This window comes from Gordonibacter sp. 28C (assembly GCF_003339845.1).
GTDB lineage: Bacteria > Actinomycetota > Coriobacteriia > Coriobacteriales > Eggerthellaceae > Gordonibacter.
Window position 1 is genome coordinate 114940 of record NZ_PPTR01000007.1, and the last position, 56110, is coordinate 171049.

Here is a 56110-nt window from a genome sequence, read left to right on the forward strand (position 1 = left end):
TGCAGCTCGAGCTCCTTGCCGTGGCCTTCGATGAGCTTCACGTGGGCGAGCCCGCTCGCCAGCGACTCCTGCGTGGCGGCCAGCTCGCGGCGCGCCTGCTCCTGCGCGCGCTCGGCGACGCGCCGGGCCTCGGTGAGCGAGGCGGCCTCGCGGTCGAGCTCGCGGTGGCGCTCGGTGAACTCGGCGTGCTGGGCGGCGAGCCGCGCCACGTCGGCGTCGGCCCGCTCGCGGTCGGCGCGCACCTCGCCAACCTGGGCTGCCGCCTGCGCGCGCTCGGCCTCGGCCGCCGCGCGTCTCGCCTTGCCCGCCTCCAGCTCCACGCGCAGCTCGGCCTCGCGGCCTTGCGCGGCGCGGCGCTTCTCGTGCAGAAGCAGCGTGGCCCCGTCGAAGCGCTCCACGGCCGACGACGCGCGTCGGTGGCTCCGGGCCAGCTCGCCCGCGTCGGCGCTGTCGCGGCGTATCCTCTCCTGCAGTTCCTCGGCGCGCGCCTCGGCTTCGGCGATGGCCGCCTTCTTCTGCGCCAGTTCCTCGTCTATCGCCTGCTCGCGCGCCACCGCCTCATCCCACGCGCGCTGCAGCGCCCGCAGGTCGTCCACGGCCAGCGCCAGCGTGAGCTCGGACAGCTCGGCGGACAGGCCCTGGTAGGCCCGCGAGCGCTTCGCCTTGCGCTCGAGCGGCCCCAGCTGCCGCTCCACCTCGGCCGCCACGTCCTTCACGCGCGTGAGGTGCTGGTCCATGTGCTCCAGCTTGCGCTCGCTCTTCGCCTTGCGCTGCTTGTGCTTCAGGACGCCCGCCGCCTCCTCGATGAGCGCGCGGCGGTCCTCCGGCTTCGACTGCAGGATGGAGTCCAGGCTGCCCTGGCTGATGATGGAGTGCGTGCCCGTGCCCAGCCCCGTGTCGTGCAGGATGTCCAGCACGTCCATGCGGCGCGCCACCACTCCGTTGATCAGGTACTCGCTCTCGCCGGAGCGGTACATGCGGCGCGTGATGGCCACCTCGGAGAAATCCACCGGCAGCGTGCCGTCCGAGTTGTCCAGCACCAGGTCGACCTCCGCGATGCCGACCGGCTTGCGCGCCGACGACCCCGCGAAGATGACGTCCTCCATGGCCTGGCCGCGCAGGTTCTTCGCGTTGCGCTCTCCCAGCACCCACAGCACGGCGTCGGATATGTTGGATTTCCCCGACCCGTTCGGGCCCACCACGGCCGTGATGCCCGGTTCGAGCGCGAGCGCGCTGCGGTCGGCGAACGATTTGAAGCCCTTGAGGACGAGCGATTTCAGGTACACGGCCTACCCCTGCTTGCGCTGTTTGGCCTGGGCGCGCTCGTTCTTCTTGCGCGCCTTCTCCTCGGCCCTGGCGGCCGCCTTCTCGGCCTTGGCGAGCTTCGCCGCCTCCGCCTTCTCGGCGCGCGTCTCCTCGTCCACGCCCAGCCCGAAGAACTCGCCGAGGCGCGCGAGCGTGCTCTTGGCAGCCTGGCTCTCGGCCTCCTTCTTCGTGCGGCCCGTGCCGCGGGCCAGCCCCTGCGTGCCGGCGAACACCTGCGCCACGAACGTGCGGTCGTGCGGGGGGCCCTGGGTCTCCACGAGCTTGTACGTGGGGGTGATGCCGTCCTCCTGCAGCTTCTCCTGAAGCGCGCTCTTGGGGTTCTCGGGCTCGCGCGCCATGTCCATGGACATGCGCGGGATGAGCGTGCGCTCCACGAACTCCTGCGCGGCCTCGATGCCGCCGTCCAGGAACAGCGCGGCCACCACGGCCTCGTACACGTTCTCGAGCGCGGAGTGGAGCCCGCGCTTGCCCGTGCCCGTCTCCGACGAGCCGAACACGATGATGTCGGCGAACCCGAGCCGCTCCGCCACCTCCGACAGGCTCGCGCCCGACACGAGCGCCACCTTGATGCGCGTGAGGCCGCCCTCGTCCAAGTCGTGGAAGCGGTCGAACGCGATGGTGGCCACGATGGCGCCCAGGATGCTGTCGCCCAGGAACTCGAGCCGTTCGTAGGAGTACTTGACGGACTTGCCCTCGGTAGCCGAGGGGTGGGTGATGGCAGAGAGCAGGAGGTGCTCGCCGGTGAACCGGTAATCGAGTATCTCCTGCGCTCTTTCCATCTTGCGCTGCTGCTCTTCGGTCAAATTCATGAAGGTTCGGCCCTCGATAGGTTGTTTCTTTTTGCGTTTGCGTGTCCGATGCGGCGACGGCGCCCTCCGCCCCTCGAAGCGGGAGCCGGACGCGCGGAAAGCCCCGACGCGCCCGCGCCGGGGCCAACAAGGCCGCTTACTCCATTGTAGCCGAGGACGCGCCCGCAGCCACGGTCTGCGCGATTATTTCAGAAACGCCCGCGCGCACGACCCCGGCGGTGGTGAGCACGCCGTTCTTCACGGCGTAAGCGCTCGACGAGCCGTGCCCCACGATGCACGCGCCCTTCACGCCCAAAAGGGGCGCGCCGCCGTACGTGTCGGGGCTCACCTGCGCCATGAGCTCCTTCAGGCCGCCCTTGATGGCCAGCGCCCCCAGCTTCGTGAGCGGCGTCTTCATCATGATGCCCTTGAGCGTTTTGAACAGCGTCTTGGACGTGCCCTCGATGGTCTTCAGGCACACGTTGCCCGTGAAGCCGTCCGTGACGATGACGTCGAACGTGGCGGCCAGGATGTCGCCTCCCTCGGCGTTGCCCGCGAAGTTCGGCAGCTGCTCGCGCAGAAGTGCATGGGCCTCCTGGGCGAACTGGGAGCCCTTCGCCTCCTCCTCGCCGATGTTCAGCAGCGCCGCGCGCGGATGCTCGATCCCCACGATCTTCTCGGCGTAGATCGTGGCCATTTGGGCGAACTGCACCAGGTAGGCGGGCTTGCAGTCGGCGTTGGCGCCCACGTCGCACATCACCACGGGGCGCACGGGCGACGGGATGACCGTGGCCAGCGCCGGACGCGCCACGCCCTTGATGCGGCCCATGACCAACGTGCCGGCCGCCAGGCACGCGCCGGTGGATCCGGCCGAGAAGAAGCCCTGGGCCTCCCCTTCCTTCACCAGGCGGCAGCCCACGACGATGGACGAGTCCTTCTTCTTGCGCACGGCCTCGGCCGGGTGCTCGCCCATGCCGATGACCTCGGTGGTCGCGCGCGCCTCGCAGCGCTCGTGAGCCGCCGCGAACGGCTCCACCACGTCGGCCGGCCCGCACAGCACGACGTTCAGGCCGCCGTCGGCCGCGAGCGCCTGGGCCACGCCGTCCAGCACGACGCCCGGAGCGTCGTCGCCCCCCATGGCGTCTACCGCAATGGTGACTTTATCGGCCATGTTCTTCATCCTTCCCCGTAAACCGGAAAAAGCCTCCCGACACGTCAGCGATCGCGCTGACGTGTCGGGAGGCTCGTTTGCTGCGACAGGTGCACCCAGCGCAGGTGGAAAAGCTAGTCCGTCTCGATGACTTCGCGGTTCTTGTAGAAACCGCAGTTCGGGCACACGCGATGCGGAAGCTTGACCTCGCCGCACTGCGGGCACACGGAACGGGCGGGCGCGGCGATTTTGTCGTTGCTGCTGCGACGGTTATGGGTGCGGATGCGGCCCATCTTGCGCTTAGGTACTGCCATGATCTATGCTCCTTCTGTAAGCCGAGCGAATCCATGTCGCCCGTCCTCGCTTAGTAAACATGCGAAACGGTATAGTACCAAAGATCGACGTCCTTCGCAAGCCCCTATCTGCGCTTTTCGGACGCTTTTCGCAGAACGCCGCGCACGCTTCGCACCGCGGCGCCCACCCCGCATCGAACGCCCGCGCTACGACGCGGAAGGGTTCCCGCACAGCCCCACGAACAGCACCGCCCCTTGCGGAGAGCGTATCTCGTACAAAAACGGCCGGTCGAGGACGAACTCGAACTCCCCCACGACCGAGGGATCGGGCAGCGCCGACATCTCCATGATGTCCACCTTCGTGTACGCGGCCGCCTCCACGCCGTACTCGTCCAGGCCGATGTGGCTCTCCTGCAGCACGCTCGACACGTAGGCGTCCGCGTCGGAGAGGCTCGAGAAGTCGGCGCGATCGTCGAACGCCGCGGACATGCCCATGCGCTGCAACGCCTCGATCAGGCCGTACGAGCGGTCGAACGAGAACTTGGGCACACGGTAGGTGATATAGGCTTCGTCCGTGTCCTCGGCAGTGAACGCCTCCTCGAGCGCCTCCGCGTCGGCGAGCAGGGCGCGCGCGTCCACGCCCTCGGCCGGCAGCACGAACGTCATCTCGCTGCCGTCGGCGAACCCGAGGCTCGCGCGCGTGTAGGCGTCCGTGGAGCGGTACTCCCTCGGCTTGTCGAGGCGCTGCTCCATGAAGGAGGCGTCCACGTCGCCGTCCGCGGCGTGGAACGCGCCCGTCTCGGTGGCGCCGGTTTCGAAGGGCGAGGCCCATTCGCTTTTGAAGTAGAGGGCGCTCAAGATGGAGAGCAGCATGTCCTCCTGGGTTTCGACCTGCGGCGCGATGGTGCCTTCGGTGGCTTCGGCGATCCAGTTGCCCATGGCCTCGTTCGCGCCGGCCGAACCGAACCGCGCCGTGTAGAGCGAGGCGCTGAAGTTCCCGGCGACCGCGTCGATGAAGCCCTGCCGGTACTCCGTGCCCTCGCGCAGCCACACCGAGTTCGCAAGCCTGACGTCCGCGTTGTTGCCCGCCATGAGCAGGTTTTGGAGATGCCCGCACTGCTCGGCCGTCGTCGTCGCGTCGTCCCCGCCGAGCACGGCGCCGATCTCGTCGGCCGTGTCGCCCGCCGCGCCGAGGCGCGTCATGGCGAGCGCGTAGTACAAGCTGATGGGCGAGTAGTTCTCGTTGGCCTCGCCGCGGCCCGCCGAGCCGCCGTCGCCAGCCAGCACCGCCGCGGCGCTGCGGTAGGAGAACCCGGCGAGCCCGTCGAGGAAGGCGTCGTTCACCGGGTTGTCCTCGCGCAGCTTCTCCTGCGCCTCGAAGTCGTCCGGGTCGGGCTTCGCGGGATAGCCCGTCTGCGTCACGCGGGTCGCGCCGTCGAGCTCGTCCCCCGGCACGGAGCACCCCGCGAGCCCGAGCACGCAGGCGAGCGTTCCCAAAGCGACGAGGATGCAGACTTTGCGTAGCGGATGCCCCATGGCGTCCCTCCGTTCGATAGCGCGCGGCGCGCGTGTTTGGCGTCGCGCACCAGTATCGCACAGATCGAACCCGGATTCCCACGCGTTCGACGGTCAGCGCGATAACGGCGCGCCGCCCGTGCGGCCGCACGGGCGAGCGGCACCGAGAATGGAATCGCGGCCTTCCGAAGCGTCGCTTGAGCGGGGACGCCCCCTTGCTGATTTTCGAACACGTCGAGTCTTCCTCCACGGCTGCTCGAAACGCACGGTTTTCACCGCAATGTTGCATCCAGTCTCGCACCCGTTATTTCCACCTGTGCACGACCTGGAGAAACACGCGCACACCGCCGCATCGAGCGCTACCAAACCCGAAAGGAGCCGCCAGAACGCAACATTGCGGCAGAAACAGTGCGTTTGACCCGTCCCCGGGCTTGCGTCCCGCAGGTTGGTGCAAGGCAAGCCGAGCCTAGAGGCGCAGGACGTGTTCGGAAGAAGGCCGCAAGCGCGCCTCGGACGGCGGAATCGCTAAACCGAACCGATGCCGCAGGCGCAGCGGGCGACCCGTCACCCCTCGGCCGGGCCGAACTGCATCTCGTAGTAGCGCGCGTACGTGCCGCCCAGCTCCAGCAGCTCGTCGTGGGTGCCCTGCTCAACCACGGCCCCGTCCTCCACCACCGCGATGAGGTCGGCGCTGCGGATGGTGGACAGGCGGTGCGCGATGACGAGCGTGGTGCGGCCTTCGGAGAGCCGCTCCAGCGACGCCTGGATGGCCCGCTCGCTCTCGTTGTCCAGCGCGCTCGTGGCCTCGTCCAGAATAAGGATGCGCGGGTTGCGCAAGAACACGCGCGCGATGGCGATGCGCTGCTTCTGCCCGCCCGACAGCCGCGCGCCGCGCTCGCCCACGAACGTGTCGTAGCCGTCCGGCAGGCTCAGGGCGAACTCGTGGATGTTCGCGGCGCGCGCCGCCTCCACGATCTCGGCGTCCGTGGCGTCGGGCTTGCCGTAGGCGATGTTCTCGCGCACGGTGCCGCCGAACAGGTACACGTCCTGCTGCACGATGCCGATGGCCTCGCGCAGCGTTTCCACCGTCACGTCGCGCACGTCGATGCCGTCGACCTCCACCGCGCCGGCGCTCGGGTCGTAGAAGCGCGGCAGCAGCGAGCAGGTGGTGGTCTTGCCGCCGCCCGACGGCCCCACGAGCGCCACGGTCGCTCCCGCCGGGATGGCCAGGTCCAGCCCGCGCAGCACCTCGTGCTCCCCGTCGTAGCTGAAGCGCACGTCGCGGTAGCGCACCTCCCCGCGCACGCGGCCGCCCGCCTGCCCGCGCTCGACCTCGGCCGCGGCCAGCGGCAGGGCGCCGGGCCGGTTGCGCACGTCGGGGCGCACGGCCAGCACCTCCATGAAGCGGCGGAAGCCGGCGTAGCCCTTCTGGAACTGCTCGGTGAAGTTGATGAGCTGCTCGATGGGCGACAGGAAGATGCCGATGTACAGGGCGTAGATGGCCAGCTCGGTGACGGCCAGGCCGCCCGTGGCCACGAAGTAGCCGCCGCCCACGATGGTGACCGTGTACAGCACCCCCGTGAACACCGAGTTCACCGCATGGAACGCGCCCATGAACCGATACGAGCTCTCCTTCGTGTCCACGAAGCGCTCGTTCGTGCGGCCGAACTTCCCTATCTCCACGCCCTCGTTGCCGAACGACTTCACCACGCGGATGCCGCCGAGCGAATCCTGCAGGCGCGCGTTGATGTCGGCCATCTTCTTGCGGTTCTCCGTGAAGATGACGCGCTTCTTGTAGTTGCGCCAGAACGCGTAGGCCGCCATGACCGCCGTGGCCGCCAGCATGATGGCCGTGAGCGGCACGTTGATCATGAACAGCAGCACGAAGGAGCCCACGATCTTGAGGATGCAGATGAACAGGTTCTCCGGCCCGTGGTGCGCCAGCTCCGAGATGTCGAACAGGTCGGTTAAGAGCTTGCTCATCATCTCGCCGGTGTTGTTGCGGTCGTAATAGGAGAAGCTCAGGCGCTGGTACTGCTTGAACAGGTCCATGCGCATGTCGGCCTCCATGCGCGCGCCCATGATGTGCCCCCACGCCGTGATGAAGTACTGGCAGGCCGTGCGCAGGGCGTACAGCGCCGCGAACCCGAGCGTTATCCACCCGAGCGTCGACAGGATGACCTCGGGCGCCTCCAGGAAGAACTCCTTGGTGAAGAAGCTCAGGAACTGCGGGAAGGCCAGGTCGACCGCCGCGAGCACCGAGGCGCACACGAGGTCGAAGAAGAACAGGAACTTGTAGGGCTTGTAATAGGTGACGAAACGCGCGAACACGTCGCGCGCCGAGACTTGGGGCTCGTCCGCCGAGGGGGCCGATGCGGCCCGGGTTTGGGTTGATGAGGTTCGTTTCGTTTCCATGCCCACCATTGTAGCGCCTACCTTCCCTTTCCGCGCGCCTCATCCTTGGCGGACGCGCCATGCTCGGCGCGCAGGCGCGCAAGCTCGCTCGCCGCGCCCCGGCCGAAGACGCCCACGTCGCGGCTGCCCGCGAAGGCGACGGTCACCGCAAGCGCCAGGTACGGCGCGGCCGCCAAGCCGAATATCTCCGCGCCCATGAAGAGCGCCGCGAGCGGGCAGCGGCTCGCCGCCGCGAAGAACGCGGCCAGCCCGAGCGCGGCCGAGAACGGCGCCGAGGCGCCCGTGAGCCCGCCGAGCGCGCAGCCCAGAAGCGCGCCCACCGTGAACATGGGCATGATCTCGCCGCCCTTGAGCCCGAATCCGAGCGCGAGCACGGTGAGGCCCGCCTTCACGGCGAAGTCCGCGCCGCCCGCATGTCCCGCGAGCGCCCCGCGCAGAAGCGGCATGCCCGTGCCCTCGAAGCCCTGCCAGCCGAACGCGAGCACGACGCCCGCGAACAGGAGCCCGCCCGCGGCCGCGGCCAGCAGGGGCCGCCCCACCCGCCGGCGCACGATGCGGCGCGCGCCCCGCAACGCAGCCCCAAACACGGTGCCCGCCGCCCCGCATGCCAGCCCCACGAGCACGCACTGCGCTGCGAGCGGCCAGGAGAAGCCGGGCACGTGGACGCGCGGTATCACGTCGCCGATACCCGTGAGGCGCGCGATGCAAAACGCCGTGAGCGCCGCGAGCAGCAGCGTGGGCACATGGCGCGCCACGGCGCGGTCGAAGCGCGCGAGCTCGAGTACGAACGCCGTCGCGCCGAGGGGCGCGAAGAAGAGCGCGCCGAAACACGCCGCCATGCCGGCGGCCGCCGCGTAGCCACGCGGAACGGCCGGCTGGCCCTCGCGGACGGGGGCCAGCTTGAACGGGCGCCCCACGAGCGCGCCGAGCGACGCGCCCATCTGCAGGGCCGCCGCCTCCTTGCCCACCGAGCCGCCGCCGAGCACCGTGAGGAACGTGCCCACGAGGATGCTCGGCGCGAGCGCGGGCGGCACGCGGTCGTTTCGACGCAGGTGGTCGACCATCGTGTCGGTGGCCAGGTGGGCGGGCAGCTTGAGCGCCCGGTACAGCAGCACGGAGGCCGCGCCGAGGACGGGCAGCAGCAGAAGGAGCCACGGGAAGCGCGCCTGAAGCCGTGCGGCCACATCCACGGAGAGCGAGAGCGCGATGGAGGCCGCGGCGCCCACGACACCGACCGCGAGCGCGAACAGGGCGTGGCGCGCGACCTGCGGCAGGTTGACGCCGCCCGCTGATCCGCGCTCCACCATGCCCGCCTCGCCTTCGTCCGCCCTGGTCCATCCGCTCCATGATAGGGACCCGGGCGGAGGCGCGCCGCGAGGCGAGGCGGACGTAACCGCGCCGCCACCGCTTCCTTGAACGCCTGACACCGCGTGGCGTCCAAGCGGCGGGCCCTCCTCTCGACGTGCGACGGGAGGGTCGACGAGGCATCACGCCGTCAGGCAAGCGGGCGGGTCGCCCCGGTGGAGGACGGTGAGTTTGTGCAGCGCGCGGGTGACGGCCACGTAGAGCAGGTTGCGGTCGAAGTCGCTTGCGTACAGGCGCCGGTCGGCGTCGAGCACCACCACCTCGTCGAACTCGAGCCCCTTCGCCATGGTCACCGAGGCGATGGACGCGCCGCCGAGGTACCCGCCGCTCTCGGGCGCGAGCAGCTGCACGTCCCATCGATCGCGCAGAAGCTCGTGGTAGCGGCGCGCCAGGTCGTCGGTCTTGCACACGATGCCGAGCGTCTTGCGGCCGCCCGCCTCGAACGCCGCCAGCGCCTCCTCTATGCGCGCGAGCACCTCGGCCGTGTTCGCGCACCCCACGATGCGCGGCTCCTCGCCGTGGCGCTCCACCGCCTCCAAGCCGGAGACGGGCTTCACCCGCCGTGCCAGCGCCATGATCTCGCAGGTCGACCGGTAGCTGCGCACGAGCTTCGCCACGCGGGCTCCTCCGTAGACGGCCGCCACGTCCGCAAGCTCCGCGCGGTTTCCGTCGTCGACCGACTGGTGGAAGTCGCCCAGCACGGTCTTCTCGCAGGGGAACATCCGGGCCACGGCGCGGTGCTGCACGGGGGTCAAATCCTGCATCTCGTCCACCACGAGGTGCCTGACGTCCGCGAAGGCCCCCAAGCCCCGGAAGGCGGCGCGGCACAGCACGAGGGGGCAGGCGTCCTCCCATTCCACCCTCCGTCCGGCCGACGGCTTGAGCAGGTCCGCCTCGCCGCGCTCGCGCAGGAACAGGCGGTAGAGCGCGAGCTCGTCCTTCGCTCGGAGCATGCCCGCCAGCTTGCGGCGCACATCGCCTTTCGTGGGCAGGGCGAGCCGGTCGCGCCCCACCGCGCGGGCGTCGAGGTCCCGTGCCACGTCGCCGGCCACGAGGGCGATCCGCTCGAATACGGGCAGGCCGCCGTAGCGGCGGTAACGCTCTTCCAGCCAAACACCCTCCACGACCCGGCGGCCGAAGGCGATGTCGGCCCCTTCGAACAGGTCGTCGGCCGCACGGGAGAGGAAGGCCTCGAGCTCCCGGGCGAACGCGACCTCGCCCTTGCGCCGCGCGCGGCGGCGGTGGTCCTCGTCGCCGTCGTCCACGGCCGGCCGGGACGCCTCCACGGCCACCGCGCCTCCCAGCTCCTTTTCAACCGCCTCGCGCAGGCTCAGGTTGACGATGGGCTCCTCCCCTAGCTCCGGCAGCACGCGTGACACGTAGTCGGAGAATACCCGGTTCGGCGAGAGGATGGCCACCGACTTCGACGTCAGGCGCCCGCGCTGGCGGTAGAGCAGGTAGGCCACCCGATGCAGCGCGATGGATGTTTTGCCCGATCCCGCCACCCCTTGGATGACCAGGGTGCCGGGGTCCTCGTCACGGATGAGCGCGTTCTGCTCCTTTTGGATGGAGGCGACGATGGATCGCATCTCGCCGTTCGACGTACGGGAAAGCTCGTACTGCAGCACGTCGTCGCGCACGCTGGAGCCGCTGTCCACCGCGTGGACGAGCCGGCCTTCCTCCACCGTTATCTGCCGCTTGAGCGCGAGCGTGCCCTCGATGCGCCCCGACGGCGCGTCGAAATGCGCGGGTCCGGGCTCGAAGTCGTAGAACAGGCCCGCCACGGGCGACCGCCAGTCCGACACGACCGCCCGCCCGCCGAAGCTGAACGAGAACCTCCCCACGTAGTTCGCCATGGGGGCGGCCCCTTCGCCGGCCGCGAAATCGACGCGCGCGAAGTAGGGCGAGTCGAGCAGCTTGCGCAGGCGCGCGGCGGCGTCGTGCGACCGCGCCGCGCGGCGATCCTCCTCGTTCAGCGCAAGCTCGTTTTGGAAGCTCTCGCTCGGGTCGATCTCGCCCCGGTACTCGGCCAGATAGCGCTTGGCCTCGCGGTATCCTCCCTCGATCCGCTCGTGCAGCCCCTCGGCGCCCTCGAGGGCGGCGCGAAGCAGCTCCAGCGTCTCGGCGAGGCGCGCCCGCTCCTCGTCTGCAATGCTCCCGTTCTCGAATCCTCCGCTCACCGAACGTCGCCCCCTTCGCGTTCTTCTTCCCGACGCGCGGCGGCGCGAAGCACGAACCGCTGGACGGGGTAGCCGAACTCCTCCGCCATATCGGCCGCCTCGAAGCCGATCTCCTCGAGACGGCGGCGATGGCCCGTGTCGGCGCGGTCGCCCGCCCGGTACGTCGCTATGGTCAGATCGCGCCCCGGCACTTCGTCCCGGACGGCTTCGACAAGCGTGCACGCCACGCCCGAAGCGCGGCGATGCTGCGGATGCACCGCCAGAAAGTCGATGCTGCCGCGTTCCCTCGTGAAGGCCGCCGCTCCCGCGAGGGACGCCGAACCCGGTTCGCGCGCGACGAGCGCGCAGCCGCGATCTATGGCGCGACGCAGCCACGCTTCGTGCTCGTCCTCGTCCAAGCACGGGAAATTGTCCACGGCGAACCGCAGGAGCTCCATCCACGCCGCGACGTCGGAGAGCGCCGCGCGCTCGACCGTCCAGACGTCCGCGCCCTTCCCCGCCCGCAGCGCCGAGGAGCGCAAGCTGAACGGGAGTTGGAGCGGGTAAAACGAGCCGCGCGCTCGGTACCGCGCGGGAGGAACCTTGTAGAGCGCCGTGAACGCCGCGGAGAACGTCTGCTGGTTGTCGTAGCCGGCCTCGCGGGCGATGTCCACGATCGGGCGCTCCGATCGCGCGAGCGCGAAGGCGGCCTCCGTCAGGCGCCTACGCGAAACGTAGGCGTGGACGGTCATGCCCGTCACCTCGCCGAACAGGCGATGCAGGTGGAATTTCGAGTATCCGGCGGCGCGCGCGACCTCGTCCAGATCGAGCTTCCCGCCCAGATGCGCTTCGATGTGTGCTATGGCCCGCTCCACCGCGCGCAGGTTCGTCGACTCCATGCTCCTCCTTCCGTTTCGACCCGGATGCTCCATTGAACCAGAACGGCGGGCGGCGCGTCTCTACTTTTCTTGCTCTGTTGCCGAAACCGGACGGGATGCGAAAGCGCCCGCCGGAAACGGCGGGCGCGGAGGCGTCGATGCGCGGGACGGGGCTTTCCCCGCCCTCAGCGCACCTCGTAGCGGCGGGAAGCCGCCCAGGCCGCGAGCAGGCCGAGCGCGGCCACCGCGGCGAACAACATAAAGGGGTTCGCTAGACTCGTCCCCGGGGCCAGGGCGAACAACCAGGTCCATCCGTCGGCGATCGCCCAGGGGCCAAGCTGGCCCACCGCGAAAAGGAGCGCGACAGTCACGATCACGACGCGTCGCGTGCCGAAGCGCATCTGCAGGGCCGCGAACGCGAGGCCCAACGCCGCAGTCGCGGCGCAGCCCAGGAACGTGAACAGGAAGTCGAGCAGCGGGCCGTTCTGGGGCCCGTACGTCATCAGGAACAGGGACTGCCCGAGCGGCCAGAACGGCACGAACGCGGCGCACACCGCCTCGACCGCGGCCAAGAACAGGCAGACCGCCCCCAGCGACACAACCGAGCTCACGATCGTCTGGGAGCGCGTGAGCCCCATCCGCATCAGGAACCGCACGCCGTCCGAGAACGTGGCCAGCGCGAGCAGCGGCATGAGGACGTAGGGCAGAAAGCCCAAGCTCGGCAACGTCATCTGCGCGACTCGTGAAAAGCTGAGCAGATTGAAGACTACGATGATGGCACCGACGATCAGGCAGAACGCCGCCGCGCCCTGCACGAGCTCGACCGCTTGGTAGCGGATGGCCGCTTTGAGCTTCATGAGATCACTCCCCTTTCCCGGTCAGTTCCACGAACAGCTTCTGCAGGCTCATGGGCGCCACGTCCAGCCGATCGGTCAAGCGCTCGCGCACGGGCTCGCCCTGCACGTACGCCATCGCCAGGCTGCCCAGCTCGTCGATGCCGAGCACCTCGAGCCCCTCGCAGTACGCCCGCACGTCCTCCGCGCGCCCCGACACGCTGTAGCCGCTCGCGCGCAGCTCGTCGGCCGAGGCGGCCATGAGCAGCCGACCCTCGTCGATGATGGCCACGCGCTCCACGATGGCGGCCACCTCCTCGATGAGGTGCGTGGCCACGACCACCGTGCGCCCGCGCTCGAGGTAGTCCTCCATCAGAAGCCGGTAGAACAGCTCGCGGTGGGCGGCGTCCAGACCCAGCACCGGCTCGTCGAGCAGCAGGTAGTCCACGTCGAGCGCGAGCGCCAACACCAGCTGGCAGATGGAGCGGTAGCCGGTGGAGAGCGCGCCCGTCTTCGCCTTGACGTCCAACTCGAACGCTTTGGCGAGCCGCAGCGCGCGCTTCGCGTCGAACCCCTCGTGGAAGCGGCCCATGTGCCCGATGAGGTCGTCCACGTACATGGACAGGGGGATCATCCGCACGTCGCCGGTACAGAACACCTTCGCCAGCGCGCGGGGATTGTCCGTGACGGGCTCGCCGTCCACCAGAACCTGCCCGCTCGTGGGGATCAGGCGGTTCGACGCGATGCCCAGAAGCGTGGTCTTGCCCGCGCCGTTGCGGCCGAGCAGCGCGTGGATCTTGCCGTGCTCGAAGGACAGCGTCACGTCGTCGAGCGCCGTCGTTTTGCCGAAGCGCTTCGTCAGATGCTCGGCTCGCAGCTCACGCATGGTCGTATCCTTTCTCTATAAGGTCGATGACCTGCTGCTTCGTCAGGCCGAGCTTCTTCGCTTCGGCCACGAGCGCCACCACGAAGCGCTCGTCGAAGGCGCTTTGCCGCTTCGCGCGCACTTTCTCGGCGGCCCCCGTCTGAACGTACATGCCCATCCCCCTTCTCTTGTAGATGATGCCCTCGTCCACGAGGATGTTCATGCCCTTCAGCACGGTGTGCGGGTTGATGCCGAGCAGCGCGGACAGCTCGTTGGTCGAAGGGATGCGGTCCCCCTCGGCGTAGACGCCCGTGAAGATATCCTCTTCTATCTGCTCGGCTATCTGGATGAACAGGGGCACGTCTTTGGTCGGATCGATGTTCATGCGGCCACGCCCCTCCTCTCGTCTCGCTTTGTTACTTACTTTGTTAGTTGAGTAACTAACTAGCATTGTAAGCAATCAAAAAAGCGAAGTCAACGGAAAGCAGCGGTTTCGTCGCGCGATTAATCAAAGAAAGCGGCGCGCTTCGCTAAAGAGAGCGGAACGATTCGGAAAGCGCCTCGCCGATTCTTGGAAAAGCGGTTTGCGGCTTGAAAAGCGGCTCGCTTCGAGTGGATGCCAGAAAGTACCTAAAAGTACATAAAGACGCTAAAGGGAACTAAAGGGACTGAGAACGGCGTCGGAAAACGCCGGCCTTGGTAAAGCAGAGTGTTTCACGTGAAACATTTGTTCGTAATATGAACAGGCGGTGACGAGGGAAACGATGTGGAATACTTCACAGCGGAAAAGAGACGGTTCGCGATGACGAAGACCCGGACGATTCGTTTTTTCATTCCGAAAAAACGAATCGTCCGGATTTCGCGCGTACGGACGGATGCTTAGATATTCGATTTCGAGCCGCTTTGCATTTCCGAGTCGCTTCGAGTTTTGGAGCTTTTCGAAACACGGCGGCGGAACGCAAAAGCCCGCCGTGAAGGGCGGGCTCGGGATCGATGCTCTGCGCGAAAACGCTCGACTTCGTCGCTCAGTTCTGGTCGAACGGGAAGTCCTTCAGCACGGCAAAGGGGCTTGGAGGGACGTCGTCGTCGGGTTCGACGGCGGGCTCGCAACCGCAGGGACCCTCGTTGAGGTTCGCGCCGCAGGTGGGGCACAGGCCCAGGCAGTCGTCGTCGCACAGCGGCACGAGCGGGAACTCCAGCAGCAGCGCCGCGCGGATGAGCGGTTCCAAGTCGATGACGTCGTCCTCGGGCAGCACGTCGAACTCGTCGTCGTCCATGTCGTCGGGCGCTTCCTTCTCGGAGTCGATCAGGAAGTAGCCTTCGATCTCGCCCGTCACGGAAAACGAGAACTCGTCGACGCAGCGCGCGCAGGACGTCTTCGCCTCCCCCTCCACGGTGCCGGTCACCAGCAGGGCGTCTCCCGTGTTCGTGACGTCCACCTGCCAGTCCAGCGGACCCTCGAAGTCGTACAGGTCGGGGCCGGCCTTCATGACGGGCACGGCGAGCGTTCCCTCAAAATGAGAGCTCTCCGCAGGCGCGAAGAGCTCGGAAGGTATATGGATGCGCGTCGCTTCCATTAGCGACCTGCGGCGAGGGAGTTTGCGTTGAGGCGGTCACGGCAGCGGCGCACGTTGTTCAGCAGCGTGTCGAGGCTCGTCTCCACGTGGCCGAACACCTCGTCGGCGTAGTCCTCCGCCCCGGCGCGCGTCTGGCGCTCCAGCTCGCGGGCGTCGGCGAGGATCTGGTCGGCCTGCTGCTGGGAGATGCGGACGATCTCCTGCTCGCTGGCGATGGTCATGGCCTGGCTGCGCGCGTCTTCGATCATGCGGTTGGCCTCGGCCTCGGCATCGTCGAGAAGGCTCTGGCGCTCGCGCACGATCTGGCGCGCCTGCGCGAACTCGCTCGGGAACGTGTCGCGGATCTCGTCCATGATCTCGAACGCCGCGGCTATGTCGACTTGGCGCAAATTGCTCTTGCCGAAGACCGGCTTCGAGTCCTCGAGAAGTATCGAGAGCTCCTCAAGCAGCCCCAAGACTCCTGTTTCGTCCATGATTGTCCTTCCACCCAAGCGTGCTGCGTTTCAAGTGCGTTGGCGCTTCGCGATCGTCTTCCTGCGCGCATGCGTCAAAGTATTCTAACAGGTTTGATCGGATTACCCAACGTCAATGCACAAAGCGTGCACATTTTACCCGGTCGGAAGCCCTCCGATGCCTTTTCGTTGCCGCTTCGAAACCTAAAACGGGGAAACCGGCGGCCTTATCGGGCGAATTTCGCCTCAAGCGCGTTCTTGACGCAATCAGGCACGAAGCCGTTCACGTCGCCGCGCAGGCTCGCTATCTCGCGCACGATGGACGACGACAGGTACATGTACTGCGGGGGCGACATGATGAACAGCGTCTCGAGCTCCTGGTTCAACTGATAATTGAGAGCCGTCATCTGGAACTCGTACTCGAAGTCGGTGATGGCGCGCAGGCCCTTTATCACGACGGTGGCGTCCATGCGGGCGGCGAAGTCCACGAGCAGCTCGTCGAAGGGCTCCACGCGCACGTTGGGAAGATGGCTCGTGGCCTGGCGCACGAGCTGTGCGCGCTCCTCGAGCGTGAACAGCGGGTTCTTCTTGGGCGAGGCGGCCACGGCCACCACAACCTCGTCCACCAGCTGCGCGGCGCGCGTGATGACGTCGAGGTGCCCGCTGGTGATGGGGTCGAACGTTCCGGGCGTGAGTGCACGTTTCATAACGGGTCAAAGCTCCTTCGGTCTGAGTAGGTCAACCACAGTATCGCCGTACTTCTTGCGCGAGGCAAGCGCGAGCCCGCAGGCGGCGGCCGCTTCGTCCGCAGCCGCGCACGCGGCGGAACCGTGCTCGTACACCGCGAGCGCGTCCTGCGCCAGCGCGCCGGCGTCGGCGAGCCGCGCGACCATGCCCAGCACCTCGGCGGCCGCAAGCGCGTAGGGCGGGTCCAAAAACACGAGGTCGAAAGGCGGCCTCGCATGGACGGGCGGGTCTTTGAGCACGTCGGCGCGCTGGACGCGGGCGCGCCGCCCGTCCAGTCCGAGCGCCTTCGCGTTGCCGTCCGCCACGCGCGCCGCCGCGCCGTCACGCTCGTAGAAGCATGCGCTCGCGGCCCCGCGAGAAAGCGCCTCCAACCCGAGCGCGCCCGATCCGGCGAACGCGTCGAGCACCACGGCGCCGTCGAAGCCGCCGCGCGCGCTGTTCACGGCGCTCATGAGCGACTCCCGCACACGGTCGGTCGTGGGGCGCGTGCCCTCCCCTTTCGGCGCCTTGACGGTGCGCCCTTTGAACTCCCCTGCGATGATGCGCATGTCAGCCTCCCTGCACCTCTCCGGCCCGCTTGAACGCGAGCCGCGCCTCCCGTGCGAGCGCGCGGTGCGCGGGCGCCTCGAGCCGCGGGTCCTCCTCGAGAAGCGCTCGCGCGTCGGCGTGAGCCGCCTCGATGACCTTGCCGTCGCGCGCCACGTTCACCAGCTTGAGCGCCGAGGCGCCGTGCTGGCGGTTGCCCAGGATGTCGCCTTCGCGGCGCAGCGACAGGTCGTAGGCCGCCAGCTCGTAGCCGTCGTCGGTGGTCTCCATGGCGGCCAGGCGGCGCAGCGCGGCGTCGGTCTTCGACGCGCTCACCAGATACACCTCGCCCGGCTTCTCGCCGCGTCCCACGCGGCCGCGCAGCTGGTGGAGCTGCGAGAGGCCGAAGCGGTCGGCGTCCTCCACGATCATGACCGTGGCGTTCGGCACGTCCACGCCCACCTCGATGACCGTGGTGGCCACGAGCACCTGCGTCTCGCCTGTGCGGAAGCGCTGCATGACCTCCTGCTTCTCGGCGGAGGGCAAACGGCCGTGCAGCAGTTCGACCTGATAGTCCACGAACGTCTTCTGCTGCAGGAAGGCGGCCTCGCGCTCGGCGGCGGCCACGTTGTCGCCGTCCAGGTCGGCGTCGTCCTCGATGCTGATGGCGGCGTAGGCGTACTCGTCCTCGTCGCCCTCGCGGGCCGCGCGCTTGCCCGCCTTCGCGTCGCGGTCCTCCGCGCTCGCACCCACGAGAGGGCACACCACGTACACCTGCTCGCCGCGTGCGAGCGCCGTGAGGGCGGCGTCGTAGGCGCGGCCGCGATCCTGCTTCGGCAGCACCTTGGTGGCGCGCGCCGAGGTGTCGTGCGGGCGGTGCTTGATGTAGGAGAGCGTCAGATTGCCGAACAGCGCCAGCGCGAGCGAGCGCGGAATGGGCGTGGCCGTGAGGTAGAGCGCGTCGGGGGCGTCGCCCTTCGCCAGCAGCTTCGCCCGCTGGTCCACGCCGAAGCGCTGCTGCTCGTCGATGACCGCGAGCGTGCAGCGGGCCGGACGCACGTCGTCCTCGAGCAGCGCGTGCGTGCCGATGAGCACGTCCACCGTGCCGCCCGCCACGCGCGCGAGCACCGCCTCGCGCTCGGACGCGGGCGTGGAGCCCGTGAGCACCTCCCACGTGACGCCCGCCGCGTCGAACAAGGAGCCCAGGTTCTGGCCGTGCTGGCGCGCGAGCACCTCGGTGGGGGCCATGAGCAGCGCCTGCCCGCCCGAGTCGGCGGCGGCGGCCAGCGCGTGCGCGGCGACGACGGTCTTGCCCGTTCCCACGTCGCCCAAAAGCAGGTGGTTCGCCGTGGAGGGGGCGGCCATCGCCGCCAGGATGTCGTCGCGGGCCGCCCGCTGCTCGCCCGTGAGCTCGTAGGGCAGCGCGGCGGCGAACGCGGCCAGGTGGGGGCCGTCCGTCACGTGGCGCACGGGCTCGCGGCCCTCCGCGCGCGCCCGCCCCTCTTCCATGAGCATGAGCTCAAGGAACAGCAGCTCCTCGTACACCAAACGGCGGCGGGCCTCGGCCGCCTCGTCCATGCTGCGAGGGAAGTGTATGGCGGAAAGCGCCGTCCCGCGGCTCATGAGGCGGTACTTCGCGCGCAGCTCGAGCGGCAGCGGGTCGTACAGGCCCGCCACGTGCGAAAGCCCGTTGCCCACGAGGCGGCGCACCCACGCCGTCGAGAGCTTCTCGGTGGCGGGATGCACGGGTATGACCATGCCGGCCGCATGGCCGGCCTCCCCGTCGACCGCCTCGATGAACGGGTTCGTCATGCGCTTGAACCCGTAGTTGAACTCCAGCTTGCCCGCCACGGCCACGCGCATGCCGGCCTTCAGCTGGTCCATGAGCCACGGCTGGCGGAACGCCGTCACCATGAGCGTGCCGGTGCCGTCCACAAGCGTGATCTCCACGAGCGGCAGCTTCGGCTTGGGGCGCTTGAGCTTGATCTCGTGCACGGTGCCCTCCACGGTGCACTGCTCGCCGATGACCGCCGAGGCCACCGTCTCGCGCCTCGATAGATCGATGTAGCGCCGCGGGAAATGGGTCACCAGGTCGCGCACCGTGCGCACGCCCAGCGCCTCGAGCGCGCGGGCCCGCGCCGGGCTCACCAAACGGACGCGCCCGACGGATTCGTCGAGCGCGAGCGTGGCTGCCAGTCTATCGGGTGCGTCGCTACTCAACCGACATGACCACCGGGTACAGAGGCTGGTCGCCGCGGTGGGCGTCGATCTCCAGTTCGTCGAACGCCTCCTCGATGCGCGCCACGAGGGCGTCGAGGGCCGCGTCGTCCAGGTCCTCGCCGGCCAACAGCGTGAGCGTGTCGGCGTCCTCGGCGTCCATGCGCTCGAGCAGGTCCATAACCACGTCTTCCACGTCAGAGCCCACGGACTCGATGGACCCGTCGGCGATGCCGATGACGTCGCCCTCGCGAATGGGGTTGTCGTGCGCGTCCTTCGCGTCCTTGATGGCGCGCGTCACCTCGCCGGTGCGCACGTCGGCGTACGCCTCGGTCATGGCCTCCGCGTTCTCGTCGAGGCTCGCGTCCTCGTCGAACCCGAACAAGGCCGAGAACGCCTGCGGCACGCTCGTGGTGGGCACGACGGCGCACGGCTTCTCGGACAGCCCGCACGCGCTCTGCGCCGCCATGATGATGTTCTTGTTGTTGGGCAGGATGATGACGGCGTCCGCGTTCACCTCGTTCGCGGCGTCCAGCAGATCCTTCGTGGACGGGTTCATGGTCTGGCCGCCCGACACCACCACGTCCACGCCCAGGCTCTTGAGGATCTTCGCGTTGCCCTCGCCCGCCGCCACGGCCACGAAGCCCAGCGGCTTGCGCTCCTGCGCCTCCTCGGCCGCCAGCGCGTCGGTGCGCGCCGCGCTCTGCAGCTGCATGTTGTGGATGTGCACCTCGGCTATCTGGCCGCGCTCCAGCATGTAGGCCAGCACCTTGTCGGGCGTGTTCGTGTGCACGTGCACCTTGAAGTTGGGGTTCTGCCCCACGAGCAGCTCGCAGTCGCCCATGGTGCCGAGGAAATCCAGGCCCTCCTCGGCGTCGAGCGTGTCGGAGTTCACCAAGAACTCGGTGCAGTAACGGAAGGCCGAGCCCTCCCAGTCGTTGATCTGCTCGATCTCCACCCTCGGCGCCGCACCGCGCGCGAACGCCAGCTCGTCGCCCAGAGGGCCCTCTTTGCCGGTGAGCGCCGCGGCGAACGCGTCGAAGAAGATGGCCAGGCCGTAACCGCCCGCGTCCACCACGCCGTTGTCCTTGAGCACGGGCAGCAGGTCGGGCGTGCGCTGCACCGACGCGTAGGCCTCGGACACCACGGCCTCGAGCGCCTCGTCGGTGGAGAACTTCTTCTTGCGGGCGCGCTTCGCGGCGGCGGCGCTGTCCTTGAGCACGGTGAGGATGGTGCCCTCCACCGGCTTGCGCACCGCTTGGAACGCCACGTCCACGGCGTGCGAGAACGCCGCGTCGATGCTCTCCGCGTCCACGGCCTCGTGGCCGACGCTGCCCTCGCAGAGCCCGCGCAGGATCTGCGACGTGATGACGCCCGAGTTGCCGCGCGCGCCCATGAGGGCGCCGGTGGTGATGGCACGGCGGATGTCGGCGCCGTCGGCGCCGATGGGCAGCTGCGCCAGGTTCTCGACGACGGTTTCCAGCGTGAGCGACATGTTCGTGCCCGTGTCGCCGTCGGGCACGGGGAACACGTTCAGGCGGTTGATCTCGTCCTTGCGCTCGCTCAGCGTCTTGCTCGCCGCGGCAATGGCGTTGAGCAGGTCGTTCGCGGTATAGGATTCTGGCATGGTGGGTCTGTCTCTCTCTCGGCGGTAAGCCCCGCGCCGCGCGGCCGCTCGATCGGGCCGCCCGCGGAGCGCGGGGCTCGTCTCTTTACGCTTCTCTTCGCGCGCCTACTTGCGCACCTTGACGCCCTGCACGTGCACCTCGACGCCGTCGATGGGCACGCGGGCGTATTCCTTCAAGGCGAACGTCACCTGGTCGACCAGGTTCTGGGACACGGTGTTGATGTTCGTGCCGTACTCGATAACCACGTACAGCTGCACGTGCACGCCCGCATCGGTCGTGGTGACCACGACGCCGCGTCGCAAGCGCGAGGCTGGCAGTATCTTCGCGATGCCGTCCGCTGCGGACGGGGCGGCCATGCCGACGACGCCGTAGCATTCGAGCGCCGCGTTGCCGACCAGATCGGCCAGAACGTCGTTGGCAACGTGCAGGTTGCCGGGAATCGTAGTGCTCATGGCTTTTTCCTTTCGAAGCGCGGGCACGGGTCCACGCGGATATGCGCTTGACTATGGACGCAGTATACCGCATGGGCGAAACGCTGTGCGTCGCACCTGCTCGCAACGCCGTCCATACTACACGAAAAATTCTTGTAAGGCATTCGTTTTATGTGCTATAGTATGAGGGCTTTTTTGTCATCAACGGTTTTTCAGCCGTGCGGAAACAAACGAACCTGGAGTGATAACGATGTCTAAAGTTTGCGAAGTTTGCGGTAAGCACCCGGTCGCAGGGCGCAACGTCAGCCACTCGCACCGCGTGACGAACCGCGTGTTTCGTCCCAACGTGCAGAAGATCACCATCAAGGACAAGGAAGGCCACGTCCGCAAGGCCAACGTGTGCACGAAGTGCATGAAGGCCGGCAAGGTCGAGCGCGCCTAACAGGTTCGTTTCCCTCCCTGCAAGCGAAAGCCCGCGGATGCGGGCTTTTTTGCGTTGGAGAGACGGCGCGACGGCCGTCTTTGCACGCGAGCAAACGAAGCGCTCGGCACCCCCTTGGGCCGCCGAGCTTCCGAGCATGCGAGGCGGGCGCAGGGACCTCCCGCGAAGCCGAATCGAAGGATCTTCGGCAAACGGAAGGCGCTCGTCGTCGAAGACCCTTCGACTCCACGCCTTCGGCGCTCCGCTCAGGATGACGAAAAGGGGCCCTACGGGCGGTACGTCACCTTCGCTATGGGGCTCTCCCACACGGCCACTTCCTTCAACGAGATGTGCGCCGGGAACGTTTTCTCCAACTCGTAGAACACCACGCGGGCCAGATGCTCGGCCGTGGGGTTTATCTCGTCGAAGGGCGGCACGTCGTTCAGGCAGCGGTGATCGAAGTTCTCGAGCACGCCGTGCAGGGCGCGCTTGATGTCCTTGAAGTCGTAGAGCATGCCCACCTCGTCGAGGTGCTGGCCCGCGATGGTGATCTCCACGTCCCACGTGTGCCCGTGGAGGTACTGGCACGGGCCGTCGTAGCCCGGCAGCGCGTGGGCCGCATCGAAGTGGTCCTTCACCGTGAGCTCGTAATGGCCGCCGCCCACATGCAGGTGCATGCTGCCCGAAAGTTTGCCGGGGCCCTCGTAGGGCGCGTTCTTGCGCACCGCGCACTCGTCGGCCTCGTCCCCGCTTTCCATGATGCCGCCTTCCAACATCGGTCCTTTCATTTACATTACCACCAGCAACCGCTTGCAGTGCGGACACGTCGCCAGCGGCGCATTCGCCTTCAATTCGATGAGGCGGCCGCCGTCTATGACGTTTCGGCACACGCCGCAGCGGCCTTCGGTCAGAAGGCCCACGGCCACGCCGCCCGTGCGCGCGGCCGTGCGGTCGTAGGCGTCGCGCAGCTCGTCCGACAGCTTGGCGGACAGGGCGTCGCGGTTCGCGGTCATGCGGCCGATGTCGGCCTGCAGCGCGCCGCCCTCCTGCTGGAACGACGCGATGGCCGTCGCCTCCTGCTTCTCGATCTCGGCCAGCGCGCGCGACACCTGGTCCTGCACGCCCTGGATCTTCGCCATCTCCTCGCCCAGCTTTGTGAGCTCCTCCTCCAGCGTGTTGCGCCGCTTGGCGAAGCCGTTGAGCTCCTTGGTGTGGGCCTCCACGTTGCGGTAGTCGCCGCGGGAGCCGTCGATGGCCTCCTGCACGCGACGCTGCTTCTCGGCCAGGTCGGCGTCCTCGTTCTCGAGCTTGGCCGCCTTGGCCTCGGCCTGGGCGCGCAGCTCGCCGACCTGATCGCGCTTCTGCTCGATGGAGCGCTTCTTCTGACGGGCCGCGAGGATGGTCGCGCGCTGGGGCAGCTCCTCGAGCTTCTTCTTGGCTTTGAGGAGCTCGAGGTCGGTCTGCTGCATTCTCAGCAGGTTGGTCAGGTCATCGGTGGTTGCTCGCATGTGCTTCCTTCTCTTAGTCTCTCGCGCGCTCTCGCGCCTTCCCCTCGACGCGCGCCTAGACGCGCGTCGTTTCCGGATACGACCAGTTGTCTCCCTGGTCGAGCATGGTGACGATCTCGCCGGGCACCCCCGCGCCCTCGACGGCCGCGGCCAGCACGGCCGCCAGCGGCAGCTCGCTCGTGTCGTGGCCGAGCTCCACGATGGCGAGCCCTGCTTGGGACAGCGCCAGCGCTTCGTGGTACTTTATCTCTCCGCACACCAGGCAGTCCGCCTGATCGCGCAGGGCCGCCTGGGCCACGTCGCCCGCCGAGCCCGTGGTGGTGACCACGCGGTCGAGCTCGCGGGAGAAGTCGCCCCACACGCGCGGCTGCCGCGCGAACACCGACGTGCAGCGCGCGGCCAGCTGCCCCAGCGTGAGCGGCCCGTCGCCGGCCTTCACGGCGCAAAGCTGTCCGTAGCCTTTGCGCTTCGAGGAAGCCAGCGGAACCACCACGCTTTTGAACTGCAGGTTGAGCATGCCCGGCAGCACCCGTTGAGCACTCGCGCTCACGTCGAGCGCCGTGTGGTAGGACAGCAGCGCCACGCCGCGTGCCACGGCCGCCCACACGAGCGCGCCGGGGTTCGCCGCCACCGACGAGGCCGGCGAGAACGCCTCCGGCGGCTCCAGGAAGGCGGGGTGGTGCGTGACGAGCACGTTCGCGCCCATCGACGCGGCCTCCTCCACGGCCTCCACCGTGGGGTCGAGCGCCACGGCGACACCCTCCACGAGGCGCGCCGGGTCGCCCACGGTCATGCCGGTGCGGTCCCAGGCCTCGGCGTCCGCCGCCGGGAACTCCTTGAGCAGCGCGCGCTCCAACGCCCCCACGGTGACGGTGGATATCTGCTTGGAGAGCGGCCCCGACGCGCGCTGCGCCAGGCCCCCCTTCACTTTCTCTTTCTTCGTTCCAGCCATGTCGATCAACCTCTTTCCTGCGAACGGGTGGGCTTTTCGCCTATGGTTCGATGGTAATCTCTCGACGGTCGCCGTCGGCCGTCGGAACCGTTACCGTTCGATAACCGCATTCGTACATGAGCCGGTACGCCGCCTCCACGTCGCGGACGACGTGGGCGGGCGTGTGGGCGTCGGTGCCCACGGTGCACGGCACGCCCGCGCGGCAGAACTCCCGCAACAGCGCCGGCGCAGGGAACATCTCCCGGCATGCGTAGTACGACCCCGAGGTGTTCACCTCCACCATGCGCCCCGAGGCCGCGCACGCCTCGGCGGCCCGTTCGTAGAGCGGCTGCACGTCGAAGGTCGGGTAGTAAGCGAACTTCTTCGCCAAATCGGGGTGCGACATCACGTGGAAGGGCGCGTCCGAGGAAACGGCGTCGCACCACAGCTCGAAATAGCGCCTCCAAATGACGTCGGGCGCGTCCGGCTCGTCCCAGCGATCGCGCTGCCCGGGATCGTCGAAGGGCCACGCGTCCACGAAGTGCACCGAGCCGAGCACGAGCTGAAAGGGCGCCAGGTCGACGTCGGCGATGGAGCGGTCCTCGTCGGCGCCGAGCCAGTCCAGCTCGCATCCCGTGATTATCTCGATGCCGGGATGCCTCTCGCGCGCCTCGTCGAGGACGGCCAGGTACTCCCTCACGCGCTCGGCCGGCATGGCCAGGTAGTCCACCGGGTCGAACGCCTTCGACAGCGGGTAGTGCTCGGTCACGGCGATGGTCGTGACGCCGGCCTCTTCGGCGGCGGTCACGAGCTCTTCCACCGTGCCCTCGCCGTGCCCGCAGAACGAGGTGTGCGTGTGCGTGGTAACCAATTCCATACCGCTAGCTCCAATCCAGCACGCCGGCGACGGCCTCGAGGAAGGCGTCGACGTCGCGCTCGGTCGTGTAACGCCCCATGGATATGCGCAGAGCGCCATGGGCGCGGTCGTCGTCGATGCCCAGCGCGTGCAGCACATGGCTGGGTTCGAGCGAATGCGACGAGCAGGCCGAACCTCCCGACACGCCGAAGCCCCGCATGTCGAAGCGCAGGATGAGCGTCTCGCTCTCCAGGCCGCTCACCAAAACGTGCGCGATGTTCGGCAGGAAGTCCTCGCTTCCGGCCTCCACGTCAACCGTGGCCTCCACGGCGTCGAACGCAGCCAGCCCCGCGTAGAGCCTGTCGCGCAGCGCGCGCTGGCGCGCCGCCTCGGCTTCCCGCATTTCGCACGCCGCGCGGCACGCGGCCGCGAAACCTGCGGCTCCGGCCACGTTCTGCGTGCCGCTGCGCCGCCCGGACTCCTGGCCCCCGCCCAACAGGTAGGGCTCGTAGGGGGTGCGCGCCTTCAGGTACAGCGCGCCCACGCCCTTGGGGCCGCCCACCTTGTGGGCCGAGAACGACGCGGCGTCCACGCCCCACTCCCCCACGTTCACCGGCGCCTTTCCGAGCGCCTGCACGGCGTCGGTGTGAAAGAGCGCGCCCGCCGCATGCGCGACGCGCGCGAGCTCGGCGACGGGCTGAACGCTGCCCACCTCGCTGTTCGCGGCCTGCACCGACACGAGCACAGTGTCCGGGCCCACGGCCTCCTCGAGCGCTCGCACCTCGACGAAGCCCTGACGGTTCGGCACCAGGCGGGTCACGCGGAAGCCCTGCGCCTCCAAGCGCTTGGCCGGGGCGAGCACGGCGTCGTGCTCCACGGCCGTGGTCACGACATGCGGAACGAAGTCGCCCGCGCCGTGCTGCCGGCGCAGCGCCGCAGCCGCGTGCGCGATGCCGAAGAGGGCCTCGTTGTCGGCCTCGGTGGCGCCCGACGTGAACACGATCTCGTCGGGACGCGACGCGCCCAGATCGCGCGCGACGGAGCGGCGCGCCTCCTCGAGCGCGGCGAACGCGGCCCTGCCGGGCGCGTGCAGCGAGTTCGCGTTGCCGCCTGCGCGCAGGTTGGCGCGGCCGGGAACCTGGTAGGGCTCCATGGCCCGAGCCGCCTCGTCGCACAACGGCGCCGTTGCGGCCCAGTCCAGGTAGACGTAGTCTTCGCTGACGGAGGCGGGCATGGCCTACGCCTCCTTGCCGGCCGTGGCGAGCGCGGACAGGCGGGCCTCGTCCGCGGCCGCGGCGACGTCGGCGACGGCGCGGGCGGGATCCTCGGCGGCGAACACGGCGTTGCCGCACACGAGCACGTCGGCGCCGGCGGCGGCCACGAGCGGAGCCGTGGCCACGCCGATGCCGCCGTCCACCTGAACGAGCGGAGACGCGCCCACGGAACGGGCCAGGGCGACCACGCGGGCCACCTTGTCCTCGCTGCCCTCGATGTAGCCCTGCCCCGAGAAGCCGGGTTCCACGCTCATGACCAGCACCATGTCCACGTCGGCGATGACGGGGGCGAGCACCCCGGCCGCCGTGCGCGGCTTGAGGCTCACGGCGGCCTTGGCGCCGGCCGCGCGGATGGACGCCACGGCGCGGGCGAGCCCGTCGGCGTCGAGCGCCTCGGCATGCACGGTGACGGAATCCGCCCCGGCGTCCAAGAACCACGGCAGCTGTTCCAACGGGTTGGAGATCATGAGGTGCACGTCGAGCGGCAGCGACGTGGCCTTCTTCAGCTGCTTCACCACAGGCACGCCCATGGTGAGGTTCGGCACGAAATGCCCGTCCATGACGTCGACATGCACGTAGCCGGCGCCCGCCGACTCGATGAGGGCGATGTCGCGTCCGAGGTTCATGAAATCGGCCGACAGGATGGACGGCGCTATCTTCACCGGTTCGAACATGGGGGCACTCCTTATCCGGGCACTGCTGGTCGTACGGGTAGGCTTCCATTCTAGCGCAACGCCCCGCGCCCTCGTCAGCCCGGCGGCGGGACGCGAAGAAAACCACACGCGGGCGGTCGGCGGCAGACGCGCGGCTGCCCGAGCGAAGCGCGTCGCCCGCCGTCCCGAACAAACCGCGTCGGCTGCGATGCCGAGCACGCCGCGCGAAAGGGGCGTTCGGCACAATAATGACCGATTCTTTGCGCTGGATCGCTTCCGAGAGAGGTCCGAACCCGTTCGTTTCTTTTGCGAACAGGGAAAACGCCGAAGGCCGCCCGATGCTCGTTCGTTTTTCGAAGCTTATTTCTCCACACTTGCAGAGAATCGGTGATTTTCGTGCCGCGGCAACCCCTTGAGCGCTATGCGGCGAGCAGGAGGCAGAACCCCGTTGCGACCGCGACGAAGGCGGCGTCCAGCGCGCGGCGCGGCACGCCGCCGAGGAACGACTCGAGGCCCGGATAGACGATCCAGGTCATCAGCGTGGACACGAGGCCGAACGCAAGCGCGGTCTGCAGGCAGACCTGCCCTTGGAAGTTGAAAGGCAGATCGCGGTAGTCCCACAGAGGCAGCGAGCCGTCGGCGAGCGGCTGGTTGAACAGAAGCCCGTTGGCAAGCTCGATGCCCACGCACACGAGCATGTTGGCCGCGAAGCTGATAGCCAGAGGCGCGACGTTGCCGCGAAAGCGCTTCTGCAGGCGGACCTTGAGGGGAAAGAGCAGCAGCGCGCAAGCCACCACGCCGAAACCGTACACGCAGAAGGGGTCCAGCCAAAAACCCCAGACCTGCGACGCGGGGTCGTAGGAGCCGGGAAGGACGCCGAAGCGGACGAGCGTGCAGTAACCCATCTCCATCCAATGCCCCGCCACGCTGAACACGCAGAAGCACAGGGCGAGGTTGCGCCAGAACGCCCACGTGCCCGCGCGGCCGCAGCGCGCTGCGCGGGCACTCGGAAAGGCGAGGGGGCTTCGCGGGCGGGTGTCTTGGACGCTCGGAAGGGCGGCAGGGCGGCTCTGGCTCGCGGCGGGGCCCGAAGGGAGGGTCTCTTCTCGCATAGAGATCACTCCCCCGCCGAAAGGACGGCCGCGGCCTCCCGGTTGAGGGCGGCCCATGTGGGCGCGAGCGTGGCGGCCAGCACCAGCGCGAAGCCCGCGAGCGAGACGACGAGGCCCTCGCCGAACGCCAGGTTGGCGAACAGCGGCACGCCGAACGCGTTGGCGACGACGGCGTTCGAGGCGACCACCGCGGCCGCGCCCACCATAGTCGCCGTGACCGCGTGAATGAGAGCCTCGCACCCGGCCGCGGCCATGAGCGTCGCAGGCTTCGCGCCGCCCGCGACGAGAAGGGCGACGTCGCGCGTGCGCGACCTCGACGACATCGCCACGCTCACCGCCGCTCCGAAGACGCACAAGAGCACCGGGCCGGCGAGCATGACAAAGGATTCGGCCAAGCCGAGGGTGCTGATGTCGGCAACGCCCTGGCGCTCCAAATAGTCGACCGAACACGCCATCGCCGAGAAAAGGCCCGCAACCAATCCGAAACCCACCATGATGGGCGTCTCGATCGACGTGCTGGAGGAAAGGCCGTGGCGGGCGATGCGCCTCGCAAGGTACCAGGCGTTCCATCGACTCTGCGGCACGAGCGGCGTCCATGCGTCCAGCAACGCCGAAAAGATCAGGGGAGCGAGAGGGACCAGCGTCGCCACCACCAGAATGGGCACGAACACCGACCAGCTCATGGCGACGTCCGGCGATTCGGTCAAGGTCAGGGACGCCCAGCAGGTGCAGGCAAGCATCCCCGCGAACAGCAGGGTCCGCAGCCACGTCACCCTCGCGCGCCTCGGCTCCGGCTCGCGCAGCACGATCAAAGGTGGAGTCCTCCCCGCGCTGCGAGCGCCTTTCATCCCTCCGAGCAGAAACACCGCCGCCGCCACGGCCCAAACCGCGGGCAAACGCGTCGCGTCGACGACGGGGGCCACCTGGGCGAGCGCTTCGCGGGAGCCGAGCACCAAAGGAAACAGGGGCTCGAACGTGACCGCCGCAAGCAGCGTGCCGCCCATAGCGCCCAACACCGCCACGACGGCCAGCTGTGCGAGCACCACCGCGCTCACCAGACGCGGCTCCACGTTCGCCAACTGCCACAAAGCATAGGAGCGCCGCTGCGCGGAAACCGTCAGGTTGGCGGCCGACACGAGCACCGCCACCGCCGCGATCAGCGAGAACATGAGCACCGAAGAGGCCGCGTTCTGCAAGAACTTTTGCAGCGCATCCGTTTGGAAACCCGCCGTGGCTTGCAGCGACACCACCCAGCCGCCGATATAGCCGCACACCACCGCGATGGCGAACGCGCCGATCCACGTGGCGGCGTGGTCGCGCAGGTCCGAGAACACCAGGCGGATCATGCCGCCTCCCCCAACGCCTCGAGTAACTGGCCCGCCGTCGAGCACCCCATCTCCCGCACCACCCGACCGTCCTTGAGCACCAGCACGCGGTCGGCCAGCGACGCGGCCTCCAGATCGTGCGTCACCACGACCACCGAGCGCTGCGGATCGTCGGCGATACGGCGCAGCATGCCCAGCACCTCGCGTCCGTTCTTGGAGTCGAGCGCGCCGGTGGGCTCGTCGGCGAACACGATGTCCGGACTGCTCGCGAGCACGCGGGCGACGGCCACGCGCTGCTGCTCGCCACCCGACATATCCGCAGGGCGGCTCTTCTCGCGCCCGCCCAAACCGACGCTCTCCAGCACTTCGCCCACCTGAGCCCTCGTCAACGGGCGGCCCGCCAGGCGCGCGGGCAGCGCCACGTTCTCCCCCGCTGAGAGCGAGGGGATGAGGTTGTACGATTGGAAGATGAAGCCCACGTGGTCGCGGCGCGTCTTGAACAGGGAATCGCGGCTCGCCTTGACCACCTGCCGACCCATCACCTCGATGGAGCCGGAGTCCGCCGCCTCCAACCCGGACAGGCAGTACAAAAGCGTCGACTTGCCCGAGCCGCTCGGCCCTACGATGCTCACCATCTCGCCGGGCTCGACGGCAAGGCTCACGCCCCGCAGCACGTCGACCGCGCGCCGCTTGCTCCCCCTCCCCGTGCCGAACGACTTCTCAACCTCGTGCGCAACTATCGTGGAACCCATGGATCCTCCTAAAATAGGCAACGGAACGCCGTCGTATCGAGTCGATACGTTTTAGCTTTTGCATTGATTTGAATTGCTTTGGATTGAGTCGAAACGCCGAATGTCCCCGTAGGGGCGATCTCCTGACCGCCCGTTTCGTGCGAAGCCGGAAAAACAACGGCCGGCCGCGTTTTCACACGGAGCGCGAGCGGGCGATCAGGAGATCGCCCCTACGGGGACGGCCTTTGCTAACCGCCGCTCCGTGCGGAGCGGAACGCCTTGATCGCAACGCACACGATGCCGCCGACAGGCCACGCCAAAAGGAATAGCCTGTTCGCCGGTGTGAACATCAGCACCAGACCGACCGCCGTGGCTACGCACATGACGGCCACGTACACGCTGCGCTCGCGTTTGGCTTGGCGGGCATGGAGCGCAAGACCTTCGTCGCCCAAGGCTTCGATCTGCGCTTCGTCCATGCCGTGCAGCGATCCTCGGTTGTACCGTTCCACGTTGCACCGCGACGCCAACAGGCATCCGCGGATAACGAGGAACGCGGCGATTGCAAGAAGCGAGAAGAAGAGCGCGCTCGCGATCCACACGTCGCCTTGCAGCACGACGGCCGCGACGAGCGCGGCCATGACGAGGCAGACGCCCGCGACGAGCCCCGTCACCATGGTCGCGCGGGCCCGGTCCCGCTGCTCCGGCGTGTAGAAATCCTCCACGAAAGGATGGGCCTTGCGAAACGCGCGGCGCTCGAACATCGCGGGCAGCACGACGGCCGCCCCCACCGCAACTCCCACGAACACCAGCGCGACCATGCTGTTTCGCAAAGCGGGCTCCTGCACCAGGAAAGGGTCCGACAGCAGCAGCGCCAGCGAAGCCCCCGCCAAAACGGCGAGCACGCCCAGGGGCAGCTTCCACGCGAAGGCACGCATCGCCTGGTCGTAACCGCACACGTCCTGCGGGGCTTTCACGGACGGAACGCTGGAAGCCTCGTCGGACGGACGCCCGGTCAAGTCCCCCGTCACCAATTCGTCGAGCGAGCAGCCGAACATATCGCACAGCCGAAGCAGCTTGTCCATCTCCGGGTACGCGCGTTCGGCCTCCCACTTGGAAACCGATTGGCGGCTCACGCCGAGCAGCATGGCAAGCTGCTCTTGCGTCATGTTGCGGGTGGCTCTCAAATGCTGCAGGTTGTCGCGAAAGCTCATGGATCCATCCTTCATCCGTTAATGGCCGACCTCTCGGACGGCAAACGCACCGGCGCCGTTCGCACCGCACCCTGCCGACGCCCCCATATTGCCGGTGCGCCGGACGCCATGCAACCAACTTGCGGCTTCTTTTTGACGAAGCGCACGACAACTTCCGGTAGCGAATCGCAGGTCAGAGCTATAGTATATACCGCAAGACAAAAAACTTTCCAAGCGCCGCATCATCGGCGGCAACGAAACAAGGGGAACGTGCCCACCGCCGTCGAACCACGATGGCGCGAACTCAATCGACGCCACGTAGCGCCAAGTCCATCGCGCGCCGCGCAGCAACATGCGGCTTCGGCTAGCGGCGACATGCCGGATCTTGGCAGAAAAACCGAGTTCGGGGAATCAGCGGCGGGACTTGAAGCGCTCTCACACGGCGATCGGGAATCGCGACCTGGGGTTTTCTTTCAAGCATCCGGCGAAACCAGCCAACAAGGGCCTCGGTCATTCCCTGAACTCGGTTTTTCTGCCAAGATCCGGCATGTCGGCATCGAACCCGCCGGCACAAACGCACGTCCGACCGCGACGCCCTTCGCCGAGCGGCGACTTTTTCGAAAGAGCCATCTCGCCCTATGGCATTCTTCGCTTCAAACGGCAGGCGAAAGGTGACGCCTTGATGCAGATAAAGGCGAAGCGCGCCCGGGAGCGCGCCCGACGCATTATAATGGCACCGTCCTCGACCGAGAGAAGGTGCGCCATGCCCGGCTCTACACCCACGCACTTCGCCTACCGCACGCCGCTCGGGCGCGTGACCATCGCCTCGGACGGGCAGGCCGTCACCGCGCTGGCTTTCGGGGAACAGGAGCTCCCGGGGGAGGCGCGCGCCACCGAGCTCACGAACCGCGCCGCCAACCAGCTGCAGGAGTACTTCGCCGGCAAGCGCCGCGCCTTCGACCTGCCGCTCGCCCCTGCAGGCACGGATTTCCAAAAACGGGTGTGGGCGGCCGTCGAACGCGTGCCCTACGGGGAGACGCGCTCCTACAGCGACGTGGCGGCCGCCATCGGCAGCCCTCGGTCGTGCCGGGCCGTGGGCGCCGCCAGCAACAGGAACCCCCTCCCCATCCTCATCCCCTGCCACCGCGTCGTCGGGGCCAACGGGTCGCCTGCGGGAAGCGGCAACAGCGCGAAGACCAAGGCGTTCTTGCTCGATATGGAGCGCCGCACGGCAAACGAGGGCTGACCCCCTTCCGCCTCCTATCGGCAAAGAAGCGGGCTGCGCGCATCCGCAGCAGAAATTCTTTGACGGTCGGCCGAAGCGCCGGTTTTCCCCGCGCCATCGCTTATAATCGTCAGCGCGACGCGGCATGGCGCGCCGGCGGTGGAATCGAGGAAAGGTCGGGCTGTGGGAAACATGAGCGGATACGCTTCGAACATCGTGACCGGACTTCTGTTGTTCCCGCTGATCGCAGCCGTCATCACCCTGCCCTACATGGTCTACCAGTACCGCAAGGTCGGCTCCATCCCCTGGCTGCGCACGCTCATCGTGTACTCGTTCGTGTTCTACATGCTGGTGGCCTATTTCATGGTCATCCTGCCGCTGCCGGAGGACCGCACGGCCGTCGTGCCCTACGCGGCGCACCCGCAGCTCGTCCCGTTCAACTTCGTGAAGCTGTTCCTGGACGGCACGACCGCGTCGCTCGGCGACCCGTCCACCTGGCCGGGCCTTCTGCGCGACCCCAACGTCTACGAAGCCGCCTTCAACGTGCTTTTGCTGGTGCCGCTCGGCATGTACCTGCGTTACTACTTCAGGCGCACGTGGTGGCAGACGCTGATCATAGGGTTCTGCGTCACGCTGTTCTACGAGACGTCCCAGATCACGGGCCTATGGGGCGTCTACGAGCACCCGTACCGCCTGTTCGACGTGGACGACCTCATGCTGAACGCGCTGGGCGCCATGGTGGGCTTCTGGATGATGGGGCCCGCCCTGCGCGTGCTGCCCGACATGCGCCTGGTGAACGAGGAGGCTCGCGAGGACGGCGTGCGCGCGAGCGCTACCCGGCGCGGGCTGTCCTTCTTCGTCGACTTGCTCGCGGCGCAGATCGCGGCCGGCACGGTGGTCGGCGTCGCGGAGGCCCTGGGCGCGCGGGCGGCCGTGGAAAGCGCGGGAGCGGGCTGGGGCTTGGCGGTTCAGGCGGTCGAGTTCGCCGCGCTCGCGGCGTTCTTCGCGGTGATCCCCGCGCTCGCGCACGGGCGGACGCTCGGGCAGAGGCTGCTGAAGCTGCGCATCGTGCGACCGGACGCGTCTCCCGCGCGCTGGTACCAGATAGTCGCCCGATACGGGCTGCTGTTCCTGCTGGCATGGGCGCCGTTCGCGCTGCTGCTGGGCGTGGTCGACCTCGACCCCGCGCAAACGGGCGAGATGAACGCGCTCGCGGCCGTCGCCGCGCAGCATCAGGCGGGCATCATCTGGGCATGGCTCGCGTTCATGGCGGCATGGGCCGTCACGCTCGTCGTGCGGGGCGTGAGGTCGGCCGTGAAGAAAAAGCCGTTCGTCATGCTCAACGGCCTGATGTCGAACACCCGCGTGATGACGGAGGCGGGCGTCGAGCTGGTGCGCGAGCGTCGGGCGGTGCTCGACGTGGACGAGGTGGCCGCGCTCGAGCGCAGGATCGCCGAGGACGGCACGCCGCTTGCGGAGCTCATGGAGCGCGCGGGCAGGGCCGTGGCCGACGAGGTGCGCGCCTGGGTGCCCGACCCCGCTCCCGTGGTGGTGCTGAGCGGATCGGGGAACAACGGCGGCGACGGATGGGTGGCCGCGCGGGAGCTGGCCGAGGCGGGCTATCCCGTCACGCTCGTGGCCCCCGACCTGGCCGAGCGGCTGCACGCCGAACCGGCGCGGTCGACGGCGATGGAGGCGTTCTCCGACGCGTCGGCGCGGAACCTGCCGCTTTCCGTGCTCATCGCGCCCGACGCCGACGTGCTCGCCGACGCGGTGGACAGGGCGGAGGCCGTGGTGGACGCGCTTCTGGGCACCGGTTTCGCGGGCGACGAGGTGCGCGAGCCGTACGCAAGCTGGATCCGAGCCGCCAACCGCCGTCGCTTCGAGGGCGGGCGGGGCAAGGGGCGCGGGCGCCATCGCAAGCGCACGCACGAGCGCGGCGACCACGAGCGGGGACGGCGGCGCTCGCTTCCCCTGAAGGTCAAGGACGCCCCCTTCGCCGTGGCCGTGGACGTGCCGAGCGGCCTCGCGGCCCAAGACGGCACTGCGGCCCGGCCGACGTTCGCGGCCGACATGACCGTGACCATGCTGGCGTTCAAACCCGGCCTGACGGTTCCCGTGGCGGCGCGCTGGACGGGTGCCGTGAAGCTGGCGAAGCTCGGCGTGGACGTGCCCGCGCTCAGGGCTCAGATGCTCGACGCTGATCCGTCCGACGACGCCTGATCGGCGTCGTGCAAGCTCCGGGCGCGTCCAAGCTCCCAAAGGGCGTCCTGAAACGGGCGATTCCTTTTGTCTTTTATTTGTCTACCTTGTACACGTACAGGCCGGCAAGCGAGCCGTCCTCGTAGAAGCTCACGTTGAACTGGGCCTTGCCGTTCTCGAAGTCGGCACGCTGGATGACGGTGGCCGCCGAGCGGTCCCCGGACTCGCTTTGGCCGTACTTCACGTCCGCGAAGTCCTTGAAGGCGCCGAACTGGTCGAGAGCGGGAGCCAGGCCCTGCTCGAGCTTCTCGGCGTTCACGTTGGGATCGTCCCATCGGGCTGCCAGCTCGTCGAACGCCCGCTCGTTGACGAGGTCGACGACCTCGCGCGCCTGCGCGGTGATCGCGGCTTCGTCGGCCCAGGCGGGCAGGCCTTCCTGGAAATTCTCGTCCGACGAGCTCGATCCGCAGCCTGCCAGGCACAGCATCGCCAACGCCGCCAGCAGCATGGCCGCCGCAAGCATCCTCTTTCTCATGAACCCGTTCCTTCCCTAACCGGAAATCTAGCTGATACGGAACCCGACGAGCTTGCCGTCCTCGGCGATGCCGACGGAGTAGACCAAGTCGTCGTTCTCGCAATGCGCCAGCTGAACCACGATGGCCGCCACGCCGTCCGCGCCCCTGTCGTAGTGCGCGAAGGAGACGTCGCCGTACGACTCGAATTCACCGATGTCTTGAGCCGCGCGGGCGGTCTTCTCGAAATCGGAAGCGGCCGGCACGGGCTCGCCGAACAACGCCGTCAAGCCATCGTAGTTTCCCGCGACGAACAGGTCGATCGCATCGCGCGCCCGCGCGGTGACGTCGGCCTCGTCCGCCCAAGCGGGCAGACCTTCGACGTCCTTCTGGGATTCATGGTCCACCGTATCCCCCGAGCCGCAACCCGCCAAGCCGAGCGCCAGCACCGCCGCGGCCAGCAAGGCGACGAGCAAAAGCCTTTTCCTCATGAGAATGCCTCTCCCTCCGAGCCCCGCCGAACCTCCCGGCCACGCCCTCGCCATTGATGTTTTCCACCCGACCTCTTTGCACAGGATATCAGAAACGCCTCCCGACGGCGCGGGAAGGTCGGCAGCGCATAAAAAGGCCCCCTTCGGATGGGGGGTCCGAAGGGGGCCATGCAGTGCGCACTGAGGAGAAGGGGAAGGTGCGCATGCTCACGTGCCCGTCGAAAAGTTTGAGAGAGAGGGGGGGGGTTCACACGAGAGACGAGACGACGGGTCACACGAATAGGTTGTGAAGGTTCCGCTTGCCGAATCGAATCCGCGCCGCGCCGCAGGGGCGCAAGAGGCTTCGTCGTTCGGACAAGAGGTACCTTACGTCACGCCGCCGCGCACCGCAATGCGATTCGCGGTTCGGTAAAGCCCCGGTCATCGCGTTGTTGTCGACGCGTCAGAAACCCCGCCGCCGCGCGCACGAGGGAGCACCGACGGCGCGGCCTCGCCCCGACGCCGGGCTTTGCGAGCGAGCCGAACGCGGGTCGCCCGGATACCGCCCGTCGCGCGACGGGCCTGCGCTATACTGGACGGAGCGAACGAGGCGAAGGAGGCCAGAGGCAACATGGAGTGGAATGCGGAGCTCTACGACGAACAGCACGGCTACGTGGGCGCGTACGGAGAGGCGCTGGTGCAGCTGGTGAGGGAAGAGGCCGAGCGGCGCGGCGAAGAGGCGGGCGCGCTGCGCATACTCGACGTGGGCTGCGGCACGGGCGCGAACCTGGACGCGCTCGCCGAGGTGGGAGCCGTCACGGGCGTCGACGCCTCCCCCGCCATGGTGGAGCGGGCGCGGCGCGACCATCCCGGCGTCGAGGTCGTCGAGGCCGACGCGTGCGCCCTGCCGTTCCACGACGCGTTCGACGTGGCGTTCTCGAACGCCGTGTTCCATTGGATCCCCGACCAGGTGGCCCTGCTCAAAAGCGTGGCGGGCGCGTTGGCGACCGGCGGCCTGCTCGTGGCGGAGATGGGGGCCCACGGCAACATCGCCCGCATCGAGGAAGGCTACGCGCAGGCGCTGCGCAAGCACAGCGGAGACTACGCCGGGCGGTTCTGCTTTCCCCAAGAACCCGCGTACCGACGCCTGTTGGGCATCGCCGGGTTCGAGGTGGAGAGCATGGAGGCGTTCGACCGCCCCACGCCGCTCGCGGGAGGCAGGGACGGCCTGCGGTTGTTCGCCGAGCAGTTCTTCGCCAAGAGCCTGGGCCTGTACCGCGACGAGGACCGGGCGGCCGTTCTGGACGACTTCGAGCGCGCCTGCGAGGACGAGCTCTGGGACGCCGGGGCGGGTTGCTGGACGGCCGACTACCGCCGCCTGCGCTTCACGGCCCGCAAGGTGCGCGCCGTGCGCGGAGCCGGCGGCATGGGCCAGCTGAACGTTCTGGGATCGTAGCGGGACGCTAAAGCCCGTAGAACTCGGTGGTGAGGGGCCGGCTCGTGAGCATCTTGGCCACGTCGCGCGGGTCGGCGCCCTCCCAGACGACGCTGCGCACCACGTCGGTGATGGGCAGCTCCACGCCGTAGGCGTCGGCCAACGTCTCGAGCGTCTTGCAGGCAAGCGCCCCCTCCACCACCATGTGCGTACGCTCGACGAACTCGTCGAGCGTGCCGCCCTCGGCGATCATCTTGCCGAAGCTCCGGTTGCGGGAGTGCTCGGAGGTGCAGGTGGCCACCAGGTCCCCCGTGCCGGCCAGCCCCATGCACGTGAGGGCCTGTCCCCCGCAGCGCACCACGAGGCGGCTCATCTCGGCCAGGCCGCGCGTCATGAGCATGGCCGCCGTGTTGTCGCCGAACCCGATGCCGTAGGACACGCCCACCGCGATGGCGATGACGTTCTTGAAGGCCGCGCACAGCTCCACGCCGATCACGTCGTCGCTGGCGTAGGTGCGGAAGAACTCGGTCGCGAACAGCTCTTGGAAGAACGTCGCCGTTCCTTCGTCGCCGCTGGCCACCACGGTGCCCGACGGGATGCCCCGTATCACCTCGGCCGCGAAGTTCGGGCCGGAGAGCACGGCCAGGCGGCTCGCGTTGCCCATCTCGGCCTCGAACACCTCCACGGGCAGAAGGCCGCTGCCCTCCTCGACGCCCTTCGAGCAGACGATCACGGGGAAATCCACAGCCACCGCATCGCCCAGGGCGCGGGCGACGTCGCGCATGATGCTCGACGGGGTCACGATGACGGCGGCCTGCGCATCCCGCAGCGCGTCCTCGCTCGAAGCGGTGGCCGCGATGCGCTCGGACAGCGCCACGTCGCTCAAGTAGCGGGGGTTCTTGTGCTCGGCGTTGATGCGGTCGGCAACCTCCTGCTTGCGCGCCCACAGCCTCACGTCGTGCCCGTTGCCGGCGAGAACCTGCGCGAGCGCGGTGCCCCACGATCCCGCTCCGATGACGGCTATCTTCAAAACGCCACGTCCTCTCGTTATCGACCCGTAGGACTCGGACGGAATCCTTGCTCCGCCTGCTCCGCAGGCCCCTGCATCACCGCCGATGGAACCCGTAGGGGCTATCTCCTGATCGCCCGCTCGCGCGAAGCGCGAGAACGCGGTCCTCGGCTGCTTTTCCGGCTGCGCCGGAACAGGCGATCAGGAGATCGCCCCTACGAAACCCCCTGCCCGCACCATGCCGGCGGGCGGGGCATCAACCAGCGTGCTCTTTCTTCTTCTTGTCGCCGATCTTGCTCTCGGTGCCGGCGCGCAGGCGCGCGATGTTGCCGCGATGGGCCCACACCACGGTGAGACCCGCCAGCGCGCACATGGCGAACGCGATCCAGTCGCCCCAGAAGTAGTACAGCGAGAAGAACGGGCACGCCAAGGCCGCGGCGATCGAACCCACCGACACGCGCTTCGTGGCCACCACGAGCACGATGAATATGAGCAGCTCCAGGCAGGCGCCCACCCAGCCGAACGTCACGAACAGGCAGCCCACCGCCACCGCGATGCCCTTGCCGCCCTTGAACTTGAGCCACGGGCTGAAGATGTGCCCCCACACGCAGCCGAGGAACGCCACCGCCAGCATGGTGTCGTAGCTGACGAGCGCTTCGGGCACCAGGCCGCCGCCCGGCAGGAACTGCGTGCTGAACGCCCAGGCCAGAACGCCCGAAAGCAGGCCCTTGCCGAAGTCGAGCACGAACACGGCGTAGCCGCCCACCTTGCCTATCGTGCGTATGGCGTTCGTGGTGCCGATGTTCCCGCTGCCGTGCTCGCGGATGTCGGTGTGGTAGAACACCTTCGAGATGATGAGGCCCCACGGCACGGAGCCCAGGAGGAACGCCGCGACGAACAGCGCGGCCGCAACCAGCAGATCCTGCATTCGTACCCTCTAGTCTTTCTTCTTGAACTTCAGCTTCACCGGCGTGCCCTCGAGGTCGAACCCCTCGCGCAGGCGGTTCTCCAAAAAGCGCTCGTAGTTGTCCGTCACGACGTCCGGGCGGTTCACGAAGAACGTGAAGTACGGAGGCTTCGTGCCCGTCTGGGTGACGTACTTCATGCGCAGCACGGCCTTGCCGTTGCTCACCGTGTGCCCCGACTCGCGGATGCCCGAAAGCCACGTGTTCAGCTTGTTCGTGGGGATGGTCTGGACGTAGTTCTCGTACGCCTTGTCGATGGCCTCCCAGATGCGGTCGACCTTCTTGCCGGTGAGGGCCGATATGGCGATGACGGGCGCGTATCCCACGAACGTCATGCGGTCGGCGATGCGCTCGCGGATGTCGGCCTTGGCCTCGGGGCCCTCCACGAGGTCCCACTTGTTCAGCACGATGACCATGGCGCAGCCGCGCTCGGCCGCGTAGCCGGCCACGCGCTGGTCCTGGTCGGTGAGCCCCAGCGTGGAGTCGATGACGAGCAGCGCCACGTCGGCGCGGTCGATGGCGCGCATGGCGCGCACGAAGCCGTAGTACTCCACGTCCTGGTCGATCTGGCTCTTGCGGCGCAGGCCCGCCGTGTCCACGATGGTGTAGCGGGTGCCGTCGTGCTCGACGGTGGTGTCGATGGCGTCGCGCGTGGTGCCCGCCACGTCGGACACGATGGAGCGGTCGTTGTTCGTCATCTTGTTCGTGAGGGAGGACTTGCCCGCGTTCGGGCGGCCGATGATGGCCACGTTGATGGAGGGTTCGTCATCCTCGGCGGGGAAATCGATCTTGCGCAGCTCGTTCACGATCTCGTCGAGCAAATCGCCCGTGCCGTGGCCGTGCAGCGACGACACGGGCCACGGATCGCCCAGGCCCAGCTGGTAGAACTCCCACAGCTCGTCGGAGCGGTTCGGGGTGTCCATCTTGTTCACCACCAAAAACACCGGCTTGTTCGTCTTGCGCAGGATGCGCGCGACGGCCTCGTCGTCGGCGTTGATGCCCGTCTTGCCGTCGACCAGGAAGATGACGACGTCGGCCTCGTTCGCGCCGGCGATGGCCTGCGCGCGGATGGATCCTTGGAAGGCGTCGTCGTCGCCCATCTCGATGCCGCCGGTGTCGACGAGCTTGAACTCGACGCCGTTCCAATCGGCTTCATGGTACGAGCGGTCGCGCGTGACGCCGCGCATCTCGTGGACGATGGCCTCGTCGGCCTGGGCTATGCGGTTCACGAAGGTGGACTTGCCGACGTTCGGCCGTCCGACCACCGCGACGAGTGGCAGGGGCATGATGGCACCTCACTGGTTGGTTTGGTCAAAAGCCGGGCCGCTGCGCCCGACCAAGTCGATGATCTCCGGGAGATAATCAGACGCGTTACAGGATACCACGGACATGCGCGCACCCGCCCGCTTTTCCATATCCTCCAAACTCATGTCATCGAGCGTCACCGCGTTGTCATTGAAAACGATGCGCGGGACGAGGAAGAGGTCGCCGCCGTCCGCGGCGACAGAAGGGGCGAGGGATTTCACGGCGTCGGCCATGTCGCATCCGCACAGAAGCCCCGTCACGTCCACGTTGCCGCCGAAGAAGTCGTTCTCCACGAACAGCGGCACCAGCAGCCCCGCCAGCGGGCCGGCTTCGACGAGCGGGCCCAGGAAGTGGCGCGTGGCGCAGCCGGCCACGTAGTACGCCCGCCTGTCGGCGGCGCGCAGGACCTCGGCGCAGCGCTCGACGAGGCCCGCGCGCTCGGCCTCCCGCCAGTCGTCCACGAACGAGCGGATGATGCCCACGCCGTCCTCGAACATGCCGAAGTCGCCGTAGTGCTCCGACGGCGGCAGGTTCTCCAGCAACTCGGGCCCGTAGGCGTTGTGGTAGAACTCGTCGGCCGGGAAGGCCCACATGCTTCCGCGCTCTGCCAACGCCCGCCGCTGGAACGGCACGACGAGGTCCATGACGGCGCTCGACGACACCGGGTCGTTGAAGCTGCGGTCGAACGCGCTCTGGTGCTTCGTGAACCCCAACGGCACGATGCACACGTCCAAAATGCCGGGGCGAGCGTAAGCCCAGGACAGCGTGTCTTCCAGCACGTCGCCGTCGTTCTGGTCGGGCACGAGCACGATCTGCGCGTGGAACTCGATGCCGGCCGCCAGCAGGCGCTCCAACACGTCGATGCCGTGCTGCGCGTGCTTGCCGATCATGCGGCGGCGCACCTCCGGGTCGGCCGCGTGCAGCGACAGGCGCAACGGCGAGATGCGCTGCTCGACGATGCGCCGCTCGTCCTCGGGCCCCAGGTTCGTGAACGTGACGAAGGTGCCGGCGAGGAAGCTCAGGCGGAAGTCGTCGTCGCGCAGCGTGAGCGAGGAGCGCATGTCGTCCGGCAGCTGGCGCATGAAGCAGAACGTGCAGGCGTTGCGGCACTGCCTCACGCCGTCGAACACCACGCCCTCGAACTCGAAGCCCCAGTCTTCGCCTGGCTCGCGCTCGAGCTCCACGACGCCCTCGTCACCGTCGAGGTCGACGTAGCCCAGCTCGATGACGTCGTCGGCCGAGAGCCAGCGCCAGTCGATGACGTCGTGCACCGGATGCCCGTCCACCGTGGTGACGTGGCAGCCGGGCTCGAACCCCGCGTCGTCGGCCGGACTCTCGGGCACGACGGCGCGCACGAGAGCCCGCGGCGCCTCGCCGCGCCCGCATCCGCCTCGCTGCTTCGCCGCCGCCTCGCGGTCTATGTCCTCCGGTGGGTAGATGCCCACGCATTCCTCCCATGCTTGCCGAGCACGGCGCCACGCGCCGTTCAGCTTCGATCAGACAAGCAGTGTATCATGAGCGCGCCTACCGGGGCGATCGACTCGAGGGGAACGCGGAAGGAACGCGGAAGGCCTTCATGCACGATTGCGGTTCCGCGTGTCGCAAGATCATCGCTGTTGCCGGCACGGCGTTTTCGAATGGAAGCCGCAAAGCCGCTCGAACCCTACCGCGCGTTCGGCTCCGGTTCGAACGTCACCACCAGCGAGCCGTCCTCGTAGCGGGCGCCGACCACGTCGCGGCCGCGCAGGCGCTCGGGCAGCGGGAGCCGCCGGGTCTGGTTCGCAAGCGACACCACGAGGTCGTCGCCGTCCTGGCGCAGGTCGAGGTCGCGCTTGTCGAAGAACGGCGCGGCGAGCGAGAGCTCGCAACCGTCCGTCGAAGCGCGCAGGCCCAGGCCGCCCGCAGGCGAGAGCACGGCCTCGGGATCGACGTCGCCGTACAGCTCCGCCGCGGCCTCGCGCAGGGCGGGCGCGCCGTGCAGCTCGCCCTGGCGCAGCATGAGGCGCAGGACGACCGTGTCCGCGAACGCGTCGCCTATCTCGGAAAGCGACGTGCGCTGCAGCTCGGTCCATCGGTCGAAGTACCCCGCGAGCGCCTCTTCCGGGTACAGGCGGTTCACGATCACCGCGTCCACGTGGTAGCCGTAGAGGCCGAGCCACGAGTAGGCCCGCTTCGCCTCCTTCACCACGATGCGCTCCGCCGTGGTGACGACGCGCAGGCTGACGCGGCCGGTGTCCGTGAGCAGGGCGCGCAGGCGCTCGAGGCGGCCGACCAGGCTCGAAAGCTCGTCGAACAGGGCGTCCTGCGGCATGGGTATCTTCATGACGCCCTCGATGACGGGACGGCCCACCTTGAGGGCCTTGCGCTTGAACGGCAGGGCGCGCTCGATGAAGGCGCCGAGGCGCTCGGGGTACTTGAGCAGCGAGAGCGTCTCGCCCGTGGGCGCGCAGTCCACGACCAGCACGTCGTAGGCTCCGCCTTCCTCGATGTCGAGCAGCGCCAGCAGCGCGAACAGCTCCTCAAGACCGGGGAACACCAGCAACTCGTCGGCCTCGATGCCGCTTTCGGCATGGCTCGTCATGAGCGTGCGCAGGTACTCTTGCAGGCCGCCCCAAGCCGCTCGCCCCGCCACGACCGGGTCGATTTCGAGCGCCCACAGGTTGTCGGCGACCTTCTGCGCCTCGCTGCCGACCTCACGGTCGAAAGCGTCGCCCAGGCTGTGCGCGGCGTCGGTGCTCGCAACGAGCACGCGCCTGCCCTGCTCCGCCAAACGGAGCGCCGTGGCGGCGGCGACGCACGTCTTGCCCACGCCGCCTTTGCCCGTATAAAGAACAACCCTCATGGCCTTCCTCTTTCTATTCGATGTCGATGGGGCGCATGCCGGCGCGCTTCGGCGGCCGCGACGCGGCGGGGGCCTTCCCGACCCCTGCCCCGCCCGTTGCCGTCGGCGGTTCCTCAAGCACGTCGAGCGCGGCCGCCGAGCAGGCGCGCACGGCCCCTGCGACGACCTGCCGGGCACCGACCGGCACGAGCAGCGCGAACGCTTGCGCCTCGAGGCGCTTCGCCTGCAACATCGTCTGGATGAATTCAGCGTTCATTCGGAAGCCTCCTTTTCGAAGTCGACGGCGAGCAGCCCGTCTTCGAGCCTCGCCCGACCCACCTCCAGGCCGGCCAGCACGTTCGGCAAGGGGATGCAGCGGGTGAACCCCCCTATGCGCACCACGAGGTCGGCCCCCGTGCGGAACAGCTCCAAGGCCCCCTTCTGCGCGAGCGGCAGGAACAGCTCGAGCCTCCAGCCGTCCTCCGTTTTCGCGTAACGCTCGTGCTCGACGAGGGGCGCGGCGTCGAACGCCCCTTCGTCCGGCAGCGCGTCGGCCAGGCGGCGGACGCCCTCGACGCCGCAGACGTCGGTGCCGTACCAGGGCACGCGCGCCATCGGCACGTCGGCGAACACCTCCTCGAGCTCGCCCACGCATCGCTGCTGCACGTCGGCCCATTCGGCGAAGAACCCGTGCGCCGCCTCGCTCGGAAGGACGCGGTTCACGACGACGCCGTCCACGCGGTAGCCGAACAGGTTCAAGTAGAGGTAGTTGCGCTTCGTCTCCTCCACCACCATCTTCTCCGGCAGCGTGACTATGCGCACCGTGGTGCGCCCGCCGTCCTTCAACAGCTCTTGCAGGTCGATGAGGCGCGCGTACAGGCGCTCGACGTCCGACATCGCGCGCCTGTCGGGCAGCTCGACCTTGAGCACCTTCTTAGACAGCGGCGAGAGCACCCGCATGGCCGCCTTGCCCAGCGGCAGCCATTTCTCCAAGTACCAACCCAGAAGCTCGGGGAACTTGAGCAGCGCGAGCGTCTCGCCTGTGGGCGCGCAGTCCACCACGATGGAGTCGTAGTCGCCGCTTTCGGCGAAGTCGAGCAGTTTGAGCAGCGAGAACAAGCCGTCGAAGCCGGGCATCGAAAGCGACGCGTCGCCTTCGTCCGACGCGTCGTCCCCCGACGACATGCCGTCCATCATGGCCGTCACGCTGCGCACCAGGCCTCCGTACTCCCCCTCCATGATGCGGTCGGCGTCGAGTTCCACGGCGTCGAGCCTCTCCGCCACCCGGACGACGTCCGCGCCGACGCGCCGGTCGAGCACGTCGCCTATGCTGTGCGCGGCGTCGGTGCTCGCGAGGATCGTGCGCTCGCCGCCCTCCGCCAACCTCCAGGCGCAGGCTGCAGCGACGCTCGTCTTGCCGACGCCCCCCTTGCCCGTGAACACCCGTATGCGCGTCATCCCTGCTCCTTTACTTCCTTTTCCGAATTATTCTTTTACCGAACTATTTGTGCGAAGAATGCGGCCCTGCGGCCGCGTTCCGGCAACGCCTTTGCCTTCGGCCTTGCGGCCGCCGTGCTCACTCGACGGCGATGCGCCGCATGCCCGCCTTCCGCCCGACCTCCTGCCGCTCGGGCGCCGCCGCGCTCGCAAGCAGCTTGGGCACCTTGCCCATGATGCCCAGCAACACGCGGCGCTCGTCGGCGTCGAGATCCTCTACCAGACCCTCCACCATGTCGCCGACGTTCTTCACGACGTCCGCAAACTGAGTCCTCCCCTGCTCGGTGATGCGAACCTCCACCACGCGCTTATCCTGCTCGCTGCGCCAGCGCTCCACGAGGCCACGGCGCTCCAGGCGATTCGCGATGCCCGTGGCCGTGTTGAGCGGCACGCCTACGTACTCGGCCAAAGCCGACATCGTGCTCTCGCCCGTGCGATACACGTGCACGAGGGCCAGCAGCTCGTTTTTCGAGCAGTCCATGAGAGCGCCTTGCCACCGCTCCGCCGCGAGCAGATCCTTCGCGGCGTCGAGGAACTCCCAGTACATTTCCTCGAAACCGAAGGCCGGGGCTTCAGGCTTCGCCATCAATTACTTCCTTTCTCGAACTATTTTAATTCTGACACCGAATTAATTATTTGTCAAGGAGTCGGCTGATCTTATCCTGTGGCCCACCTGGAAATAGCCGGTCGGCACCCAAATAATGGCAAATAGCGAAACGGGCGTATCGTTTCACCGACTCGCCGCGCAGTGCCGAGTGCCGCACCCTGCTCCCGCCCCGGGTTGCACCCGCCCGGTAGCGTCGATAAAACGTCGAATCGTGGCCGTTTTTCGAAGATATTCGTCGCCGTTTGGCTCCGTTTCAGCGCGAGCCTTTTTCAGAGGCCTTCCGATCTGGGCAAACGTGAGAGACGCGTTCATGCGACGCACCTCGAGCCGGTCCGAGTTTGTCGCGACGACGAATATCGGGAGAAAACGGCCAAAACTTGGCGCTTCTCCGACGCGGCCTAGTAGCGCGGCGACGGGCGGGCGCGAACCGATCGCCCGCGTCCGGGACGACCATTGACAAGATGCCGGGGAACGGCGAGGATCGTCCGACAGGCGAGGCGATCCTACAGCGCCTCCAGCAGGGACGTCACGGCGTCGATCTGCTCTTCGGGAGTCGAGGCGCCGGCGGTGACGCCCACCGTCTCGCAGCCTTCGAACCAGGCGGGGTCGATCTCGCCGGGGGCCTCCACGTGATGCGTGCGCGGGCAGGCGGCGGCACAGATGTCCGCGAGGCGCGTCGTGTTCGACGAGTTGCGCCCGCCGATGACCACGATGGCGTCCACCTCGTCGGCGAGCGCGGCGGCGGCCTCTTGGCGCTGGCGCGTAGCGAAGCAGACGGTGTTCTTCACCAGCGGCTCCACGCCGCGCTCTTCGAGCGCGGCCACGACGGCGTCCAAGGCCTCGGCCGTCTGCGTCGTCTGGACGACGACGCCCACAGGGCCGTCCAACGCGCCCGGCAGATCGTCCGGGCCGGCCGCCACGCTCACCGGGGCTCCGGCCTCGCGCGCGTACGCCACCAACCCCTCCACCTCGGGGTGGCCGGCCTCCCCCACCACGACCACATGGCGGCCCTGCTCGGCGAGCTGGGCCGCCGCCTTCTGCGCCCGGGCCACGTGCGGGCACGTGGCGTCCACGAGCGGCAGGTTGCGGACCTGCGCCGTGCGCTTGACCTCGGGCGTCACGCCGTGGCTGCGGATGATCACCGTGTCGCCGTCCCGCACGTCGTCGGCGCCGTCGACGGCGCGCACGCCGCGCTCCTCCAGCTGGCATACGACCTGCGGGTTGTGGATGAGCGGCCCCAGCGTGTAGGCGCGGCCGCCGTCCTCGACGGCCTTGAGCGCCAGGTCGAGCGCCCGCTGCACGCCGTAGCAGGCGCCGGCGTAAGCGGCGCGAACCACCTTCACGAGGCTTCCTTCCCAGATGCGTCGTCATCCTGGGCGGAGGCGCGCGACGCCGCCGCTTTCGCGTCGATGCCGGCCACGACCTCCTCGGTCGTATGCTCGGGCACGGGATGCTTCGCGAACACGTCCGTGAAGTCGCGTCCCTCGGGGAACAGCGCGCGCATGTCCACCTGGTCGCGCGGCACGCGCTGGGACAGGGCGAAGCACTCGCGCATGGCGTACCACGTGCAGCCGTCCAGACGGTCGTCCTTCGGCAGGAAGTCGAAGTCGGAGAGCAGGATGGGGTTGCCGTACTCGATGGTGATCTTCGGGAAGCGGAAGCGCTGGCCCTTCTGCTTCACCAGCTCGGCGTTGCGCACGGTCATGGGCAGGATGGGGGCCTTCCCCATCTTCGCCACGAACGCGGCGCCGGAGTGTATCTCGGGCGTCTTCGTGCCCTTGCCGCGCCGCGTGCCCTCGGGAAGGATGCCCACGATCTCGTCGTTCTTCAGCATGCGCGCGGCGCGCTTGATGGACGTGCGGTCGGCCGCGTCGCGCTTGACGGGGAACGCGCCCACGCGCGAGAGGATCTGGCCCACCAGGCCGTGCGCGTTGTCGAACAGGCTCTCGCGGCCCATGAAGCGCAGCCACTGCTTCGGACGCGTGACCAGGTACATGAACGCCACGTCGAGAAACGACGTGTGGTTAGCCACCACCACCACGCCGCTTTTGCGGTAGAACCCGCGGATGCTCTGGCGGTTGTCGACGCGGTAGCGGAAGCAGATCTTGAACACGAACGCGAGGAAGCCCCAGATGAGGTTGCCGGCCCAGTGGGGCACCTGCTTCTCGTCGGACACCCCGCCCAGCGGCATGTCCCACATCTTCTCGTAGGGGAGGAACAGGCTCATCGGGGCTCGACACCTCCGGCTGGCGCCGCAGGGGATCCTTCGACTCCGGCCTGCGGCCTCTGCTCAGGATGACAACCCGCGGCCTGCCCTCTTGCTCGTTGAGCAAGGGAGCATATATCGTCGATGACGTCTTCGATGTAGCGGCCCGTGGAGTCCAGGCGCACGGCGTCGTCGGCGGGCTTGAGGGGCGACGTGGCGCGCGAGGAATCGTAGTCGTCGCGGCGGCGGATGTCGGCGAGCACCTCGTCGTAGTCGATGGAGCCCACGCTGCGGTCCACGTTCTGCCGCACGCGGCGGTGCGCGCGCTCCTCTGCGGACGCCGTGAGGAACACCTTCACCGCGGCCTCGGGGAACACCACCGTGCCGATGTCGCGGCCCTCCACCACGTAGTCGCCCGCGCGCCCGATGCGCTGCTGCTGGGCCACGAGCGCCTCGCGCACGGAGGGCGCGGCCGACACGGGGCTCACCGCGCGGTCGATCTCGGCCGTGCGGATGGCGTCGGTGACGTCCTCGCCGCCTATAGACACGCGCTTGGGGGCCGGGTCGCCCGGCTCGTGGCCGAACGCGATGTCGTGGGTGCGGGCCAGCTGCCCGAGGGCCGCGTCGTCGTCCAGCGCCACGCCGTCTTGCAGCGCGCGCCACGCCACGGCGCGGTACATGGCCCCGGTGTCGAGGCAGGAGAAGCCGAGCTTCTTCGCCACGGCCTTCGCGACCGTGGACTTGCCGGCCCCGGAGGGGCCGTCTATGGCGATGATCATCGAGCCAACCTTTCGATGTCGTTCAGGAAACGGGGATAGCTGATCTTGACGGAGTCGAAGTTCTCCACGGTGACGGGAACGGCGCCGGTGAGCCCCGCGAGCGCCCACGTCATGGCCAGACGGTGGTCGCCCTTCGAGTCGAACGTCACGCCCTCGGGCACGCGCAGGCCGGGCTGCCCCTCCACGTAGAGGTCGTTGCCGTCGATGTAGGCCTCCACCCCCATGAGCTCGAGACCCTCGACGACGGCGGCCAGGCGGTCGGTCTCCTTGACGCGCAGCTCCCCCACCTCGCGGAACACCGTCACGCCGCGGGCGAAGGCCGCCACGAGCGCAAGCACCGGCACCTCGTCGACGATGGTGGCGATCTTCTCGGCCGGAACCTCGCAGCCGTGAAGGTTCGGGGTATGGCACGCCGAGATGATGCCGTAGGGCTCCTTGCCCGCCGCGCCCGCGTGGCGCACCGACACGTCGGCGCCCATGCGCTCGAGCGTGCGGGTGAAGCCGATGCGGGCCGTGTTCAGGCTCACGTTCTCCACCTGGATGGAACTGCCCGCCTTGAGCACCGCGGCGCACACGAGGAACGCCGCCGAGGACGGGTCGCCCGGCACGCGCACCTCGGCCGCCTGGAGCGTGCGGGGGCCGGTGACGCTGGCCGTGCGGTCGGCGGCCGTGGTGGGCACGCCGAACTCGGGCAGCATGAGCTCGGTGTGGTTGCGCGACGGCGAGGGCTCGTTCAAGGTCGTCGTGCCGCGCGCGTAGACGCCCGCCAGCAACACGGCGGTCTTGAGCTGGGCCGACGCCATGGGGGCATCGTAGGTTATGGCGCGCAGGTCGCGCGTTCCCACCTCGGTGACGGGCAGCGTCTCGCGGCCGCCCGGCTCGAAGCGCGCGCCCATCTTCATGAGCGGCGCGGTGATGCGGCGCATGGGGCGGCGCTGCAGCGACTCGTCGCCCGTGATCTCCACGGGCACGTCCCACGGCGCGAGCACGCCCATGAGCAGGCGCGCCGTGGTGCCCGAGTTGCCGCAGTCGATCGGGCCGTCCGGCTTCTTCGGGCCGGCCGCCCCCCAGCCCGTGATGCCGCCGGCCAGGCTGCCGTCGGGCTGCTTCTCCAGAGACACCTGCGCGCCCAGCTTGCCCACGGCCGCGATGGACGAGCGCACGTCCTCGGAATCGAGCACGCCCGACACGCGCGAGGTGCCCTCGGCCATGGCCGAGAACAGCACGGCCCGGTGCGAGATGGACTTGTCGCCCGGCACGGTGGCGGCGCCGTGGAGCGGCGAGGGCAGCGGTTCGATCACCGCGTGGCCGGAGGCGGCAGAAGAGGCGGATGCGGAGGCTGGTTCATGCGACATGGGTGTGCTCCTTGGCCGAAAGCGGACTGAACGATACCGAGAAACCTGCGTTGATGAGCTGGGCGGAAAGCTGGCCGACGTCGCCCTCGTCGGTGAGCACGAGGCTCAAGACCGCGCTGTCGGCCGTGATGTGGTCGATCTCGATGGACTGGATGTTGCAGCCCACGGAGCTGGCGATGGTGGTGACCTCGGCCACGACGCCGGTGCGGTCCTCCATGGGGATGCGCACTTCCAGGAGCTTCTCGGTGGAGGGCACCCACGCCGCCGGCAGCGCCCGGCGGGCCTCGGCGGACTCGGCCAGAAGCGCCGTCATGCGCGCGCGGTCGCCGGCGGCGAGCGCGTCGGCGAACGACCCGATGATGCCCTGCATCTCCGCGAGCCCGGCGGACAGCGCCTCGGCGTTGTCGAACGAGATGCCGCACCACAGCTCCGGCGAGCCGGCGGCGATGCGGGTGGAGTCTTTGAAGCCGCCGGCGGCCAGGCGCATGAGCGCCTGCTGGTCGTCGGCGTGGCGGCACGCCAGCTGCACGAGCGACGAGGCCACGATGTGCGGCACGTGGCTCACCACGGCCACCGCCTCGTCGTGGTCCTCGCGCGGCAGCGCGATGACGCGCGCGCCCAGCGACGTGACCAGCTCGTGCAAGCGCGGGAAGTGCTCGGCCGGCGTCGTCGCGTCGGGGCAGAGTATCCAATGCGCGCCCTGGAACAGGTCGGCGCGCGCGCCGTCGATGCCGTTCTTCTCGGAGCCGGCCATGGGGTGGCCGGGCACGTAGTTCTCGGGATGCGGCAGCACGGCCGCGGCGACGGCCGCGATGCGCGTTTTCGTGGAGGCGGTGTCCGTGACTATGCCGCCGAAGTCCCAGGCGGCCAGGCGCTCGAAGTACCCCTCCACCACGTCCACGGGCGCGGCCAGCACCACAAGGTCGCAGTCCTCGCGCACGAAGCGCTCGAAGTCGGGGTCGTCCGGCGTCCACGCGGCGTCCACCCAACCGCGCTCCCGCGCGACGTCGCGCGTGCGCGCGTCGACGTCCACGCCCGCGACCTCCGCGTCAGGCTGCGCGGCGCGCACGGCCGCGGCGAACGACGCGCCCACCAACCCTAAGCCCACGACGGCGATGCGCGTGAAGGCGGGCTGGCCGGAATGTTCGATATGCGATCCTGTCATGGGACGATGCTGCCCTTTCGTCGTGTCGTGCGGCGAGGGCGCGGCCTGCGCCGCGCCTCTCGGCTGCCTCATTCTAGCATTAATGGTAGACCGTTCGGAAGTGGCCCTTTACCTGTTCACGGCGCGCTCGAGCGCCCGCACCTCGGCCGGCTCCAGCTCGCGCCACGCGCCGCGCGGCAGGCCGTCCAGCCCCACGGGACCGAACGTGTCGCGATGCAGCGCCAGCACCGGGTGCCCGATGGCGGCCAGCATGCGTCTGACCTGGCGCTTCCGTCCTTCGTGCAGACCAACGCGCACGATCGAGCGGTCTGCGGCCCGCGCGGAGCACGCGCGGGCGTACTGCTGCGAGGCCCCCTTCGGCACCTCCGGAGGCACGTCGAGCGCCGCCAGCGCCGCGCGCGCGGCGTCGCCCTCCAGAAGCTCCACCCGGGCCGGCAGCGTGGGGCCGTCGTCCAGCTCGATGCCCTCGCGCAGGTGCGCGAGCTGCCCTGGAGAGGGCCGTCCCTCCACGAGCGCCGTGTACACCTTCTCCACGTGGCCGCGGGGGCGCAAAAGCGCGTGCCCCAATTCGCCGTCCGTGGAGAACAGCAGGAGCCCCGTGGTGTCGCGGTCGAGGCGCCCGATGGGGAACAACCCCGGATGGTCGGCGGCGGGAACGAGCTCGGCCACCGTGGGCCGACCCTGCGGATCGGACATGGTGGTGACGTAGCCAGCCGGCTTGTGCAGCATGAGCGTGACGGGGCCGTCCGCCAGGCGCACGACCTTGCCGTCCACGGCCACCTCGTCCACGAGCGGGTCCACCTTGCTTCCCAGCTCCGTGACCACGGTCCCGTTCACGGTGACGCGCCCGGCCGTCATGAGGTTCTCCGACCCCCGCCGGCTGGCCGCCCCCGCCCGCGCCAAGAACTTCTGCAGGCGCATGGGGACGATGCGCTCAGGCTGCGGCGCTGTTCGGGATGATTCCACTCCCTCCCCCTCCTCTCGGGCATCGACGCTTCCCGCAGAAGCGGCAACCGCGCGGCGGCGGAGAGAGGCGAGGGCGGTGCCCACCAAGCGAGTTCCGCAGCGCAGCGAGGACTGTTTGAGCGACTGGGTGCCGCCCTCGCCTCTCTCCGCCGCTACTCATCGTCCGTCTCGAACGTCAATTCGTCGAAGTCGATCTTCTCCACCAGGCCGAGCCCCGACGCCATGGCCTCGGCGAGCAGGCTCTGCGCGGACGCCGACGCGGCGTCCTCGGCCGCCTCGTCCACGCGGGCGAACAGCGGCCGCTCGGCGCCCGCCGTCTCCGCGCCGCCCAGCTGCTCGCCCAGCGTCACCGTCGCCTCGCCCTCGCCGTCGAAGTCGAACTCCACGCCGTCGAACCCGTCGCCCTCGTCGGCACCAGGCGCGTCCATGCGCGCCTCGTCGGACACGCGCACGGGCTCCCGCGTGGCGCTCAGGCGCTCGCGGATGAACGCGCGCGTGTCGTCGTCGGGAGCGAACTGGTCCAGATCGGGCAGGTCGGCCACGCTGCGCAGGCCGAACTTCTCCAAGAAGGCGCGCGTCGTGGCGTAGAGCACGGGGTTGCCCGGGGCGTCGGCCGTGCCCGCCTCGCGCACCAGCCCCTTCTCCACCAGCGAGTTGATGGAGCTGTCCGAGTTCACGCCGCGCACGCTGGCCACGCCGGCGCGCGTGACGGGTTGCGAGTACGCCACGATGGCGAGCGTCTCCATGGCCGCTTGCGAGAGCTTCCGCGTGTCCCACGACAGCACGTACTTCTCCACGAGCTCGTGGTACACCGGATGCGTGTAGAGCCGCCAGCCGCCCGCCACCTCGCGCAGCTGCACGCCGCGCTCCTCGTCCTCGAACCGCGCGCGCAGCTCCACGAGCGCCCGCTCCACGTCGGCGGGGTCCACCTCCAGCATGTCGGCGAGCGCGATGGTGCCCACCGGCTCGTCGGTCACGAACAGGAGCGCCTCGAGGGCGCCCGGCAACTGGCTTTCCTGCAAACCTTGGAACATGGAACCTTCCTATTCCTCTCCCACCGACGTCAAGGCGTCGTCGCCCGTGAGCATGAGCTCGCCCGACCCCTCGATATAGCGGATGTCGATGTCGCCGAACTGCTCCTGCTGCTCGAGCTTCACCATGGCGCGCTTGTACAGCTCCAGCACCGCCAGAAACGTCACCACCACCACCGGCAGCGGCGTGCGCTCGTCCACGAGCTCCGAGAACCGCAGCCGCTTCTTGTTCTGGATGCGCTGATGGATGGCCCGCACGTGCACTTCCACGGGGATGGGCTTCGCGGCGATGTGCTCTGATTCCAGCAGGAACACCTCGCGGCGCGCGTAGGCGTTCGCGGCCAAGAGCGCCAGGCCGTCGAGCGTCACGTCCTTCAGGTAGTCGGGCATGAGGTTCAGGAAGCTTGCGTCCGGCCCGAACGGGCGCGCGTGCATGCGGCCTTCGGACACGAAGCGCGCGAGCAGCGTGGAGGCCGCGTTCTTGAACTGCTTGTACGTGAGCAGGCGCTCCACCAGCATGTCTCGCGCCTCGCTGGGAGCGAGCTCGGCTATGTCGTCGTCCACGGCGTCGCGCTCGCGCGGGATGAGGCTTTCCGCCTTGATCTCCAAAAGCGTCGAGGCCACGAGCAGAAAGTCGCTCGCCACGTCCAAATCGAGGTCGTCCATGCGCGACACCTCGGCCAGGTACTGGTCGGCGATCTGGGTGATGGAGATGGCGCCGATGTCCACCTTCTGGCGGCTGACCAGGTACAGCAGCAGGTCGAACGGCCCCTCGAAGCTGTCTATGCGAACCTTGTACGACACCCGCGCCCCGCTATCCGCCGAACGAGAACAGCACGTCGAACACCGTGCCGGCCGTGACGTCCAGGTAGATGCCGATGGGGTTGAAGTGCAGCACGTAGGGCACCAGGATGACGGCGACCATGAAGATGGGGAACGCGTAGCGCTGCACCTTGTAGTAGGCGGGCAGGTACTTCTTCGGCAGGAAGAACGCGAAGATGGACGAGCCGTCCAGCGGCGGGATGGGCAGCAGGTTGAAGAACATGAGGTACAGGTTGATGAGCGAGAACATGGGCAGGAACATGGCGTAGAAGTAGTAGAAGAAATCGTTTTGCGCCAACGTGTTCACCGGCAGCGCGAGCGAGACCACGGTGAACACCACCGCGCCCAAGACGGCCAGAACGAGGTTGGCCGCCGGCCCGGCGAGCCCCACGAGAAGGTCGCCCTTGCGCGGGTCCTTGAAGTAGGCCGGGTTGTAGGGCACCGGCTTCGCGTAGCCGAACACGGGCATGTTCATGGCCATGAGCAGAAGCGGCATGATGACGGTGCCGAACGGGTCGATGTGCTTGAGCGGGTTGAACGACAGCCGCCCCGCGCGCTTGGCCGTGGGGTCGCCCAGCTTGTAGGCGGCGAAGCCGTGGCACGCCTCGTGGCACACGATGGCGGGAACGAAGCTGAGTATGGAACAGATAAGGTAGGGTATCGAAATCATAATGCCAATCAGTCTAGCGCAACGGGCCGCACCCTCCGTACCAACCGGGGAAACTTCACAAACTCCCGCAGAGGCGCCCCGCGCGCGGCAGGGCGCCTCCTTCCCGCGTCCGGGAACGGCTTGGGAAGCGCAGAGCTTCTCGCCGGGGCCCCTTCCCTTGCCCGGCACGCCGGGGCGGGCGCGCCTGCGGGCATCGAGGCCTTCGGCCCCCTCTCGCCGCCGGTGCCCGTTCTCCCACCGCTCGCATCGGGGGCTTTTCCGCAGCCGGCGCCCAGAGCGCCTTCCGCCGCCGAAGACGATCGGCGGGTTCGGCCCCATGATACGCTTCGCGTGCGGTTCCGAAACCGCGGAAAGCCCGGAGGCCCGTTTTCCCGAACCTCCGCCCGAGCAGGCCAGCAACGCAAGAAGAAAAGGAGTTGTCGCCATGTCAGACGCACGATCCAACCCCATCCTCGCAGGCCAAACCGCCGTCATCACCGGAGGAGCCTCCGGTATCGGCAAGAGCATCGTCCAGCGCTTCTTGGAAGCCGGCGCGAGCTGCCTGGCCGCCGACCTCAACGGCGAGGCCCTCGACGCGCTCAAGCAGGAGTTCGCTGCGTACGGCGACAAGCTGGACACCGTCAAGGTGGACGTGTCGAACCGCAGCGACGTGGAGGGCATGGTCGACCGCGCCGTCGAGACGTTCGGCCAGATGGACATCATCGTGAACAACGCCGGCATCATGGACAACCTGCTGCCCATCGCCGAGATGGACGACGACGTATGGGAGCGCCTCATGAAGGTGAACCTGGACAGCGTCATGTACGGCACCCGCAAGGCCGTGCGCTACTTCATGGAGCGCGGCGAGGGCGGCGTCATCATCAACACCGCGTCGCTTTCGGGCCTGTGCGCCGGACGCGGCGGCTGCGCTTACACGGCTTCGAAGTTCGCCGTCGTGGGCCTGACGAAGAACGTGGCCTTCATGTACGCCGACACCGGCATCCGCTGCAACGCCATCTGCCCCGGCAACACGCAGACGAACATCGGCGTGGGCATGCGCCAGCCGAGCGAGCGCGGCATGGCGAAGGCCATCACCGGCTACGCCGGCGCCACCCGCTCCGGCACGCCGGAAGAAATCTCCGCCGCGGCGTTGTTCCTGGCTTCCGACCAGGCCGGCTTCATCAACGGCGAGACGCTCACCATCGACGGCGGCTGGAGCGCGTACTAGGACGCAGGCCCGGCGCCCCCGCCTCGATCCCAGCGAAACGGCCGCCTCCCCAACGGGCGGCCGTTTCGCGTTCGCAGTCCCTCGTGCGGCGCTGGCTACCCCAGCCCCGGCCAGCCCTGCTGGCGCAGGGCCTCGTAGGCGGCCACGGCCACGGCGTTGGAGAGGTTCAGGCTGCGCAGGCCCTCGCGCATGGGGATGCGCACGCACCGCTCGGCGAAGCGGTCGATGACGGCGGCGTCCAGCCCGCGGCTCTCGCGGCCGAACACGAGGAAGGCACCCCCGCCGAAAGCCGCGTCGGCGAAGGAGCGCTCGGCACGCCCCGTGAACAGATGCAGCTCGTCGGCCCCATGGGCCTCGAAGAACGCGTCGGCGCACGGCCAGCGCACGAGGTCCACCTCGTCCCAATAGTCGCAGCCCGCGCGGGCGAGCTGCCTCTGCGTCAGGCGGAACCCCAGGGGCTCCACCACGTGCAGCCGCGCCCCCGTGCAGGCGCACGTCCGCGCGATATTGCCGGTGTTCTGCGGGATCTCCGGCTCCACGAGCACGATGTTCAACCTCATGTCATCCTGAGCGCAGGCGCATGGCGCCGGAGTCGAAGGATCCCGCTTGGCGTCAGCAGCAAGGTTTACGGTTGGCACCGCGCGGGATCCTTCGACTCCGCGCCTTGCGGCGCTCCGCTCAGGATGACAGTCGTTG

54 protein-coding genes (1 of these 54 cut by a window edge) are annotated in these 56110 nt (G+C 68.5%); 5 read left to right on the forward strand and 49 right to left on the reverse strand.

The window, feature by feature from the left end:
* The 19 genes from smc to C1878_RS10325 all read right to left on the reverse strand — a co-directional run.
* On the reverse strand, positions 1-1286 hold the 5' portion of the coding sequence (smc, locus tag C1878_RS10235; RefSeq protein WP_114601521.1) for a chromosome segregation protein SMC. It extends 2278 nt beyond the left edge of the window; only the first 1286 of its 3564 coding nucleotides appear in the window; its start codon is at positions 1284-1286; its stop codon lies beyond the left edge, outside the window.
* Between the two features lie 3 nt (positions 1287-1289).
* The gene (gene rnc / locus C1878_RS10240; protein WP_114601522.1) at positions 1290-2135 is read right to left on the reverse strand and encodes a ribonuclease III; all 846 of its coding nucleotides are present in this window, start codon (positions 2133-2135) and stop codon (positions 1290-1292) included.
* A 136-nt stretch (positions 2136-2271) separates the two neighbouring features.
* On the reverse strand, positions 2272-3285 hold the full coding sequence (plsX, locus tag C1878_RS10245; protein WP_114601523.1) for a phosphate acyltransferase PlsX: 1014 nt from the start codon (positions 3283-3285) through the stop codon (positions 2272-2274).
* A gap of 113 nt (positions 3286-3398) precedes the next feature.
* Positions 3399-3578 (reverse strand): 50S ribosomal protein L32, encoded by a 180-nt coding sequence (gene rpmF, locus C1878_RS10250; RefSeq protein WP_114601524.1) that lies wholly within the window; start codon positions 3576-3578, stop codon positions 3399-3401.
* Positions 3579-3764: 186 nt separating this feature from the next.
* Positions 3765-5093 carry a serpin family protein gene (locus C1878_RS10255; protein WP_114601525.1) on the reverse strand — a complete coding sequence of 443 codons (1329 nt, stop codon included), beginning with the start codon at positions 5091-5093 and terminating at the stop codon, positions 3765-3767.
* A 543-nt stretch (positions 5094-5636) separates the two neighbouring features.
* Positions 5637-7487 carry an ABC transporter ATP-binding protein gene (locus tag C1878_RS10260; RefSeq protein WP_241963699.1) on the reverse strand — a complete coding sequence of 617 codons (1851 nt, stop codon included), beginning with the start codon at positions 7485-7487 and terminating at the stop codon, positions 5637-5639.
* 17 nt (positions 7488-7504) lie between these two features.
* A complete protein-coding gene (locus C1878_RS10265; protein WP_114601527.1) occupies positions 7505-8794 on the reverse strand; it encodes a chloride channel protein in 1290 nt (429 codons plus the stop codon).
* 180 nt (positions 8795-8974) lie between these two features.
* Complete coding sequence (locus tag C1878_RS10270; RefSeq protein WP_114601528.1) at positions 8975-11032, reverse strand: ATP-binding domain-containing protein; 2058 nt, start codon at positions 11030-11032, stop codon at positions 8975-8977.
* Positions 11029-11910 (reverse strand): AraC family transcriptional regulator, encoded by an 882-nt coding sequence (locus C1878_RS10275; protein ID WP_158539786.1) that lies wholly within the window; start codon positions 11908-11910, stop codon positions 11029-11031. The genes C1878_RS10270 and C1878_RS10275 overlap by 4 nt, the downstream gene beginning before the upstream one ends.
* Positions 11911-12074: 164 nt before the next feature.
* The gene (locus C1878_RS10280) at positions 12075-12746 is read right to left on the reverse strand and encodes a hypothetical protein (protein WP_114601530.1); all 672 of its coding nucleotides are present in this window, start codon (positions 12744-12746) and stop codon (positions 12075-12077) included.
* Between the two features lie 4 nt (positions 12747-12750).
* Positions 12751-13608, reverse strand: a complete 858-nt coding sequence (locus C1878_RS10285; protein WP_114601531.1) for an ATP-binding cassette domain-containing protein — start codon at positions 13606-13608, stop codon at positions 12751-12753.
* Positions 13601-13972, reverse strand: coding sequence for a GntR family transcriptional regulator (locus C1878_RS10290; protein ID WP_114601532.1), 372 nt, complete (start codon positions 13970-13972; stop codon positions 13601-13603). The genes C1878_RS10285 and C1878_RS10290 overlap by 8 nt, the downstream gene beginning before the upstream one ends.
* A 640-nt stretch (positions 13973-14612) precedes the next feature.
* Entirely contained in the window at positions 14613-15077 is a 465-nt protein-coding gene (locus C1878_RS10295; protein WP_241963703.1) for a DUF177 domain-containing protein, read from the reverse strand.
* Positions 15078-15163: 86 nt separating this feature from the next.
* Complete coding sequence (locus C1878_RS10300) at positions 15164-15637, reverse strand: ATPase (protein WP_080142863.1); 474 nt, start codon at positions 15635-15637, stop codon at positions 15164-15166.
* A gap of 206 nt (positions 15638-15843) precedes the next feature.
* On the reverse strand, positions 15844-16323 hold the full coding sequence (gene coaD, locus C1878_RS10305; RefSeq protein WP_114601534.1) for a pantetheine-phosphate adenylyltransferase: 480 nt from the start codon (positions 16321-16323) through the stop codon (positions 15844-15846).
* Between the two features lie 6 nt (positions 16324-16329).
* Positions 16330-16911 carry a 16S rRNA (guanine(966)-N(2))-methyltransferase RsmD gene (rsmD, locus tag C1878_RS10310; RefSeq protein ID WP_114601535.1) on the reverse strand — a complete coding sequence of 194 codons (582 nt, stop codon included), beginning with the start codon at positions 16909-16911 and terminating at the stop codon, positions 16330-16332.
* Position 16912: 1 nt separating this feature from the next.
* Positions 16913-19108, reverse strand: a complete 2196-nt coding sequence (locus tag C1878_RS10315; RefSeq protein ID WP_114601536.1) for an ATP-dependent DNA helicase RecG — start codon at positions 19106-19108, stop codon at positions 16913-16915.
* The gene (locus C1878_RS10320) at positions 19101-20732 is read right to left on the reverse strand and encodes a DAK2 domain-containing protein (protein ID WP_114601537.1); all 1632 of its coding nucleotides are present in this window, start codon (positions 20730-20732) and stop codon (positions 19101-19103) included. The genes C1878_RS10315 and C1878_RS10320 overlap by 8 nt, the downstream gene beginning before the upstream one ends.
* Before the next feature lie 105 nt (positions 20733-20837).
* The gene (locus C1878_RS10325; RefSeq protein WP_114601538.1) at positions 20838-21185 is read right to left on the reverse strand and encodes an Asp23/Gls24 family envelope stress response protein; all 348 of its coding nucleotides are present in this window, start codon (positions 21183-21185) and stop codon (positions 20838-20840) included.
* Positions 21186-21414: 229 nt separating this feature from the next.
* On the opposite strand from C1878_RS10325, the gene rpmB reads away from it, so the two are divergent.
* Positions 21415-21606 (forward strand): 50S ribosomal protein L28, encoded by a 192-nt coding sequence (gene rpmB / locus C1878_RS10330; RefSeq protein WP_080145143.1) that lies wholly within the window; start codon positions 21415-21417, stop codon positions 21604-21606.
* A 266-nt stretch (positions 21607-21872) separates the two neighbouring features.
* Here the strand turns inward: rpmB and queD are convergent, their stop codons facing one another.
* The 10 genes from queD to C1878_RS10380 all read right to left on the reverse strand — a co-directional run bounded on the left by queD (position 21873) and on the right by C1878_RS10380 (position 31186).
* Positions 21873-22373 carry a 6-carboxytetrahydropterin synthase QueD gene (gene queD, locus C1878_RS10335; protein ID WP_199519327.1) on the reverse strand — a complete coding sequence of 167 codons (501 nt, stop codon included), beginning with the start codon at positions 22371-22373 and terminating at the stop codon, positions 21873-21875.
* A complete protein-coding gene (locus C1878_RS10340; RefSeq protein WP_114601539.1) occupies positions 22374-23093 on the reverse strand; it encodes a zinc ribbon domain-containing protein in 720 nt (239 codons plus the stop codon).
* Positions 23094-23148: 55 nt separating this feature from the next.
* Positions 23149-24045, reverse strand: a complete 897-nt coding sequence (locus C1878_RS10345) for a Nif3-like dinuclear metal center hexameric protein (protein ID WP_114601592.1) — start codon at positions 24043-24045, stop codon at positions 23149-23151.
* Positions 24046-24085: 40 nt separating this feature from the next.
* Positions 24086-24901, reverse strand: a complete 816-nt coding sequence (locus C1878_RS10350) for a histidinol-phosphatase HisJ family protein (RefSeq protein ID WP_114601540.1) — start codon at positions 24899-24901, stop codon at positions 24086-24088.
* A gap of 4 nt (positions 24902-24905) precedes the next feature.
* On the reverse strand, positions 24906-26114 hold the full coding sequence (locus tag C1878_RS10355; RefSeq protein ID WP_114601541.1) for a cysteine desulfurase family protein: 1209 nt from the start codon (positions 26112-26114) through the stop codon (positions 24906-24908).
* Between the two features lie 3 nt (positions 26115-26117).
* Positions 26118-26828: a ribulose-phosphate 3-epimerase gene (rpe, locus tag C1878_RS10360; protein WP_114601542.1), complete on the reverse strand. Its 711-nt coding sequence runs from the start codon at positions 26826-26828 to the stop codon at positions 26118-26120.
* Between the two features lie 398 nt (positions 26829-27226).
* On the reverse strand, positions 27227-27919 hold the full coding sequence (locus C1878_RS10365; RefSeq protein ID WP_114601543.1) for a putative ABC transporter permease: 693 nt from the start codon (positions 27917-27919) through the stop codon (positions 27227-27229).
* A 5-nt stretch (positions 27920-27924) separates the two neighbouring features.
* A complete protein-coding gene (locus C1878_RS10370; RefSeq protein ID WP_114601544.1) occupies positions 27925-29265 on the reverse strand; it encodes an FtsX-like permease family protein in 1341 nt (446 codons plus the stop codon).
* On the reverse strand, positions 29262-29996 hold the full coding sequence (locus C1878_RS10375) for an ABC transporter ATP-binding protein (protein WP_114601545.1): 735 nt from the start codon (positions 29994-29996) through the stop codon (positions 29262-29264). Before C1878_RS10375 ends, C1878_RS10370 begins: the two co-directional genes overlap by 4 nt.
* Before the next feature lie 227 nt (positions 29997-30223).
* The gene (locus C1878_RS10380) at positions 30224-31186 is read right to left on the reverse strand and encodes a helix-turn-helix transcriptional regulator (RefSeq protein ID WP_114601546.1); all 963 of its coding nucleotides are present in this window, start codon (positions 31184-31186) and stop codon (positions 30224-30226) included.
* Positions 31187-31928: 742 nt separating this feature from the next.
* Here C1878_RS10380 and C1878_RS10385 point away from each other — a divergent pair.
* Both C1878_RS10385 and C1878_RS10390 read left to right on the forward strand, forming a co-directional pair.
* A complete protein-coding gene (locus C1878_RS10385) occupies positions 31929-32411 on the forward strand; it encodes a methylated-DNA--[protein]-cysteine S-methyltransferase (RefSeq protein ID WP_114601547.1) in 483 nt (160 codons plus the stop codon).
* Between the two features lie 171 nt (positions 32412-32582).
* Entirely contained in the window at positions 32583-34613 is a 2031-nt protein-coding gene (locus tag C1878_RS10390) for an NAD(P)H-hydrate epimerase (protein WP_114601593.1), read from the forward strand.
* 73 nt (positions 34614-34686) lie between these two features.
* Here the strand turns inward: C1878_RS10390 and C1878_RS10395 are convergent, their stop codons facing one another.
* On the reverse strand, positions 34687-35127 hold the full coding sequence (locus C1878_RS10395) for a DUF3887 domain-containing protein (RefSeq protein ID WP_114601548.1): 441 nt from the start codon (positions 35125-35127) through the stop codon (positions 34687-34689).
* A 27-nt stretch (positions 35128-35154) separates the two neighbouring features.
* The gene (locus tag C1878_RS10400; protein ID WP_158539787.1) at positions 35155-35595 is read right to left on the reverse strand and encodes a DUF3887 domain-containing protein; all 441 of its coding nucleotides are present in this window, start codon (positions 35593-35595) and stop codon (positions 35155-35157) included.
* Between the two features lie 610 nt (positions 35596-36205).
* Here C1878_RS10400 and C1878_RS10405 point away from each other — a divergent pair.
* Positions 36206-37030 (forward strand): trans-aconitate 2-methyltransferase, encoded by an 825-nt coding sequence (locus tag C1878_RS10405; RefSeq protein ID WP_114601550.1) that lies wholly within the window; start codon positions 36206-36208, stop codon positions 37028-37030.
* Positions 37031-37037: 7 nt separating this feature from the next.
* On the opposite strand, the gene C1878_RS10410 is transcribed toward C1878_RS10405, so the two are convergent.
* The 17 genes from C1878_RS10410 to C1878_RS10490 form a co-directional block, all read right to left on the reverse strand.
* On the reverse strand, positions 37038-38039 hold the full coding sequence (locus tag C1878_RS10410) for an NAD(P)H-dependent glycerol-3-phosphate dehydrogenase (RefSeq protein WP_114601551.1): 1002 nt from the start codon (positions 38037-38039) through the stop codon (positions 37038-37040).
* 235 nt (positions 38040-38274) lie between these two features.
* Positions 38275-38946, reverse strand: a complete 672-nt coding sequence (gene plsY, locus C1878_RS10415; protein ID WP_114601552.1) for a glycerol-3-phosphate 1-O-acyltransferase PlsY — start codon at positions 38944-38946, stop codon at positions 38275-38277.
* A gap of 9 nt (positions 38947-38955) precedes the next feature.
* On the reverse strand, positions 38956-40269 hold the full coding sequence (gene der / locus C1878_RS10420) for a ribosome biogenesis GTPase Der (protein WP_114601553.1): 1314 nt from the start codon (positions 40267-40269) through the stop codon (positions 38956-38958).
* Between the two features lie 9 nt (positions 40270-40278).
* Positions 40279-41733: a DUF512 domain-containing protein gene (locus C1878_RS10425; protein WP_114601554.1), complete on the reverse strand. Its 1455-nt coding sequence runs from the start codon at positions 41731-41733 to the stop codon at positions 40279-40281.
* A gap of 218 nt (positions 41734-41951) precedes the next feature.
* Entirely contained in the window at positions 41952-43130 is a 1179-nt protein-coding gene (locus C1878_RS10430; RefSeq protein WP_114601555.1) for an ArsA family ATPase, read from the reverse strand.
* Between the two features lie 13 nt (positions 43131-43143).
* Entirely contained in the window at positions 43144-43386 is a 243-nt protein-coding gene (locus C1878_RS10435) for a hypothetical protein (protein ID WP_114601556.1), read from the reverse strand.
* On the reverse strand, positions 43383-44567 hold the full coding sequence (locus tag C1878_RS10440; protein WP_114601557.1) for an ArsA family ATPase: 1185 nt from the start codon (positions 44565-44567) through the stop codon (positions 43383-43385). The genes C1878_RS10435 and C1878_RS10440 overlap by 4 nt, the downstream gene beginning before the upstream one ends.
* A gap of 118 nt (positions 44568-44685) precedes the next feature.
* On the reverse strand, positions 44686-45192 hold the full coding sequence (locus tag C1878_RS10445; RefSeq protein WP_114601558.1) for a MarR family winged helix-turn-helix transcriptional regulator: 507 nt from the start codon (positions 45190-45192) through the stop codon (positions 44686-44688).
* A gap of 524 nt (positions 45193-45716) precedes the next feature.
* Entirely contained in the window at positions 45717-46556 is an 840-nt protein-coding gene (gene ispH / locus C1878_RS10450) for a 4-hydroxy-3-methylbut-2-enyl diphosphate reductase (RefSeq protein ID WP_114601559.1), read from the reverse strand.
* Positions 46553-47440, reverse strand: a complete 888-nt coding sequence (locus tag C1878_RS10455) for a 1-acyl-sn-glycerol-3-phosphate acyltransferase (protein WP_114601560.1) — start codon at positions 47438-47440, stop codon at positions 46553-46555. The genes ispH and C1878_RS10455 overlap by 4 nt, the downstream gene beginning before the upstream one ends.
* Positions 47437-48198, reverse strand: coding sequence for a (d)CMP kinase (gene cmk, locus C1878_RS10460; RefSeq protein WP_114601561.1), 762 nt, complete (start codon positions 48196-48198; stop codon positions 47437-47439). Before cmk ends, C1878_RS10455 begins: the two co-directional genes overlap by 4 nt.
* Positions 48195-49553, reverse strand: coding sequence for a 3-phosphoshikimate 1-carboxyvinyltransferase (gene aroA, locus C1878_RS10465; RefSeq protein ID WP_114601562.1), 1359 nt, complete (start codon positions 49551-49553; stop codon positions 48195-48197). The genes cmk and aroA overlap by 4 nt, the downstream gene beginning before the upstream one ends.
* Entirely contained in the window at positions 49543-50718 is a 1176-nt protein-coding gene (locus C1878_RS10470) for a prephenate dehydrogenase/arogenate dehydrogenase family protein (RefSeq protein WP_114601563.1), read from the reverse strand. Before C1878_RS10470 ends, aroA begins: the two co-directional genes overlap by 11 nt.
* A 108-nt stretch (positions 50719-50826) precedes the next feature.
* Positions 50827-51639, reverse strand: coding sequence for a pseudouridine synthase (locus tag C1878_RS10475; protein WP_114601594.1), 813 nt, complete (start codon positions 51637-51639; stop codon positions 50827-50829).
* Positions 51640-51836: 197 nt separating this feature from the next.
* Positions 51837-52718 (reverse strand): SMC-Scp complex subunit ScpB, encoded by an 882-nt coding sequence (gene scpB / locus C1878_RS10480; RefSeq protein ID WP_114601564.1) that lies wholly within the window; start codon positions 52716-52718, stop codon positions 51837-51839.
* 9 nt (positions 52719-52727) lie between these two features.
* The gene (locus tag C1878_RS10485; RefSeq protein WP_114601565.1) at positions 52728-53519 is read right to left on the reverse strand and encodes a ScpA family protein; all 792 of its coding nucleotides are present in this window, start codon (positions 53517-53519) and stop codon (positions 52728-52730) included.
* 10 nt (positions 53520-53529) lie between these two features.
* A complete protein-coding gene (locus tag C1878_RS10490) occupies positions 53530-54207 on the reverse strand; it encodes a site-2 protease family protein (protein ID WP_114601566.1) in 678 nt (225 codons plus the stop codon).
* A 424-nt stretch (positions 54208-54631) separates the two neighbouring features.
* On the opposite strand from C1878_RS10490, the gene C1878_RS10495 reads away from it, so the two are divergent.
* Complete coding sequence (locus C1878_RS10495) at positions 54632-55414, forward strand: glucose 1-dehydrogenase (RefSeq protein ID WP_114601567.1); 783 nt, start codon at positions 54632-54634, stop codon at positions 55412-55414.
* A gap of 95 nt (positions 55415-55509) precedes the next feature.
* Here the strand turns inward: C1878_RS10495 and C1878_RS10500 are convergent, their stop codons facing one another.
* Positions 55510-55974 carry a tRNA (cytidine(34)-2'-O)-methyltransferase gene (locus tag C1878_RS10500; protein ID WP_114601568.1) on the reverse strand — a complete coding sequence of 155 codons (465 nt, stop codon included), beginning with the start codon at positions 55972-55974 and terminating at the stop codon, positions 55510-55512.
* Positions 55975-56110 lie beyond the last annotated feature (136 nt).

Bases quoted from the DNA above. Each gene is read 5' to 3' on its own strand.
- rnc (WP_114601522.1), bottom strand. From the start codon at position 2,135: ATGAATTTGACCGAAGAGCAGCAGCGCAAGATGGAAAGAGCGCAGGAG.
- plsX (WP_114601523.1), bottom strand. From the start codon at position 3,285: ATGGCCGATAAAGTCACCATTGCGGTAGACGCCATGGGGGGCGACGAC.
- rpmF (WP_114601524.1), bottom strand. From the start codon at position 3,578: ATGGCAGTACCTAAGCGCAAGATGGGCCGCATCCGCACCCATAACCGT.
- C1878_RS10255 (WP_114601525.1), bottom strand. From the start codon at position 5,093: ATGGGGCATCCGCTACGCAAAGTCTGCATCCTCGTCGCTTTGGGAACG.
- C1878_RS10260 (WP_241963699.1), bottom strand. From the start codon at position 7,487: ATGGAAACGAAACGAACCTCATCAACCCAAACCCGGGCCGCATCGGCC.
- C1878_RS10265 (WP_114601527.1), bottom strand. From the start codon at position 8,794: ATGGTGGAGCGCGGATCAGCGGGCGGCGTCAACCTGCCGCAGGTCGCG.
- C1878_RS10275 (WP_158539786.1), bottom strand. From the start codon at position 11,910: ATGGAGTCGACGAACCTGCGCGCGGTGGAGCGGGCCATAGCACACATC.
- C1878_RS10280 (WP_114601530.1), bottom strand. From the start codon at position 12,746: ATGAAGCTCAAAGCGGCCATCCGCTACCAAGCGGTCGAGCTCGTGCAG.
- C1878_RS10285 (WP_114601531.1), bottom strand. From the start codon at position 13,608: ATGCGTGAGCTGCGAGCCGAGCATCTGACGAAGCGCTTCGGCAAAACG.
- C1878_RS10290 (WP_114601532.1), bottom strand. From the start codon at position 13,972: ATGAACATCGATCCGACCAAAGACGTGCCCCTGTTCATCCAGATAGCC.
- C1878_RS10295 (WP_241963703.1), bottom strand. From the start codon at position 15,077: ATGAAGGCCGGCCCCGACCTGTACGACTTCGAGGGTCCGCTGGACTGG.
- C1878_RS10300 (WP_080142863.1), bottom strand. From the start codon at position 15,637: ATGGACGAAACAGGAGTCTTGGGGCTGCTTGAGGAGCTCTCGATACTT.
- coaD (WP_114601534.1), bottom strand. From the start codon at position 16,323: ATGAAACGTGCACTCACGCCCGGAACGTTCGACCCCATCACCAGCGGG.
- rsmD (WP_114601535.1), bottom strand. From the start codon at position 16,911: ATGCGCATCATCGCAGGGGAGTTCAAAGGGCGCACCGTCAAGGCGCCG.
- C1878_RS10320 (WP_114601537.1), bottom strand. From the start codon at position 20,732: ATGCCAGAATCCTATACCGCGAACGACCTGCTCAACGCCATTGCCGCG.
- C1878_RS10325 (WP_114601538.1), bottom strand. From the start codon at position 21,185: ATGAGCACTACGATTCCCGGCAACCTGCACGTTGCCAACGACGTTCTG.
- rpmB (WP_080145143.1), top strand. From the start codon at position 21,415: ATGTCTAAAGTTTGCGAAGTTTGCGGTAAGCACCCGGTCGCAGGGCGC.
- queD (WP_199519327.1), bottom strand. From the start codon at position 22,373: ATGAAAGGACCGATGTTGGAAGGCGGCATCATGGAAAGCGGGGACGAG.
- C1878_RS10340 (WP_114601539.1), bottom strand. From the start codon at position 23,093: ATGCGAGCAACCACCGATGACCTGACCAACCTGCTGAGAATGCAGCAG.
- C1878_RS10345 (WP_114601592.1), bottom strand. From the start codon at position 24,045: ATGGCTGGAACGAAGAAAGAGAAAGTGAAGGGGGGCCTGGCGCAGCGC.
- C1878_RS10350 (WP_114601540.1), bottom strand. From the start codon at position 24,901: ATGGAATTGGTTACCACGCACACGCACACCTCGTTCTGCGGGCACGGC.
- C1878_RS10355 (WP_114601541.1), bottom strand. From the start codon at position 26,114: ATGCCCGCCTCCGTCAGCGAAGACTACGTCTACCTGGACTGGGCCGCA.
- rpe (WP_114601542.1), bottom strand. From the start codon at position 26,828: ATGTTCGAACCGGTGAAGATAGCGCCGTCCATCCTGTCGGCCGATTTC.
- C1878_RS10365 (WP_114601543.1), bottom strand. From the start codon at position 27,919: ATGCGAGAAGAGACCCTCCCTTCGGGCCCCGCCGCGAGCCAGAGCCGC.
- C1878_RS10370 (WP_114601544.1), bottom strand. From the start codon at position 29,265: ATGATCCGCCTGGTGTTCTCGGACCTGCGCGACCACGCCGCCACGTGG.
- C1878_RS10375 (WP_114601545.1), bottom strand. From the start codon at position 29,996: ATGGGTTCCACGATAGTTGCGCACGAGGTTGAGAAGTCGTTCGGCACG.
- C1878_RS10380 (WP_114601546.1), bottom strand. From the start codon at position 31,186: ATGAGCTTTCGCGACAACCTGCAGCATTTGAGAGCCACCCGCAACATG.
- C1878_RS10385 (WP_114601547.1), top strand. From the start codon at position 31,929: ATGCCCGGCTCTACACCCACGCACTTCGCCTACCGCACGCCGCTCGGG.
- C1878_RS10390 (WP_114601593.1), top strand. From the start codon at position 32,583: ATGAGCGGATACGCTTCGAACATCGTGACCGGACTTCTGTTGTTCCCG.
- C1878_RS10395 (WP_114601548.1), bottom strand. From the start codon at position 35,127: ATGAGAAAGAGGATGCTTGCGGCGGCCATGCTGCTGGCGGCGTTGGCG.
- C1878_RS10400 (WP_158539787.1), bottom strand. From the start codon at position 35,595: ATGAGGAAAAGGCTTTTGCTCGTCGCCTTGCTGGCCGCGGCGGTGCTG.
- C1878_RS10405 (WP_114601550.1), top strand. From the start codon at position 36,206: ATGGAGTGGAATGCGGAGCTCTACGACGAACAGCACGGCTACGTGGGC.
- plsY (WP_114601552.1), bottom strand. From the start codon at position 38,946: ATGCAGGATCTGCTGGTTGCGGCCGCGCTGTTCGTCGCGGCGTTCCTC.
- der (WP_114601553.1), bottom strand. From the start codon at position 40,269: ATGCCCCTGCCACTCGTCGCGGTGGTCGGACGGCCGAACGTCGGCAAG.
- C1878_RS10430 (WP_114601555.1), bottom strand. From the start codon at position 43,130: ATGAGGGTTGTTCTTTATACGGGCAAAGGCGGCGTGGGCAAGACGTGC.
- C1878_RS10435 (WP_114601556.1), bottom strand. From the start codon at position 43,386: ATGAACGCTGAATTCATCCAGACGATGTTGCAGGCGAAGCGCCTCGAG.
- C1878_RS10440 (WP_114601557.1), bottom strand. From the start codon at position 44,567: ATGACGCGCATACGGGTGTTCACGGGCAAGGGGGGCGTCGGCAAGACG.
- C1878_RS10445 (WP_114601558.1), bottom strand. From the start codon at position 45,192: ATGGCGAAGCCTGAAGCCCCGGCCTTCGGTTTCGAGGAAATGTACTGG.
- C1878_RS10455 (WP_114601560.1), bottom strand. From the start codon at position 47,440: ATGAGCCTGTTCCTCCCCTACGAGAAGATGTGGGACATGCCGCTGGGC.
- cmk (WP_114601561.1), bottom strand. From the start codon at position 48,198: ATGATCATCGCCATAGACGGCCCCTCCGGGGCCGGCAAGTCCACGGTC.
- aroA (WP_114601562.1), bottom strand. From the start codon at position 49,553: ATGTCGCATGAACCAGCCTCCGCATCCGCCTCTTCTGCCGCCTCCGGC.
- C1878_RS10470 (WP_114601563.1), bottom strand. From the start codon at position 50,718: ATGACAGGATCGCATATCGAACATTCCGGCCAGCCCGCCTTCACGCGC.
- C1878_RS10475 (WP_114601594.1), bottom strand. From the start codon at position 51,639: ATGCGCCTGCAGAAGTTCTTGGCGCGGGCGGGGGCGGCCAGCCGGCGG.
- scpB (WP_114601564.1), bottom strand. From the start codon at position 52,718: ATGTTCCAAGGTTTGCAGGAAAGCCAGTTGCCGGGCGCCCTCGAGGCG.
- C1878_RS10490 (WP_114601566.1), bottom strand. From the start codon at position 54,207: ATGATTTCGATACCCTACCTTATCTGTTCCATACTCAGCTTCGTTCCC.
- C1878_RS10495 (WP_114601567.1), top strand. From the start codon at position 54,632: ATGTCAGACGCACGATCCAACCCCATCCTCGCAGGCCAAACCGCCGTC.
- C1878_RS10500 (WP_114601568.1), bottom strand. From the start codon at position 55,974: ATGAGGTTGAACATCGTGCTCGTGGAGCCGGAGATCCCGCAGAACACC.